Genomic DNA, 57,671 nt, shown 5'->3' with positions numbered 1-57,671 from the left:
GACCAAAGCGCCCATAGCGATCGAAGTACCAATGGAAATGGAAGTCGAGAAAAACGTTAATGTGCCAGCAAAGCCTACCGCCGCAGCCAACTCGACTTGCCCCAACATACTGATAAACAGCATATCAAGTAAATCGACCACAAACAGCGCCATCAAACCGACTGAACCTGCGCCCGACATCACTAAAATATGGCGCATTGTGGATCCTTGGGTAAATTTGGCACTTCGCTCGGTCATTCTCTTCCCTTGATATCAAAAATAAAGGCGCCGCAGCGCCTTATTTCAACTTAACTGATTGTCCTTTATACCGGATGCTTAAAGCATGCGTCGATATTTTTCGCAATCGCACGCAAAACATGCTTACGCGTGATGATACCCACCAGCTTACCATTATCCAATACTGGATAAACCTTAGGTTTACCAATTTGCATCATATCGGCCAATTCTATAATCGACATATCAGGTGAAACAGAGAGTACTTCTGACGACATACAATCGCTGACAATATGGGTGTCTTGGCAGAAATAGCTCACTTTGATCAGCTTATCAAGTAGATCCTGCCCAGAAAGGAAACCAATCACTTGTTTTTGTTCGTTAATGACTGGGCCACCAAGGTAGTCTGAATCCATGACTTTATCTAACGCTGCACTAAGCGACATTTCTGGATTAAACGTCACCGCTTGTAGGGTCATATAATCTCTTACTTTTAACGATTCCATCTTTATCTCCTTTTCGTGCAACTGACGTTGGTTTGGCTGCTATGAAAAATGTTCGTTACAGTAAGTGTCGCCTAATTTCTTGATTTTACTAAATGGAAAGCGACGATTTTTGCGATAGGTATTTCCAATCAAACAAAAAAACGGCCATAGGGTTATCCTATGGCCGTCTGTAATAATGGTTTTCTGTGCCTATTAGGCAAAAGCGTATTTACTGTTGCCAGCGCTCAGCCGCTTTGGCATCGGAATCACGTGAATCCACCCAACGAGTCGCCTCAGTGGTACGCTCTTTTTTCCAAAACGGAGCTTTGGTTTTCAGATAGTCCATCACAAATTCACACGCATCAAATGCTGCGCCACGGTGTGCACTCGCCACACCAACAAACACGATTTGATCACCGGTATCCATGTCACCCACACGGTGAATCACGCGGATCGCTTCTAAAGGCCAACGCTTTTCCGCTTCATCACAGATTTCGGCTAACGCTTTTTCTGTCATGCCCGGATAGTGCTCTAGCGACAGGCCGACGACATTATCGCCAAGATTCATGTCGCGAACTTTACCGACAAAGGTCACTACAGCGCCAGAAGCACTGCCTTGCGCTAATACTTGGTATTCATCACCAACATTGAAATCTTCAACTTGTACCGCTACACGTGAATCCATCTTAGCCTCCGGTAACCGGTGGGAAAAACGCCACTTCATCGCCATCCGTGATCGCATGTGTTAGTGGCACAATCGATTGGTTCACCGCCGCCAATAAACGCCCAGGATCCAACGCAAGATCCCACTTACCTTCTTGAGCGGCTAAGTGTGCACGCAGCGCTTCTACGCTGGTGAATGACTCATCCAATTGCAGTTCGTCGATACCGACTAACTCACGGGTTTGTGCAAAAAAGAGTACTTTAATCATGCGTCCGCCTTAAAGTGACCAGATTTGCCGCCCGTTTTTTCCAACAGGCGCACTTGGCTAATCACCATGTCTTTTTGTACCGCTTTACACATATCATAAATCGTCAGTGCAGCAACAGAAGCAGCCGTTAGCGCTTCCATTTCAACACCTGTTTTACCTGCAAGCTTACAAACCGATTCAATGCGCACGTAATTTTCTGCTTGGTTTGATTCAAGCTGCACTTCTACTTTGGAAAGCAGTAGTGGATGACAAAGTGGGATCAGGTCCCATGTCTTTTTCGCGGCTTGAATACCCGCAATACGAGCCGTCGCGAATACATCACCTTTGTGATGATCGCCAGACAAAATAAGCTGTAAGGTTTCAGGAGCCATGTGGACGAAAGCTTCTGCACGTGCTTCACGTACCGTCTCAACTTTGGCTGATACATCAACCATGTTCGCTTCGCCTGAAGCATTGATATGGGTAAACTGAGTCATGATTGCTCCGCGTTATGAGTCGGATTAAACCGATAGATGTGGCATAAAGTTACATGGACGGTGGCTCGCATCAAGCTGCTGCTTAATGATTTTCGTCCAACCCGTGCGACATGCACCTGTAGAGCCCGGCATCGCAAAAATAACCGTGTGGTTAGCAAAACCAGCGATCGCACGAGATTGAATGGTTGAAGTACCAATCTCTTCGTAAGACACTTGACGGAACAATTCACCAAAGCCTTCCACTTCTTTATCAAATAGTGGCTTCAATGCTTCTGGCGTGCTGTCACGTGAAGTGAAACCTGTGCCACCTGTAATCATGATCGCTTGGACATTTTCATCAGCAATCCACTGTGACACGATCGCACGAATCTTGTACATGTCATCGATAACAATTTGTTTATCAACAACATTATGACCCGCTTCTTTTGCGTGTTCAGCTAGGTAACCACCTGATGTATCGTTCTCTTCTGTACGAGTATCCGATACCGTTAATACTGCAATATTTGCTGCTTGGAATTTGCTTTCTGCATGACCCATTTGATCACCTACCTGTTGTGATTTATTTGTCAGCCGACGAACGTCGACTGGCTATTATTTGAATGTGTTTGCTCTGATTATGTAACGACGTTAGCCGCCAATCGAGGCTAAATTCGGCGTCATACCGGTGTTGCCATCTTGCAAGAAGTGGCTGACAGATTTGGTTTGTAACTGCTGTTGAATGCGTTCTATCAACTCAGGCTCTTGCTTATCTTCTGCCAGCAAATCACGCAGCTCTACGCCGTGGTCACCAAACAGACAAAGGTGCAATTTACCTAACGCTGAAACGCGAAGACGGTTACAACTTTCACAGAAACCTTTTTCATACGGCATGATAAGGCCAATCTCACCTTTATAGTCAGGGTGAACAAATACCTGTGCAGGGCCGTCATTCTTTTCGCGAATCTTAAGCAACCAGCCATTCGCGATCAATTGATTACGAATTTGGACACCGGATACGTGATGCTGCTTAAACAACTCATCCATCTCACCCGTTTGCATCAATTCGATGAAACGCAGTTGAATAGGACGGTCTTTAATCCAATCAAGAAACAGAGGTAATTGATGAGAGTTAAGATCTTTCATCAACACAACATTGACTTTGATTTGTTTATAACCAATTTCGAGCGCACGCTCGATACCACCCATCACCTGATTGAACTTATTCTCACCTGTGATTTGGTGAAATAAGCGCGGATCGAGGCTATCAACACTCACATTGATATGGGTTAACCCCGCTTGCTGCCACTCAAGCACGCTTTTTTCCATCCGGTAACCGTTGGTCGTTGTCGCGACCTTACGAATACCTTCCGTATTCGCTACGGTTTCGATAATTTGAGTGAAGTCTTTGCGTAAGCTAGGCTCACCACCTGTAATGCGTACCTTGCTGGTACCACAATCGGCAAACGCGCGAACGACACGTTTGATTTCAGGTAGTGATAAAAAAGACGAGTTTTTCTGCCCCGAAGGTTTATAACCATCAGGTAAGCAGTAGGTACATTTGAAGTTACAAACATCTGTAACTGAGAGACGCAAGTAATAAAACTTGCGATGAAATTTATCTTCTAATTGTTGCGCCACGGAACACCTTTCCAAACACGGGAGGCATGACCATTTCCAATCATGCCCTTGTGACCTTTCGTCACTGGCTCAACGCGCTTATTCTGTATTGAACTTAGCGGGTAAAGCTCGGAGTTATGGCAACCGTCAATATGATATAGTTGCAATCACAATCCATATTAACGATAGCTGTCTTATAAAATACTTAATATTGGTAAGTGATTCTACCCTAGAGGCAAAAAAATCGTGTCAAACGGGCAAATTACCTACTATTGAGTACCGACGATAAATGGATTAATTTAAATTGTAGTTGGTTATGACAAAATAAGAAAAAAACGAATGACTGTATATTCTGAACACAAAATTGTCGCCATTGGCGGCGGCCATGGCTTAGGACGAATGCTTGCGGCGCTTGCGGATTTCGGCTCCAATGCCACTGGCATTATCACCACGACCGACAATGGTGGGTCAACGGGTCGAATTCGACACTGCCAAGGTGGTATTGCTTGGGGAGATACACGTAACTGTATCAACCAGCTCATCACCGAGCCCTCAATCAGTTCGATGATGTTTGAGTATCGCTTCAAAGGCGCTGGCGAACTGGATGGGCATAACTTAGGCAATCTAATGCTCACGGCACTCGATAACTTGTCGGTACGCCCACTCGACGCGATCAACCTTATCCGCAACATGCTGAAGGTTGACGTAAACATCGTGCCCATGTCTGAACACCCTTCTGATCTTAAGGCGCTGTCCAAAGAAGGAAAATGGGTAACTGGCGAAACCAGTGTTGATGAGATGGAAGCCGATCTACAACGCTTAGATCTTGATCCTGAAGTGCCAGCCACCAAAGAAGGCGTTCAAGCCATTGAACAAGCCGATTTGATTATTCTTGGCCCGGGCAGCTTTCTGACCAGCATCATGCCACCGTTGTTACTTACCGAAGTTGGCCGTGCGATTGCGCAAAACCAAAACGCAAAATTGGTGTTTGTCGAAAACCTATCACCAGAATATGGCCCGGCAGGTCGTATGACCTTACGTGAAAAATTGGAATGGTGCGAACGCGCCTGCCAAGGTCGCAAAATTGATGTCATTCTTGGTGAAGAGACGCACCCAGAACTGAGTGACTGGAACTACGTGGTGAGCGATCTTGCGTCGCCAAACCGAGATTGGCGACACGATCGTCAAAAGCTACAACAAGCCATCGTACAACTATTGACCGAGTAAGCTCTTATAGCGTTGCTGCGTATCCACCAGCAGCGCTAACATCTTTTGTTTTATTTCAGCATCATCAAGTGATGCTCCGGCTTTGGCTGCGGCATCCAATTCAACCGCTAACGCGCACAATGCTTCCGCACCAAAGCTGGCCGCACTGCTTTTCAAAGCATGACTTATGTCTTTCAAGTAAGTGCCTTGATTGTCTTGCTCAGCAGACAATGTCTCGATGTATTGCGCCAGTTCACCTAAAAAAATCTCGAGTAAAATAGGCACATTTTCTTTGCCTATCTCATTCCCTAAACGCTCTACTTTCGCTTGATTTAATACTTGCATAACCACTTCCATAACCATCGTTACTTGGTCTCTTTTTCATTCCAACCTTGTAGCTTACGGTATAGTGTCGATGGGCTAACATCGAGATAACCAGCCGCTTTCGGAATATTTCCCTCACACGCTTTTATCGCCAGCTTAATGGCATTTTTTTCCGTCAGCCATAACGGGAAAATATCGTGTACCGACAAGGTCTCTGTTTCTTCATTGACGCTGCGTGACACGCCCTCACAAGGTTGGTTCAACGGTGGTGGTAACATATCTAAGCGAATTTCACGGCCATTGTTAAGCACCACCACATTTCTCAGTACGTTCTGCAATTGACGCACATTACCAGGCCACTCATAGCGAGCAAAGCGATCAACCACTTCCGGCGAGAGACGGATAAAATCTTTGCCTTCTTCTTTCGACATAAAGCCTAGCAAGGAGTATGCAATTTCAATGACATCTTCGCCACGCTCACGCAAAGGTGGTAAGTGCAGTGGGATAACGTAAAGGCGATAATACAAGTCTTCACGAAAGCGCCCTTCCTGTACTTCTTTCCATGGGTCTCGGTTGGTTGCACAAACAAAACGTACATCCACACTTTTCATTTTGGATGAACCCACCTTTTGAAAGGTTCCGGTTTGGATAAAACGCAGTAATTTGGTCTGCAAGTCCAGATCCATTTCGCACAATTCATCCAAAAACAGGGTTCCGCCATCGGCCAGTTCCGCAGCGCCTTCACGATCGGTTGCCGCGCCAGTAAAGGCCCCTTTAACGTGACCAAACAATTCACTTTCAATCAAGTCTTTAGGAATGGCAGCACAGTTGATGGCAATAAACGGTTTATCGCCACGATTACTGGTGGCATGCAATGCCTCTGCACACACCTCTTTACCGGTACCACTTTCACCAGTAATGAAAATACTCGCTTTACTGGTCGCCGCCGAGTCAATCGTCCGATAGACCGCTTGCATGGTATGACTACTGCCGATAAACCCTTGATAGCCTTGATTGGTTCCCGCTTCGGTTCTTAGCTTCGTTACTTTGCGAATCGCATTGTTCACCGTCACGCGCAGTCGGTCCGCTTCACAGGGTTTGATCAAGAAATCTTGTGCGCCTAACCGCATCGCCTCAACCGCGGTATCGATCGAGCCATGAGCAGTCATGAAAATAACTGGCACATCCGGGTTTTGCTGTTTGACCGCTTGTAGAACATCCATCCCTGTCATATCGGGCAAGCGCAAATCGAGCAAGATCAAATCGGGTGTGCGAAATTCAAGACTTTCAATCGCATCGCGCCCGGTACCGACGATATTAATATCGATACCCAGCGGCGTAAGATAAGAACGATAGAGTGCCGCCACAGAGGCGGTATCTTCTACCATCAGCAGATATCTGCTTTTTTGTGTATGGGTGCTTTGTGGCATAGCCTAACCGCGTAAATCCATTTGCATTTTATCTAAATAATTGCATTGCGCTTTGCAATTTGCAAACAGAATGACCAAGTTAAGCTGATTAAGATTGATTTTTGTGTGATTTTTACGCCAAAACAATTGGCATAGTTACTGCTTATCTATAACTGACCCTCATGGGTCACCTAGCCAACTGACGTTGTTAGTGAACTTAGTATTCACAAATAACAGCCAATAGACCCTTCCTATTGGCTATTTTTTTGTCTGTCGAACAGTAAACTCAACTATTAACGATAAACTGAGCGCGTAACTTTTCTATTTCATCCCGCTTCGCGGCCGCCATTTCAAATTCTAAATCCTGAGCATGTTGATACATCTGCGCCTCAAGCTTGCTGATTTCTTTTTCCAACTGCTGTGGCGTCATCACTTGATAACTTTGCGATGGTTCAGCCACTTTCGCTAACGGCACCTGTTTGCCCGGCGTTTTCTTACGGCCTCGCGCTATATCACCTAGCTCCATAATATCTTTGATATTACGTTTCAGCGATTGTGGTGTAATACCGTTTTCAACATTGTACGCATGTTGCTTTTCACGACGTCGCTCAGTCTCGTCCATAGCACGTTTCATCGAGCCAGTAATTCTATCCGCGTACAAGATCGCCTTACCTTCAATGTTACGCGCCGCACGACCAATGGTCTGAATCAACGAGCGTTCAGAACGGAGGAAGCCTTCTTTATCTGCATCCAGTATCGCCACCAGCGACACTTCCGGCATATCTAACCCCTCACGCAGTAAGTTAATGCCCACTAACACATCAAACTCGCCCAAGCGTAAGTCTCGGATAATCTCGACCCGTTCAACGGTATCAATATCAGAGTGTAAGTAGCGCACCTTTACATCGTGCTCAGTAAGATACTCGGTTAAATCTTCCGCCATGCGCTTGGTAAGTGTGGTGACTAGCACACGCTCATCTTTAGCTGCTCGAATACGAATCTCAGACAACAAGTCATCAACCTGTGTCGCAACGGGGCGAACTTCAAGTTCAGGATCTAACAAGCCCGTTGGACGAACAACTTGGTCGGCAATATCATCTCCGGATTTTTCTAATTCATAATGACCCGGAGTAGCAGAAACAAATATAGTTTGCGGCGCTAACGCTTCAAACTCTTCAAATTTGAGTGGGCGGTTATCTAAAGCCGACGGTAAGCGGAAGCCATACTCAACCAAGGTTTCTTTGCGCGAGCGATCCCCTTTAAACATCGCGCCGATTTGCGGTACGGTAACGTGGGACTCATCGATGACCAACAAGCCATCTTGTGGCAGATAATCAAACAACGTTGGAGGCGGCTCACCCTCTTTGCGACCGCTCAGATAGCGTGAGTAGTTTTCTATTCCGGAACAAAAGCCAAGCTCATTCATCATTTCGATATCAAATTGAGTACGCTGGCTAATACGCTGCTCTTCCAGCAACTTATTATTATCCAGCAAATAGCTTTTACGCTGTTCCAGCTCAACCTTAATATGCTCAACCGCTTCTAAGATCCGCTCACGAGGCGTCACATAGTGCGTTTTTGGATAGATGGTATAGCGAGGCAAATCGCGCTGCTTAATTGCCCCTGTTAATGGGTCAAAAACACTGATGCAATCAATTTCGTCATCAAACATTTCAATTCGAACCGCATCTTGTTCCGATTCTGCGGGGAAAATATCAATCACTTCACCACGAACTCGGAATTGACCACGCTCAAACGCGACATCGTTACGACTATATTGCAGCTCTGCCAGGCGACGTAAAATATCTCGTTGGTCAAGTACATCACCACGGCGAATATGCAACATCATTTGCAAATAGGCTTGTGGATCCCCCAAACCATAAATTGCGGATACCGACGCAACAATAATAGCGTCTTTACGCTCTAACAATGCTTTCGTTGCCGATAGACGCATCTGCTCGATATGCGCATTAATGGAGGAGTCTTTCTCAATAAAAGTATCGGTCGTCGGCACATACGCTTCTGGTTGGTAGTAGTCGTAGTAAGAGACAAAATACTCAACCGCGTTATTGGGAAAAAATGCTTTCATTTCACCATACAGTTGTGCCGCTAAGGTTTTATTCGGCGCGAGCAAAATAGCAGGACGCTGGGTAGAGGCGATCACATTTGCCAAGGTAAAGGTTTTACCAGACCCCGTCACCCCAAGTAATGTTTGATGGGCTAAACCTGAATCTATCCCTTCTAATAACTTTTCAATGGCCTTCGGTTGGTCTCCCGATGGTTGATAGTCTGAGACGAGCTCATACAGTTTGCTCATAACGTCCTCAAGGTTCTGTGTCTGACTCTCTATTTTGTCTGTATATATATACAGACTCAAGTATAAAAAAAGAAATTAATCTCTGATTTGATTGTTTTGTTCGATTAAGTCTAGATCCGTACTGGGGATCCTGATATTATTCTTCGCCCTGTCGCTATCCAGCGCAAAATCCTCTCTTTTTCTATACACAACTTACTCACAAAACCTCCAAAACGTGCACCATCTCGCAGTTGATCATTTTCTCCCAGTTAATTTTATTTTCGATCTTTTTCTGACATAAAACCTTACAGCTTGGTGCTTTAGTGAAAGATCCTTGTCAATTTTAAATGATGTTTTTTTGCTCCACCTGTGGATAAATTTAGTTACTCAATTTTAATTAACATGGTTATCCACAAATTTAGTGGATAAGTAAATCCAGCCTATAGCTGGCGTGGCCTAGCAAAAAGTAAAGTTTTTTTTTGCTATAAAATTAATTTTTATCTCGCTTACAGAGTTGACTCTTGCATTAGGTCTCGATAATATTCGCCTCGCTTTATAGCTATTCCCCCTTAGTTCAGTCGGTAGAACGGCGGACTGTTAATCCGTATGTCGCAAGTTCAAGTCTTGCAGGGGGAGCCAAATTCGATAAAAAAGCTCAACCTCACGGTTGAGCTTTTTTCGTTTCTAGCCTTCACACTTTCTTTGCATCAAGGCACAAAGAATAAAAGACGCCCGAAAGCGTCTTTTTTCAACATCATATTAATCTCAGTCATGAGCGATAATAGAAGCCCCATTAGCACTCATATAAGCCTTTACCGTTACAGTACGAAGCCTGCAAAAACAAAACCAAAGATAATACTAAAGACCATGCTCAATAGACCAGGGATCATAAAGCTATGGTTAAAGATGTATTTACCAATTTTCGTGGTGCCGGTACGGTCAAAGTCAATCGAAGCGATGATTGGACCGTAGTTCGGAATAAAGAAGTAACCATTCACTGCCACAAATGTAGCAATAATCACTTCAGCTGGCAGACCAAGCATAATGCCTACTGGTACTAATACCGCCGTAGTTGCACCTTGGCTGTTTACCATCACTGACAAACCAAATAGTGCGAAAGCAAAAGTCCATGGTGCAACTTCTACCATGCCTGATACCGCTTCTTTCACCATAAGGTCGTGGCCTGCGATGAACGTGTCACCCAACCATGCAATACCAAAGATCGCCACAATAGCGCGCATACCGGCATGGAATACCGAACCTTGAGTGATTTCATTGCCATCTGGCTTACAGATAAGAATGATCAATGCACCCACTGCTAACATGATGATTTCAATGGTATGAGCCATCCCCATCGGAGACCCATCAAAGTTAGGACGTAGGAATGGGAATGCCCCCATGATAACTACTGCAAGCGCACCAAATAGGAATAGACCAACCGCTGTTTTTGCTTGAGGTTTAATCACAAGCTCATCAACTTGCACTTCCGCTTCCATTTCTTTGCGGAATGCAGGATCTTGCATACGACGCTGGTATTCAGGATCATCTTTGAGCTCTTTGCCCAGTTTATTAACGATCAAACACGCAGTAGCCAAACCTAAGAAAGTACCTGGAATCGTTACCATCAGTACGTCTGCAAGAGTAATGCCTTGTGGCTCAAGAAAGGCAACCAAAGCTACAACTGCAGCTGCGATTGGGCTAGCAACGATTGCAAACTGAGAGGCGATAACCGCCATACCTAATGGACGCTCAGGACGAACACCACTACGACGACTCACTTCTGCAATCACTGGCAATACTGAGTAAGCCACGTGGCCTGTACCGGCCAGGAAAGTAAAAGTGTACGTCACTAAAGGGGCAATAAAAGTAATGTGACGAGGGTTCTTACGTAAAATATTTGAAGCAATCTTAATCAGGTAATCCAAACCACCAGATGCTTGCATTGCTGCGGCTGCTGCAACCACCGCCATGATCATTAACATTACATCGATCGGTGGACTGGTTGGTTTCAAGCCAAACATAAAGCTCAAAATCGCCAGACCGACCCCGCCTAATACGCCAAGACCGATACCGCCAATACGAGCACCAATTAAAATACATCCTAGAACAATAAAAAATTCAATAAAAAACACATCAAACTCCTTGATGACAACGTTTAATAGACTGGGTGAATAATATGCTCTTTATAGAGGCAATTATTCGTGCAATGTCACAGTTGAACTAGGCAAAACTAATCTCGTTACAAAACTGTTCAGCGTATCGCGATATCAACCTCAAGCTGTTACCGCCTTGTAATCGTTAAGCAACAGAACCATGTACACTTGGTGACGCTTTAATCACAAACTATTCATTGCTGAAAACAACGGCGAACCAAACCGCGACATTTTTGCGTATAATTTTTAGTCAGGAGTGTAAAACCTTAGCTTTCCTTGGTTGTTATTGACTGAGCAAAGCAGGATAATGTCGGGATCGGAATTTCTTAAATAAATACTATGACCGAATATCTTTTGTTGTTGGTCGGCACTGTGCTCGTCAACAACTTTGTACTGGTGAAGTTTTTGGGCCTCTGTCCATTTATGGGCGTGTCTAAAAAACTCGAAACTGCTATTGGTATGGGGCTAGCGACCACGTTTGTGCTAACCCTAGCTTCTGTGTGCGCCTATCTTGTCGAAAGCTACATTTTAGTGCCGCTAGAACTGCAATATTTGCGTACGATGAGCTTTATTCTCGTCATCGCAGTCGTTGTACAGTTCACTGAAATGGTGGTGCATAAAACCAGCCCGACGCTCTATCGCTTACTCGGTATCTTCCTACCTCTGATCACCACCAACTGTGCGGTGTTGGGTGTCGCCCTGTTGAATATCAATGAAAATCACAATTTTATTCAATCGATCATTTATGGTTTTGGTGCTGCGGTAGGCTTCTCGTTAGTGTTGATTCTGTTCGCATCAATGCGTGAACGTATTGGCGCTGCTGATGTTCCTACGCCATTCAAAGGTGCATCAATTGCGATGATTACCGCCGGACTGATGTCTCTTGCCTTTATGGGCTTTACTGGATTGGTGAAGCTGTAATGAATTCAATTGTAATTGCGGTTATTGCAATCGCGGTCTTGGCGGCAGTCTTTGGGGCGATTCTTGGCTTTGCATCGATTCGCTTTAAAGTGGAAGCCGACCCAATCGTTGATCAAATCGATGAAATTTTACCGCAGACCCAGTGCGGTCAATGTGGCTACCCGGGTTGTCGTCCGTACGCGCAAGCTATTGCTAATGGTGATGCTATCAATAAATGTCCTCCGGGTGGTCAAGCGACCATCGAAAAGCTGGCTGGCTTAATGGGGGTTGAAGCAACCGAATCGGCGCACGATCTCGATAGCGCGGTGAAAACCGTTGCCTTTATTCATGAAGATATGTGCATCGGTTGTACCAAATGTATTCAAGCGTGTCCGGTCGACGCGATAGTAGGCGGCACCAAAGCGCTACACACTGTGATTAAGGATGAATGTACCGGCTGCGACCTCTGTGTTGCGCCATGTCCAACGGATTGTATCGAAATGATCCCTGTAGAAACCACGACAGCGAATTGGAAATGGCAACTCAATGCCATTCCTGTTGTTGATATTACCCATTCTGGCGCTGATGCGCAGAATCGCGTGAGTTAAGGACTGGTATGTTGTCACTCATCAAACAAATTAAAACCGGCGCACTTTGGGATTTTCCAGGCGGTGTTCACCCACCAGAAAATAAGCAGCAATCGTTAAAAAACGGTCTTGAGCGTGCTGCTATCGCCAAAGAGATTGTCTTGCCGATCAAACAGCACATCGGTAAACCAGGTAACCTGATTGTCAATGTGGGCGAGCGCGTATTAAAAGGTCAACCACTGACCAAATACGATATGAGCTTCATGTTGCCAGTGCATGCGCCAACGTCGGGCGTTATCACCGCTATCGAACCACGCACAACGGCCCATCCATCAGGGCTGGCAGAAACCTGTATCGTCATCGAACCTGACTTCAAAGAAGAGTGGGCAGAGCGTAGTATCGTCGAAAACTTCAGTGACAAAACCCCTGAAGAATTGCTTGAAGTTATCCGCCAAGCGGGTATTTCTGGTATGGGGGGCGCAGGCTTCCCAACGGCCAAAAAAATTCAAGCAGGCCTTGGCCGAACTGAAATCCTGATCATCAATGCTGCGGAATGTGAACCTTACATCACCGCTGATGATGTTTTAATGCAGCAATACGCCGATGCCATTATTCAGGGCATTGAAATTGTTGAGTACATCCTCAAGCCAAAGCTGACCATCATCGGTATTGAAGATAACAAACCACAAGCGATCAAAGCCCTTGAACTGGCTGCGCAACACAAAGACATTGTGATTCGTGTTATCCCAACCAAATACCCATCGGGTGGTGAAAAACAGCTCATCAAGGTATTAACCAATAAAGAAGTGCCCAATAACGGTATTCCTGCTGATATTGGTTTGCTGGTGCAAAACGTCGGTTCACTGTACGCCATTCAACGTGCTATTTGTCATGGAGAACCGCTGATTGAGCGTATTGTTACATTAACAGGTAACAGCTTTAGTCAACCGAAAAACATTTGGACCTTGGTTGGAACACCAGTTCAAGCCTTGTTGGAAGAGTTTGGTTATAAAGAAGATCGTAAATTGCCACGTTTGATCATGGGTGGCCCTATGATGGGCTTTACGCTGCCCCACGCCAATGTGCCAATCACCAAAACATCCAACTGTATTTTAGCGCCGACACGCCGTGAGATCGTTTCAGACCAACATGAAATGGCGTGTATCCGTTGTGGAGCCTGTGCAGAAGCTTGCCCAGCCTCACTACTACCACAACAATTGCAGTGGTATGCCAAAGCGCAAGATTTCGATAAATGTGAAGAGCTTAATATTAAGGATTGTATTGAATGTGGGGCTTGTGCCTTCGTCTGCCCAAGTGAAATTCCACTGGTTCAATACTACCGCCAAGCCAAAGCAGAAATCCGTACTCGCAAAGAAGAAGCGGAATCTGCTGAGCGTGCTCGTCAACGTTTCGAACATAAAAAACTACGTTTAGAGCGTGACAAAGCTGAGCGTGAAAACCGCTTTAAAAAAGCTGCCGATGAGCGCCGCCAAGAGATGACATCAAGCGGTGGCGATGATGCCATTGCCGCTGCGATTGCCCGTGTTAAAGCGCAAAAATCACAGTCTGATACTGGTGAAGCACCCGTGAAGCCAGCCGTAGCCGCTGCGATTGCACGCGCAAAAGCCAAACAAGCCCAAGCAATGCAGCAAGGCCAAACTGAACCAGACAACAGCGAAATGACCAAGCTACGTGAAGAGCGTAAACGTCAGGCCCGCGAACGTAAGGTAGAACAACAGCGCAATGCCGCCAGTGAACCAAGCGCAGAGGACAGCGATAAGCCACAAGCTGGCGATAAGCAAAGTGCAGTCGCTGCGGCAATTGCCCGTGCCAAAGCCAAGAAAGCCCAACAAGCAACAACACCGGCAACTGAACCTACTGATGCACCCGTTACTGATGCGCCAAGCGCAGGCGATGCGAAAAAAGCCGCGGTTGCCGCTGCCATTGCGCGCGCCAAAGCACGTAAAGCAGAACCGACCTCTACCGCGGTAGAGACGGATTCAGCAACACAAGCGGAAGCAAAAGCTGACGTTATTGATGCGCCAAGCGCAGGCGACGCGAAAAAAGCCGCCGTTGCCGCTGCCATTGCGCGCGCTAAAGCGCGTAAAGCAGAACCGACCTCTACCGCGGTAGAAACGGACTCAGCAACACAAGCGGAAGCAAAAGCTGACGTTATTGATGTGCCAAGCGCAGACGACGCGAAAAAAGCCGCCGTTGCCGCTGCGATTGCGCGCGCCAAAGCACGTAAAGCAGAGCAAGCAACTGCGCCTGTTGACGCGAACGCTGCACCACAAGTGGAAGCAAAAAGCGAAGTCACTGATGCGCCAAGCGCTGACGATGCGAAAAAAGCCGCCGTTGCCGCTGCGATTGCGCGCGCCAAAGCACGTAAAGCAGAGCAAGCTGCTGCGCCTGTTGACGTGAGCTCTGCACCACAAGCAGAAGCAAGAGCTGACATCACTGAAACGCCAAGCGCAGACGATGCGAAAAAAGCCGCGGTTGCCGCTGCCATTGCGCGCGCTAAAGCACGTAAAGCACAACAAGAACAACAAAAACAATCTGAGGAGAAAGAGTAGTGGCCTTCTTTATTGCCAGCTCACCCCATGCGCACAGCCGCAGAAGCACTCCTGACTTAATGAAGTGGGTGGCTCTTTGTGCCCTGCCGGGTCTTATTGCTCAAACCTACTTTTTTGGCTGGGGAACACTAATTCAGTTAGTACTCGCTATTGTCATCGCCTTGAGCCTTGAAGCGGTGGTTATGCTGTTACGTAAGCGCTCACCAATGTCAGCACTGCGTGACAATAGCGCACTGGTCACAGCATGGTTACTTGCGGTGGCAATTCCGCCGCTTTCACCGTGGTGGATCATCGCGATTGGTCTTGTTTTTGCTATTGTGATTGCCAAGCAACTTTATGGTGGTATTGGACAAAACCCATTTAATCCGGCCATGATTGCCTATGTGGTTCTGTTAATCTCATTTCCATTACAAATGACCAGTTGGATTTCACCAATTGAACTGCAAAGCACTTCGATCAGTTCAGCAGATGCGTTCTCTCTGATCTTTACCGGTTACGACGTTGAAGGTTTATCACTGCAACAGATCCGTACCGGCATTGATGGCATGACGATGGCGACGCCGTTAGACAGCTTTAAAACCGCACTGATGGCAGGAAGCACCGCAAGTGAAGCGATGGCTCAACCGCAATTTAGCGCGTTCGCAGGTATTGGCTGGCAATGGGTCAACCTTGCCTACTTGATTGGCGGTATCGCTATGATCAAGCTGCGTGTGATCAACTGGCAGATACCAGTGAGCTTTTTAGCCAGTTTATTGGTCATCAGTAGCCTATTCATGCTGCTTACGCCGGATCAAACCGCGTCGCCCCTGGTTCACTTATTCTCTGGTGCAACGATGTTGGGCGCATTCTTCATTGCAACCGATCCGGTTTCCGCTTCAACGACAGTGAAAGGGCGACTCATTTTTGGTGCTTTTATTGGCGCAATGGTATTCATTATCCGCACTTGGGGTGGTTTCCCTGATGGCGTCGCATTTGCAGTATTACTTGCCAATATGTGTGTGCCACTGATCGATTACTACACCAAACCTCGCACTTATGGCCATTAAGGATCCCAAATGTTAAACGCAATTCGTAAAAACGGGGTAACACTGGCCATCTTTGCTTGTGCATCGACCGGATTAGTCGCACTAACTCAATATTTGACCAAAGACCAGATTCAATTGCAGGAACAAAAACAACTGCTCTCAGTATTGAATCAAGTCATTCCTGAGCAATTACATGACAATAGCTTGTATCAAGCGTGCACCTTAGTTGAAGACCCCGCTCTTGGTACCACTCAAGCAATGCCAGCTTATATTGCCACTTTAAACGGTGAGCCAAGTGCGATTGCGCTTGAGGCTATTGCGCCTGATGGTTATAACGGCGCGATCAAAGTGATTGTTGCGGTACAACAAGATGGCACCATACTCGGTACACGCGTTTTATCACATCAAGAAACCCCAGGGTTAGGTGATAAAATTGATCTACGGGTCAGCGATTGGATTTTGGGTTTTACCGGTAAAACGGTTACCGCAGACAACCAATCAAGTTGGCATGTACGCAAAGATGGCGGCCAATTTGATCAATTTACTGGCGCAACCATCACACCTCGTGCGGTCGTCAAATCAGTAAAACGTACCGTTGATTACATCAACCAAAATCGTCAACAGTTACTGGCTCAACCACGTAATTGTGGAGGAGAAAATAATGGCTGATAACAAAAAGCTGTTTAAAGATGGCATGTGGGACAACAACCCGGCACTAGTACAACTACTCGGTCTGTGTCCTCTCTTGGCGGTTTCATCAACCATCACCAATGCGCTTGGCCTTGGGATTGCCACCTTACTGGTACTGGTTGGTTCAAATGTCACGGTTTCACTCGTGCGTGATTATGTGCCAAAAGAAGTACGTATTCCGGTGTTTGTCATGATCATTGCAGCACTGGTAACGTGTGTGCAATTACTGATGAACGCTTACGCTTATGGTCTCTACCTTTCTTTGGGTATCTTCATCCCATTGATCGTAACGAACTGTATTATCATTGGCCGAGCGGAAGCATTCGCTTCAAAAAATGATCCAATCCCAGCGGCTTTAGACGGTTTGTGGATGGGCCTTGGCATGACGAGTGTACTGGTTGTTCTTGGCGCAATGCGCGAAATCATTGGTAACGGTACCCTATTTGATGGGGCTGATTTGCTGCTTGGTGAGTGGGCTAAAGCATTGCGTATCGAAGTGTTCCATTTCGATAGCAGCTTCTTATTAGCACTACTTCCACCAGGTGCGTTTATTGGCGTCGGTCTGTTAATCGCGTTAAAGAACGTGATTGATAAAAAGCTCGCAGAACGCCAACCAAAACAAGATAAACCAAACATTGAACGAGCACGAGTAACTAACTAACCACCCTCTAATAGCGGCCATCTCAACCATTATAAAAATAGAGATGTTAGCCTGATTGCTCATCCGTTGTAGGTGCAGCCCATTAACCGCTCCCTACAACGGAAACACAGCGATCGATACACGGGAAGTAGCATAAACATGAACAACACTAAACGCGTTGAGATTCTTAAACGTCTTAGGGACAACAACCCAAATCCGCAAACTGAGCTCAATTGGAGTTCACCTTTTGAGCTGTTAATTGCCGTCTTACTTTCTGCACAAGCAACCGACGTCAGTGTCAATAAAGCCACCGACAAACTGTATCCCGTCGCCAACACACCAAAATCGATTCTCGACTTAGGCGTTGATGGGGTTAAGCACTACATTAAAACCATCGGTTTATTCAACTCAAAAGCTGAAAATGTGATTAAAACCTGTCGCATTTTATTAGAACAACATGGTGGTGAAGTGCCCGAAAATCGCGAGGCATTAGAAGCGCTACCTGGTGTTGGACGTAAAACCGCTAACGTGGTGCTCAATACTGCTTTCGGTTGGCCAACCATTGCCGTAGACACTCATATTTATCGCGTCTCTAATCGTACCAAGTTTGCCATGGGCAAAAATGTGGATCAGGTTGAAGAAAAGCTGCTAAAAGTGGTACCCAAAGAATTCAAGCTTGATGTGCACCATTGGCTTATCTTGCATGGCCGTTACACCTGCGTGGCACGTAAACCACGCTGTGGCAGTTGCATCATCGAAGATTTATGCGAATACAAAGAAAAAACAGACGTATAAGAAGGCAGCCACAGGGCTGCTTTTTTGCACTAAAAACAAAAACCTTGAGCGCTAAATCATTGCCAAATAAAGAAAACTTCGTGGTAATATTTAAGCAGAATTATATTAGGAGCAAATTATGTCAAACGGACGCATTCTACACACCATGCTGCGTGTCGGCGATTTAGATAAATCTATCGAGTTCTACACTAACGTAATGGGCATGCAGCTATTACGCAAAAATGACAACACTGAGTACCAATACACCCTTGCCTTCCTCGGCTACGGTGATGAGTCTCAGGGCGCGGTGATTGAACTGACTTACAACTGGGGCACCAGTGAATACGATTTAGGTAACGCGTTTGGTCACATCGCTATTGGTGTCGATGATATCTATGCTACCTGCGATACCATCAAAGCGGCAGGCGGCAATATTACTCGTGAAGCTGGCCCTGTAAAAGGCGGAAGCACTCATATCGCTTTCGTAAAAGATCCTGATGGCTACATGATTGAGTTAATTCAAAACTCTCAAGCATCTGCGGGTCTAGAAGGCTAATCGACGACGAAACGATGTCGTGATAGAGAAAGATAAAGGGCAGCTCAGGCTGTAATGCCGATCAGTTAAGAAATTTGTGAGATCATTTGACCGATCCTCAAAAGGCTTCAAAATCCGATATTAGGAAACTAATATCGGATTTTTTATGTCTTTAGAAAGCCAACTTGCCAATACTTTTCGGTCGTGTAATACCTTCCACCACTTTGATAAATACTCTGACATTCTTAGTCCAGAGCTTATCCAGCAAGGTTTTGAGCAAGCTGGTGTCGCAACCGTTAGAAGAAGACGGTTACCTTTAGAAGCCGTACTTTGGTCCGTTGTTGGAATGAGTCTCTTTCGTCAACAATCTGTTTGGGATATTGCTAACCAACTCGATATTGTCCTGCCAGACAAACGACGTTTTGTTGCACCAAGTGCTGTTGTTCAAGCGAGACAGAGATTAGGCGAAGAAGGTGTAAAGCAAGTCTTTAAGAAGATGGCTGCGCACAGCTATCAGTCGTCTAACTTCGAAACTTGGTGTGGACTAAACCTTCTATCCGTCGATGGTGTCGTTTGGAGAACGACAGATACACCCGAAAATCATCAAGAGTTTAAAGCGCAGTGCAATCAATCATCTGAGAATATTTACCCTAAGATCCGTATGGTTTGCTTGATGGAGCTTACAAGTCATCAGCTAATCGATAGTGCATTCTCTGACTATCGCACCAGCGAAATGCGTCTCGCAGAAGAGCTTATTGAACAAACGCCAGATCAATCACTGACTATTTTTGACAAAGGATATTACTCTTTAGGACTGCTTAATCGCTGGAACAAAGTCGGTCAAGAAAGGCATTGGATGCTCCCTGTGAGAAAAGACTTTCAGTATGACGTTGTCCATAAATACAGCCAGAGTGATGCTATCGTTGCTATAAAAACATCACCTCAGGCAAGGAAGAAATTCAGTGACCTGCCTGAAATAATAGAAGCAAGGTTGGTATCGAAAGTCATCAAAGGTAAGGAGTATCAGGTTCTTACCTCAATGCGTGATGGGTTGCGCTTTCCTGGAGAAGACATTGTAGAGCTCTATCGCTATCGCTGGGAAATCGAATTAGGCTATAGAGAAATGAAGCAAACCTTGCTTGATAGTGAATATACATTGCGAAGTAAGCGCCCAGATATGGTTAGACAGGAGCTCTGGGGGATTTTGTTAGCCTATAACCTTATAAGGCAGGTTATGACAAAGGCAGCGAGTAATTTAGATAGCGTTTGGCCGAACCAATTAAGCTTTACGAGTAGTGCCATGGCTGTGACTCAATACTTTGCAGCTTTACCTTTAACGAGTCCAGGGAAACTCCCTAAACACTATGAAGTGCTACTACAGCAAATATCCATGTTTATCCTACCACCCCGAAGAGACGATAGAAATTATCCTCGTTGGGTGAAACTGAAACCCAAGAAATATGCGACAAATAGAAAAAATGCCAGTCAGCTTAACTGACTGGCATTACAGCTCAGGCTGCTCTTTTTATTTGCTTTACATGATAATAATTATCACTTACCATTAATTTATCTTGAGGTATGCTGAACAGAATAAAGGTTGAAAGATGGAGATTTCAGACTGGGAGAAACACACTTTACTTGCTGATATGGCGCTGCAAGAACACGATCATCTGCGCTCTATTTTGCATTATCAACAAGCACTGACTGCCAGTGAAGATATCTGCCTTGCTGAGCATATTGATGTTGAAGACCGCTTACTCATTTCTGTGGTTTCATGCCATAACCTAGCCAACTTTTGGCGCGTGATGGGTGATGTCAAATACGAATTAAAATACCTTAAGCTTGCCTCAGAAAAAGTACTGACCTTAGTACCTCAATGCCCGAATAGCGACTGCGATGCCTTTGTCGATTCGATGGGTTGCTGCAAAAAAGCGCTCGTCGCATTTATGAAGCGCCACCCTAACCCCAATATTGCCCGTTTGGTGCAAAATATTGATAGCGCAACCAATTGCAACCTGATTGCAAAATTCCGCTTGCATTAATCTGCTCGAAACAAGACTCCCCCAATAAGTGCTGTAACGTCACCATACAGCACCAACAAAAAACCAGCCTAATTGGCTGGTTTTTCCTCTATCGTGATCTTTAATCCGGTTATACCTGTGTTCGTCCCAACGAGATAACGACGCGACGGTTTTTATCTTTACCAATCGGTGACGAATTATCGGCGACAGGGCGGCGTTTACCATAGCCTTGTACTTGAATACGGTCTTCCGGTAAACCGATAGATTCGAAATAAGTGCGTAGCACATCGGCACGTTGCTCGGACAATGCTTGGCTCTCACTCTTGCTGTCTTCCGAGTCAGTATAGGTTGAGACCAGCACCAAATCGATATCTTGGTTGTAGCGAATATATTCCGCAATTTGCGCTAAGCGCTTTTGCGAGGCTTTGTTCAACTGCACACTTGAACGATCATAATGCAAAATAGTAAAGGCGATATCTTCAAAGCTATAAGGCAATAAATTGGCAATACAGTCACTAAAGACATTGTAAGATTGCTGGAATAACACCGACGACAACGCCACTTCCACACGCTGATCACGGCTTTGCCACTCCTGGTAGCTAAACGTTGGGGAACGACCTTTTTCTAATTCGCTCAGAATGCTCCACGCCGTTTGCCCCCCGACGTAACCATCAAATTGTTTAAAGAAGCGAATATTGGTCATGCGATCAGCGCTATCACCAGGACGCCATGCTGGCGGCATCGAGACCAAAGAGACATCACGCGTCTCCCCCATCGGGCGCTTCATTTTCAATTCAAAATCGAGGTTTATTTTTTTACTGGCATGAGAAGAGAACACCGCATCGCCATAATTAGGGATCGGATGAACAAGTTGGCACTCAAGTGGTGTATTCGCCACCATCTGCCACTTGGATTGTCCTGGTGTTGCGCCATAGGCTTTATCCATTGCCCAACTGCTTGAGCTAAAGGTAGCGATGGATAATGCAAGACTGGTGACAATGCGCATTTTCATGACGTTATGGTTCTCTTTATTGTATTCATTAGCGGCACGGCGTTGCCTCTTATCAAGAGTGACCGTATCCATTTCTTTGATCAAGCAAAATTCCCGCCAACTTTTCTTGTTTCAAGGTTATTTAAACCTTGTTAGCTGATAAGTTAAGCAATATGGCTAAGTAAATTACGTGCTTTTCATCACATGGTTAAAAACCACACGTCTTACAGGCCGAAAATGCAAATTAATGTTGATTGGTATTGAAGTTAGAATCTGCAATAATGCAAACCTTGTCACACTAATTTATTACAACATGACTGTAGAAAACGAAGCATTGACGCTCAAAAAACGCTTTCGCGGCTATTTCCCAGTGGTTATCGATGTCGAAACTGCCGGTTTTAACGCCCAAACGGATGCACTATTAGAAATTTGTGCCATTACCTTAAAGATGGACGAAAACGGCGATCTCCATCCAGCGTCAACTCTTCATTTTCATGTTGAGCCCTTTGAAGGGGCGAATTTAGAAAAAGAGGCGCTCGAGTTTATTGGCGTCCGTGATCCTTTTAGTCCATTGCGCGGTGCCATTGCGGAATCTGAAGCGTTAAAAGAAATTTATCGCCAAGTCCGTAAAGAACAGAAAGAAGCTGACTGCAGTCGTGCCATTATCGTCGCGCACAACGCCACGTTTGATCTTAATTTTGTCATGGCGGCAAGCGAACGCAGCAAGTTAAAACGAGTCCCGTTTCATCCTTTTGCTACTTTTGATACTGCTGCACTTAGCGGCCTTGCTTATGGTCAGACCGTTCTGGCTAAAGCCTGCAAAACGGCGGGGATGGAGTTTGACAACAAAGAAGCCCATTCAGCACTGTACGATACGCAAAAAACCGCCGATCTATTCTGCGGTATCGTTAATAAGTGGAAAGCACTTGGTGGTTGGCCGCTGATCGATTCAGATGCTGAAGATAAAAAATAATAACATATAGACTCAAACAACTTGAAGGTGCCACTAAGCGCACGAAAGAAACGCGGCAGCTTCAATTAGGACGAGTACAACACAACTAAAGAGTTAACTATGAATCCTGTAGTAATATCTGTCTGTGTCATGCTGGTACTGGCGCTGATGCGCGTGAATGTCGTGGTAGCCCTGACATTCAGTGCAATCGTTGGTGGCCTTGTATCTGGCATGAGCTTAAATGAAGCCGTTTCTGCTTTTGAGAGTGGTCTTGGCGGCGGTGCAACCATTGCGTTAAGCTACGCGATGTTAGGCACCTTTGCGGTAGCAATTTCTCGCTCTGGCATTACCGATCTGCTGGCAAACAGCGTGATTCGTCGTCTAAATGGCAAAGAGAACGGCGCGGCAACCACTGGCCTTAAATATGCAGTGCTTGTGGCACTGGTATTAGTCACCATGTCATCGCAAAACGTTATCCCTGTGCATATCGCTTTTATCCCGATTTTGATTCCACCTTTGTTGAGCGTCTTTGCCAAACTTAAACTGGATCGCCGCATGATTGCTTGTGTCCTGACTTTTGGTTTGATTACGCCATACATGGTACTTCCAATCGGTTTTGGCGGTATCTTCCTCAACAATATTTTGCTGAAAAACCTACGTGAAAACGGCCTTGATAACGTTGTAGCAAGTCAGATACCAACCGCGATGTTACTGCCTGCGGCGGGTATGATTTTCGGCCTACTGACTGCGATTTTCTTTACCTACCGTAAACCTCGTGAGTATGCAGAAACCAGCCACACCAAGCCGAATCAAGAAACTCAAGCCATCAACAAGAAAAACATCGTTATTGCTGTGTTAGGCATTATCGCTGCACTGGCTGTTCAACTTGCGACTGGCTCAATGATTATTGGCGCCCTAGCCGGTTTCATGGTGTTCACCTTTGGTGGTGTTATCGCCTGGAAAGAGACTCACGATGTGTTCACGAAAGGTGTTCACATGATGGCTATGATTGGTTTCATCATGATTTCAGCGGCCGGCTTTGCCGCCGTAATGAAAATGACAGGTGGCGTTGAAACACTGGTTTCTTCACTGTCTACCAGTATTGGTGATAACAAGCCATTGGCAGCACTGCTGATGTTAGTGGTTGGCTTATTAGTCACCATGGGGATCGGCTCATCATTCTCAACCATTCCAATCATTGCCACTATCTACGTTCCACTGGCGGCTGCATTTGGTTTCTCACCGATGGCAACCATCGCACTGGTTGGTACGGCGGCAGCGCTGGGTGATGCAGGTTCTCCAGCCTCTGACTCTACGCTAGGTCCAACATCGGGTCTAAATGCTGATGGACAGCATGAGCACATCTGGGAAACGGTGGTACCGACGTTTATCCACTACAACATCCCACTGATCATTTTCGGTTGGATCGCGGCGATGGTGCTTTAACGCATAAGTTTTATTGCACTACACGAAAAACACTGACAAAAAAAAGCTGACCTTGGTCAGCTTTTTTATTCTTCACAATTTATGTTGTGCATCTACGGGCGGCGAGCCAAACGTTCATCACTGATGTTTGCTTGCCATCGCAGCCAATACTGGCACCATATCTTTCAGCAATTGCTCTTCAACCGGCTTACCTTCAGGGTCAGTCACATTGATTGAAGTACGGTTACCAAGATCACCAAATAGGAAGGTGTACGTAATCGATTTCAACTCAATCGGTTTAACGCCCACTTCAGCCCAGAATTCATCATTTGGCTCTACGTATTTCGCTTTAACTGTACCTTGTGACTGGTTACGCTCTTCAATCTTAAAGCCCATTTCAGGCAACAGTTTAGGTAAGCGCGCCCACAGCACATCATAAGGAGCACGGGCAATAATCACCGGTAAACCAGAGCGGTCTGTGCCCATTGAAATTGGAATGTGTTTCACCAACTCACTGGCTTTACGCTCGGCTTCTAAACGAATATCCAGATCGTAGCGAGCCGCAACCAGGTTACTCATTAACGCACTGTAACGCTCTTTATTGGTTAAGCTTACCGGCAACTGCTCGGAGCCTTGACGCCAATCAATCAGCGACAATTTCAGCGCTTGACGGCCATTCGCCTCGAAACGAGACAGTTCGTAACGAGCAGATAGTGGCGCATCTTCATCTTCTGAAACCCAAGTAACCCACTCAGTTTCAATACGTGAGTCATTCTGTTCACGCACGCTAATATTGCGCTCATCCAGCAAAGTTTCTGCCGTTTGCCATACTTTGTTCGCTTCATCACGATCCAGTAGCCACAACGTCACATCGCCGTTACTACGATCAACCCGAGCCCCTGGGATCAATTCCAGAATTTGCTGTGGTGGTCGAATATCGACTTGGTTACCAATACCACCAGCGAAATCACCCTGCGGGATCACGTAGTTAGTGTAGAATTTTGGCTCTGCACCTGGAAGTGATTGCCACTCTTTCATCGGCGGCGTGTTGAGGTACTCAAAGTCATCTTGAGCTTGACGGCGTTGACTGGCACTGCCTGAACATGCACTTAAAACAAAAACAGCTAGTGAACTAACGACTAGCTGGGATGACAACTTCATTGAAACTCCTGATAAATAAATGCTGAAGCTTTACGCTTCAGCAGTCCTTAAATTTAGTAAATGCAAGCTTCTGACATCGCTTGAGCAACGATTGGTTTCGAGGCTTCTGACAACTCAGTCAGCGGTAAGCGCAAGCCACTGTATTCAATCAAACCTAGCTTATGTGCTGCCCACTTAACAGGGATTGGGCTTGATTCAGTAAACAATTTCTTATGCAATGGCATCAATCGTTGGTTGATGATTTCGGCTTCTTCAAAGCGACCTTCTCGCGCTAGGCGGAACATGGTTGCCATATCGGCTGCGGCAACGTTATTCGTCACTGAAATCACACCTTGACCGCCGAGACGAACAAAATCGAGTCCCGTCGCATCATCACCACTTAGTAAGATAAAATCTTCGCCACAAAGTTCACGGTGTTTTGCAATTCTGCTTAAATCGCCCGTTGCATCTTTCAATGCGACAATATTTTCAATCTCAGCTAAACGCGCAACGGTTTCTGGAAGAAGATCAACCGCGGTACGACCCGGAACATTATAAAGAATTTGTGGAACATCGCTTTCTTCAGCAATGGCCTTGTAGTGAAGGTATAAACCTTCCTGAGTTGGCTTATTGTAGTATGGCGTCACACTCAGACAACCCGCAACACCTGAGTTATTCAGTAAGCGACTGAATGTTACAGACTCATGCGTTGCATTTGCGCCAGTTCCAGCGATAACAGGGATACGACCTTCAGCAAACTCAACCGTCTTCGATACGACCTTAACATGCTCTTCGATAGTTAACGTTGAAGACTCTCCGGTGGTGCCAACAGCAACGATGCCATCAGTACCCGCTGCTACATGGTAATCAACCAATTTCTTCAGGCTTACGTAGTCTACTTCGCCATCAAGATTAAAAGGTGTAATTAACGCAACGATACTTCCTGAAAACATGTCCTTCTCCCTAAATTTGATACTTTCTGCATGGTACTGTAAGGCGATGAAAAAAGACAAGCGCTTAAGGGCGCTTAAATCATCTATTTACCGGAATATTTCTTTCTAATAACCGCAAAGCGGCAGAATTCAGATCTGCGTCATATTGTTCAGCCATAAACACGCCGCCAACTCTTGGCCTTGATTTCGTGATAAGCCATGAATTTACGAGTGGTTAGCCAATTTATCGCCAAAAGGTTTTGATTGCTGAGAATTTGATCAAGCACGCCATTTTTCTGGCCATTAATTATGCTAAGCTATCCGATTAATCATCAATACAACATTGAAGTGATAGTATGACTCAGCATCTGGTAATTACAGCGGTAGGCAGTGACCGTCCAGGGGTATGCAACCAAGTCGTTGGTCTTGTTACTCGTGCTGGCTGCAATATTATTGATAGCCGCATTGCCCTATTTGGTAGTGAATTTACGCTCATTATGTTGCTCTCAGGCAACAACGCTGCGATTACCCGCGTCGAAACGACCTTGCCTTTGCTCGGGCAAGAGCATGACCTCATCACTATGATGAAGCGTACCGCCAAGCATGCCCACCAAGATAATAGCTATACGCTAGAAGTCTTTATTGAATCTGACGACAAAGTGGGGCTCACCGAAAAATTCACTCAGTTTTTTGCCGAAAAGAATATTGGCCTCTCTTCATTAAGCGCACAAACGATTGATAAAGATAAGGTGCAAGCAGCACACGATCAGTATCATTTAGCATTAACCGCATCAGTCGACTCTGAATGCAACCTCATGCAAATCCAAGAGGATTTTTCTGAATTGTGTCAGCAACTTGGCGTCATCGGTTCATTGAACTTCATTAAAAACAGTCAATAAAAAGGAACGCCCATGAATACGCTCACCGCTGGAACGGCAGCACCCGCTTTTTCTTTGCTTGATCAAGATGGCAATACCGTCTCTTTAGGCGACTTTGCTGGTAAAAAAGTGCTGTTTTATTTTTACCCGAAAGCAATGACACCCGGATGTACAGTCCAAGCTCAAGGCCTACGCGATACCAAAGCCGAGTTAGATGCCCACAATGTGGTTGTATTAGGTGTCAGCATCGATCCGGTCAAACGTTTAGGTAAGTTCATCGAGCGCGATAACCTTAATTTCAGCCTATTGTCAGACGAAGATCATGCCGTGGCAGAACAGTTTGGCGTTTGGGGCGAGAAGAAATTTACCCTTAGAAATTTTTCATGACAAAAAACCTTGACGTTTTTTTATGACAATTCTATCTTTGATATGTGGGTAGCATATCGAGGATTGTTTTGTGATAGAGACGTACAAAGAAAAATGTTCTGATATTTATGATGACTACCGACTTCTTTCTGTCGAAGTCGATACATTAGCAAAGCTAAGAATCTCTACAAATACCGATACTGAATCAGGGGAGGTGACATACTCTCCCGATCTCTCTCCTTCTAATCTAAAATCACGCATAAAGAAAACCGATATCATCGTTGCTCCTGACGGTAGAGTGGTTTATCCACAGTCTCTTTACCTAGTATCTAAATTGCGTGGTGAAGGGGCTGTAAAAGACACAGGTTCAATCGCAAAAGGTTTGCTAGCTTTCACTCGTTATTTGGATTCGACTCACCACTCTCAAGTTGATGAAGATGGTCATGAAATACCATGTGAATACCTAACGTATAAAACTCTATCGAAGTACGAAGAAGAAGGTGCTCCCTGGCGATTTGCTGAGTTCCTGCTTGCGAACTGCAATGATATTGAAGGCTCTAATGGCAGCGAGGCTTTTAGTTTATCTACCGCTCGCACCTATATAGGCGTGGTAATTGGATTCTATAAGTGGATGCAAAAAAACGGCTACATCAAAAATAACTATGAAAATATCGTTACCCACTACACCACAGAGACAGTGCATCAGGAGTTAAACCAACACGATATGCTGGCTCACACAAAATCTGGCTCTAAGCGTACTTATGAAACTTCCAATATCATGAAGATGTTTCCTAAAAAACAAAATACGCCTGCTCACAAAAAACTCAAGCCCATGCATCCCGAGCACAAAGTCTTATTTAATGATCATATAACGTCACTCCCAAATACGACAAAACTCATTTTTCGTCTATGTATCGAAGCAGGACTTAGAATAGATGAAGCCATTCACTTCCCCGCTCACGATATCGGAAACGCTGACTACAGTGATTTAGAAACTGTACCTGTCAAAATTACCCACACTAAAGGCAGTAAGGCGCGTACCGTAGAAATCCCCATCGAACTGTACGAAGAGCTAGAGATACACAAAGAAAGTCACGCGCAACTTAAAAACCTAAACAAGCGCAATGAGCTTCTTCAGGCAGGCAGCGAAATGGATACCGTTGAGTACCTATTTCTCTCAAACAAAGGTGTGCCTTACTCTGTCAATACATTAGAAACGCACCTTTCAAACCTTAGAAAGCAGATTCGCGAAGTGGATTCATCTTGGTATTACCGAATTCATGATTTACGTTCTACCTTTGCAACTCACTGGCTTTGGGAAGAATCAAAAGTACGACATGTTAGCTATGACTACCTTATGGGTGACTTAGCACAATTAATGGGACACGCCAGTACATCGACCACTGAAAAGTACATTCAGTACATGAATAAGCTAGACGACCAAATCAACACTGCTAAAACCAAAAACCGCAAAATAAATGGAGATTGGTCGTAATGGCGAAGAGTAAAATCGCAAAACAGTCCAAAGCCGTCAAGCATGTGCGAAGCAATCAAAATGTTGTTCCTTTGAATCTTGATATTCCTTATAAAGATACTAGGTCAACTCAAGTACAGCAGTTCGATATTTCTCATCTATTGCATTTTAGGGCTAACAAAGAAAACGAAAAAATAGGCAGCCGAACCGTATTTATCAGGTCTTTTTGCAAAAAAGCTCATCAATATGTCAGCAATGGCAAGTCTGCAAAAAGCGTCACTGGATGCTATGAGAACTTACGCGCTTACCTTGTTATTAGTGATGCACTAAATGCTGACCCATTCTCCGAAAGTGGCTATTTGAAGTATGCAGGCAACGATGGTGAATTAAGACATCGTATCAAGATTTTTAACCCCGCAAAACGGCTATGGGAATACAATCATGGTGATGAGTTAGGCATTAAAGAATCAAGCGCTACTGGTTTGCTTTCTCCCCTTCGCACAGCACTTGAATGGTGCGGCTTACCTGTTTCCGATTGGGCTAGAAATCACCGTGGGTTTACAGGAGAAAATACGCCACATAAAGGATACTCTGATGAAGAAGAAAAGCTTCTGGTCACACGATTAGAGTCATTGTTTTTCTCCCTTACACCACAGCTCATTGCAGCTAAAGAAAACAACACACATTTACCCGAAACTCTGCCTCTTATCATTAGTCTTGGTTTGCATGAGGAAACGGTTCAAATTCCTACATCATTGGAAGTGAATGTAGGTGGACGTAGCAAAAATAACAATGCTGTTAATGCTGCCTCAGCTTTTAACCTTGCGATGGGTGCTGCCTATCATTTAATGTGCTTTTTTACCTCACTAAACGACAGCAACATTCGACAAATCGCCCACCCAATTCATATTCATACCGAAGAGCGAGATAAAAGCCTACAAATAGTCAAGGTTTCAAGCTATAAGCCTCGCGCCAACAGTGAAGTCGATGCCCTATTAGTGGGTGAGTCATTTGACGTTGATAAGCGCGATGGCGTGAAGTTTTTAAAGCTACTAGAACGATTATCCAAACTCTACGGCAATGGTGAAAATGGCTCTGAGCTGCTTTTTACTCTCAACAATTACTCAGAAGTCAATGATACCTTTAATTTGACACAGCTAAATAAAAGCCTCGTTAACAAACTGCACCTGCTATCGCCTTATCGGGCGGGTAATCTACCTTGGTTTAAAGAGCTGTTTTACACCTACCGAAACCAACAAACCATCATGTTAAAAAAGGTCGTGAATCATTTAGGTCGCATGGTTGTCCATAAAGAAGTGCAGGAAGCTTCCAAAGCTAAAGCAGGACAAGGAGCGACCAACAGTGCCTACTGCATTTTATCTTGCTACACAGACTTACCGCTTAAAGGGATTTTACTTCCGATCACCTATTCCGAAATTGATAAAGATGGCAATGTTACCGTTTCTTTTAACTATAGAAGTGGAGAAACAGGATACTTCAAAGTTCCTGCTTGTGATTTAACGCTTATTAAAGATATAGAGCAATATGCAAAAGAAAAAGCAGACAAACAGCCTAAGAAATACGAACGACTGCTTTTAACAAGAACTTCTAAAAATGTTCCTTCTGATTGGGAAGGTATTAGCCCAATTTCAGCCAATCTCATGGGACGATGGTCTGTTGAACCCAACCATTACTACCTCTCTCTTCAATCAAGTCGCTGGCGAGAAATGAGCAGCAATCAAGCCTATGCGGAGGGAGGCATTCAAGCCGTTCAAAGCTTGCTCCAAAACAAGCGAGACACAATAGAGAGAAGTTACATAAACGGGCTTCCATCACTTAATAAAATCATTCTTTCTCAGGGTATCGAAGTCATCGAAAACCTCTTTGGCGATAACTTAGAGCAAGCAAAAGATGCTGTTGCTAAAAGGCGCGGTATTCCGATGCTGACATACGAGGAAGGTGAGAAAAAGCGTAAAACCAACCCCAATGGAATAGCTTGCGATGGGAAGCAAGTCATGATTGATGGAAAGAATACACAACGTGAAACGAACTATGCGCTAGGCGTAGACTTGCCTTGCGCTGAGTTTGATATGTGCCACAAGTGCCAATCTGCCAAAGCGGTAGATGAAGTTAACGCCATTTATAAGCTGATTTCATACATCGATATTTTTAAGGAAGGGCTTGATATGTTCCCTGATTCGAAAGGGGACGCTCTAGAAAAAATCGAAGCGTTTGAGTATACGCTAGATGGGGCAAGTGACGATGTATTTAATGAAGCCATGAAAAAATTCAATACCCAAGGTCGTCATCCAAGAGTGTCCATCGACCATGCAATTCTATCTATGTAGTTACGGAGGCTCACATGATAAAACTCTCTAACCTAGAGCACCAAAACAAGCTTCTTAAAGCGCAACAAAACGTTGGCGCTCATACTAATTACTTAATAGATGTATTAAAGCCAGCGATTGAGCGCGGCGATTGGGATGAACTCGAAGCTCTTGATATAGGCTTCACGGTGACAGGTGAATCATTAGGTAAAATTGCCGATGATGAAGCTTGGAGAAATTTGCAGTCTCATATTGAGCCGCAAGCAAAGAAGCCCCGTACCCTAGAGTTTACTAACGATGGCAAAGTGATTGAGCGCAACCTAAAAAATGAGCTTAGAGTGCTCATACTTAAAATGATGTGGCTTTCACCTCATGACCATTCCTTTGACACTCTTTATTACGCGCTAAATGAACTAAAAAAAGTCATCAACCCGCTTTTAAATGAGGGGCTTAATACGTTCTCTGCGCTTGACTTTGACCGACTCGAAACTTGGGTGCTAACGGACTTTACCGATATCGATTTTGAAAGAGAGAAAATATACAACGTGTTAAACCGCCTTTATACAGAAGCCAAAGGCTTGCCATTTGAGGTAAACATAAATAAAAAACTTAACGCCTCGGATTTTGGTTTAACTATTAAAGAAGCTGAGCAATATACCGTTATTCCACAAAGGCTCTACTATATGGGGCTTCAAAAATCGGAAGAGGTGATAAATGAAGCTTACGCTCTTCGTCATGAACTAGAGCAACTGGCAGATTACATTACCACCTATTATGAAAAACCCTATGTAGGTTATGCTAAGTATCTGGTCAGTGGTGACGCCAGACAAAAAAACGGTGGTATTACATGGTACTTAGCCAAGTCGCATAAAGAAGGCAAAAAGCGCACCATTGCTTTTCAACAAGCTTTCACAGCACTTCACTCTCCAAATGAAAAAGAGACACTGGCTCTCGCACGCCTCCATAAACTAGAGATAACAAGCGATTACATTAGTAAATTCCACACCGAGCGAAAGCTGACGATTGGGCAATGGACTATCAGTAATCTAAGAGAGGCTCTATCACTTTTTAAAAAGCTTAGTGGTGGCTGCCTATGGGGATTAATGGCTCGTACGGGAATGAGAGGCGATGAGATGTATAATCTGAACACCGTTCAGGGCTGCACCGAAGACATAATAGACCGCCAGAATATATATATTATCCATACCAACCTATCAAAGACAGTAAAAGGCTCTCAATCAATACAAGATGAGTTTGTTACGACCGAGATTGGTATGAAAGCTTATGAAGTCCTTCAAGCACTGCATACACCACTAAGAAAAAAGCATCCTAGCTCACAATCTTTCTTCCATAAAACAAAAGGGGATTTTAGTAAAATAAACAAAGCCCAAATAGCAAAACACTCTACAGCTTGGTTCAAAGATGCTATGGGTGAAGAGATTGCACTGACCAATGAAGACCTAATTGACCTAAAAGTATCTGACCCCAATTTATCATTTGAATTGGGTAGCAATTACGAGTTTACGCCACACCAACTTCGCCGCTCTTTTGCTTACTACTTAATTGGTTACGAGCTTTGTAACTTCCCACAACTCAAACAGCAGTTCAGTCATGTATCTATGGCAATGACGCGACACTACGCTAAAAATGCCAGTAAGTTTCAAAAAATCAGGCAAAAGAAAAAGACACTTGCGAACGAAATTGATGAAGAACGAATCGACCAAAAAGCTCGTGTCTATTTGAGTATCTATGAAAAATTGGCAAACAAGGAAAGAGTTGCAGGCGGTAAAGGCAAAGAGTTTGCTAAAAGCATGACCAAAAAAGACCGTAACTTATTCACAGACAAGGTGGATAATGACATGCTTTCTCTTAATTTCTGGAAAAAGCAAATTCGAAATAAAAAACGACACATTCATGCGGTTGCACCTGGGATATATTGCACTTCGACCACTTGTGGCTTAAGAACGCTTGTTAACCTAATTGAATGCGTCGATTGCAAGAATGACTACATCGTGGATACCGTATTTGCTGAAACAAAGCGTAAAGAGGCTGAAATTCACATGCTTTACGATATTGAAAATAATGAACTCACCCCTCAAACTGCCTCTGAATCTTACATTAAGATTCAAGCGGCAGAACGTATTATGAATGATTTAGGTATCGATTATGAGCCAGTCGTTTTTCCTAATGAAGTTAGGGATTTGCTCATCCCATTTGGAGTTGTTTCATAATGTCACAGGCAACAAAAAAGAAACTAATTGACGCACTAGAAAGGCTGCTAAGCGGTGATGTAGCTAAGTTAACATCGAGAGAGCTGCGTAATAAAGCGCGAAAAGGCAAACTCAAAATTAACAACAGTAGCGTTGAAAAAGAAGCTGGGCTTTCTGCTGGCGCACTTAGAAGGCACAGCGATGTCGTTCTGATGATAAAGAACAAATCATTAGAAGTACAAGTTGCTCAAGATGAGAATACAGACTCCCCTATTGAGGTGCTTCAAAAGGAAATAAAGGCGCTCAAAGGTGAACGAACGCAAGCCAATAAGAAGAAAAAAGAATATTACGATGAGGCTCAAAGCCATAAGGAGGCATTAGCTGTTCAAGCTGCCACTCATGTAAAAGTAGTTCAAGAGCTGATGGATATGCTGCATGAGAGTCAGCGAGAAAAAGCTATGGATAAAATCGTCTCGACTTGTTTAGACAATGTGGTTACACACCAATTTAGAAAACCAAAGTAGTTAACACTGCCATTCAAGGTTGTCCTGTTTGGAGTAATCACTAGACAGGACACTGAATTATCGATAAAAGTGTACGCTCTAACGTAATAAAAATGCTCTAAAAAGGACGTGGTGAAAAACGCTACGCAAATACCATTAATTGAGAAAGTAAGGAAAACCAATGGCAATCGAAGCTGGACAACCTGCACCAGATTTTACCCTGAATGACCAAGACAATAACCCAGTGACGCTCTCTGAGCTTCAAGGAAAAAAGGTACTACTCTATTTCTACCCACGCGCTTCGACTCCTGGCTGTACCGTTCAGGCTCAGGGATTGCGTGACACGAAAGCTGAACTAGATGCCCACAATGTTGTTGTGCTTGGTATTAGCCCTGACACCCCAAAAAAGCTGACGAACTTTATCAACAAGCAAGAGCTTAACTTCACATTGCTAGCCGATGAAGAACACGAAGTTTGTGAGAAGTACGGTGTTTGGCAACTCAAGAAGTTCATGGGTCGTGAAAACATGGGCGTTGTAAGAACAAGCTTCCTGATTGATGAGTCTGGCAACCTTGAGCATGTATTCAACAAGTTCAAAACCAAAGATCACCATGAAGTTGTACTGGACTACCTAAACAGCAAATAACCGTCCATGAACTATTAACTCTTCAACTTGGGGGCAGGCATGATTGGTTACATTCGAGTATCAGATTCACAGAGAGCCGATGGTGAATCTCAAAGAGAAGCTATCAAGGCGTACGCCGCTAAACATGGCATCCAAATATCAGATTGGATCGAAGAACATGTGTCTGCCACCAAGACAGAACTGAGTGAGCGGAAGTTATATTCCCTCATCTCCTCTCAACAAAGCATCATTGTATCGGATATAACTCGACTGGGTCGCCACAAGGTTATGGAGTTAGTAGGTGCTATAGGCCAAATCGCCTCATATGGTGAGCTGCATTTGGCATATAACGACACCATCATAAGCTCAAAAAACGTTGATAACGCTGAAATCATTTTTACCGTTATTGGGCAGTCGTTTGCCAGCGCAGTAGAGGCTCAGAAACGCTCTGAGCGAGCTAAAGCGGGTCATGCCAAACGCAAGGCTAAAGGGCTATCATCTGGCCGCCAGAAGGGACAGAAGGTTAAATCCAAGCTTGATGAGCATACAGCGTTCATATTGAATATGCTTGATTCTGACAAGTCAAAGGCTGAGATTTTAAGAAAACTTAGTGACAAAGGGGCACAAGTATCACGAAGTCGTTTCTACTCTTGGCTGGAAGACCGTGGCCTGCATAACAAGAAAGCAGAGTTTCAGGCAGACATGTTCACTCAGTAGCACTACTCAGTGCTGATTATCCCTTAATCATACTTGTGTGATTACCGAGGGAGGTTGGCGGTCTAATTACCGAAGGATTCTGTCGTTGCTCCTTTTTTAGGGTAGTCCACTATCTCCCTCCCGTATCTATTCGATAACTAGAGATTCGGCTCGCGCTTCTCGTAATACTCTCGTGTTGAGCTTTTCATCAACCCAGATGTTCCTGACGGTCGAGTGACTGATTGAGATATTGTAACGCTTCATCATCTCACCACTTATCCTGATTGCTGTCAGGTGAGGGAGTTTTAGTGTTAGCGATATAACGATGTTTCTTGTTGTTTCGTCGATACGGTTGTTGTGACGTGGCAGCCCATACATGCGTTTTAGAGCAAGTGGCCCGTGTGCTTCGAGTAACTGACGATTATTGTGAATGCTCTTCACCGAACAGCCACTCTGGCGAGCTGCTTCTCTGACATTTCCTAGCTTATTTGCAAGTTCGATAGCATCCAGCTTCTTCTGAACCTCCTCGCCGTATTCAGTCCTTGAGCTAGGCTCTAGCAGTTCTTTCGTTGTGAGTTCTCGGTCTGCAAAGTAAGCCGTGAAGCCACCATCAAGTCGTTTACGTAGCTCAACTTGTTGGCTGACGATGGAATACCGCAAGGGAGAAGTAATTTGATACATCGAGTTGTTATAGCTGAAGGTGTGGTCTCTACGGATCTTACGATACTCTTTTTGGATACAGACAGCGTCGAGGTCGATGTGTTTGGGAACAGGTGTGTGCTCAGAGCGGATTTGCTTTGCATTCACTTTCAATGTCGTCGCCCAATAGTCTGGGATGAACGTGTTTTGTAGATAGTCGTTCGCTTGAGCCATCTCGGTAATACCAGCCAACCTTAATTCAGGAACGAGGCGATCTTGGAACGTATCAAAGGCTCGTTCGATACGCCCCTTACCTTGTGGAGAGTTGGCAAATATGATTTCAATCCCGAGCTCCTCGCAGGCTCGCTGCATCTGAGAAAAGTGACAGCGTTTTGCACCACCGAAGATACCCGCTCTGTCCACGTACAGGGTTTTGAACAGTCCCTTTTTCTCAATGTAATCTTTCATGACTTTGAGGCAACCTTCGGTGGTTTCGGAAGGGAAAAACTCAGCGTGGACATCACTGGTTGCATCATCAATCATTGCTATAAGGCAGGACTTTTGTTCACCGAACCAAAGGTGTGGGCTACCATCCATTTGCAGCATTAACCCCTCAGCTTCCATACGCTCACGCCGTCTTCGAACCTTGGCACGACGATGCTTAGCTCGCTTCACATGATGAATTTCATGCGCCCAAGTTCGAAGCGTTTCCCGTTTAATTTTGATACCTTCAAACACTTCTAACATATCGGCTAGATGCAACAGATTGAAGTCGTAGTATTTAGCTTTGATAAGAGATTGAACTTGCCGCTTTAATGCATTGGGCATTTTATTTGGTGGCTCTCTCCCTGTATTCCCATGAACCACAAAACGAATACCATCGGTTCGATATCGTCTTAGATAGCGTTCAATAGTGCGTCGAGATTTGTTGAGGAGTTTAGAAGCATTTGAAATAGAGATCTTGCCTAGGGCAACTTTGGCAATGACATCAACAGTAAGCTGGGATTTAGTACTGAGGAATCCCCTAATGATTTTGATAAAAATCATAAATTTAAGGTAGATGCACATCTTGTCATGTGATCAAATGGTTCTGAGAAAAATCAATAACCAGACAACAAGATGTGCGAACTCGATATTTTACACGACTCTCTTTACCAATTCTGCCCTGAATTGCACTTAAAACGACTCAACAGTTTAACGCTGGCTTGCCACGCATTACTTGAATGTAAAACGCTCACTCTTACCGAACTTGGTCGTAACCTGCCAACGAAAGCCAGAACAAAACATAACATCAAACGAATCGACAGATTGTTAGGTAATCGTCACTTGCACAAAGAGCGACTCGCTGTATACCGTTGGCATGCCAGCTTTATCTGTTCAGGTAATTCGATGCCCATTGTTCTTGTTGACTGGTCTGATATTCGTGAGCAAAAACGGCTTATGGTATTGCGGGCTTCGGTGGCACTACATGGTCGTTCTATTACTCTTTATGAGAAAGCCTTTCCGCTTTCAGAGCAATGTTCAAAGAAGGCTCATGACCAATTTCTAGCCGACCTTGCAAGCATTCTACCGAGTAACACTACACCGCTCATTGTCAGTGATGCTGGCTTTAAAGTGCCATGGTATAAATCCGTTGAAAAGCTAGGTTGGTACTGGTTAAGTCGAGTCAGAGGGAAAGTGCAATATGCAGATTTAGGTGCGGAAAACTGGCAACCTATCAGCAACTTACATAGCATATCCTCAAGTCGCTCAAAGACTTTAGGCTATAAGAGGTTGACTAAGAGCAACCCAATTTCATGTCAAATTGCACTGTATAAATCACGTCCTAAAGGCCGAAAAAATCAGCGTTCGACACGGACTAATTGTCATCATCCGTCACCTAAAATCTACTCCGCTTCGACAAAAGAACCATGGGTTTTAGCGACTAACTTGCCCGTTGAAATCCGAACACCAAAGCAACTTGTTAGGCTCTACTCGAAGCGTATGCAAATTGAAGAAACCTTCCGAGACTTGAAAAGCCCAGCCTACGGTTTAGGCCTCCGTCATAGCCGAACTAGCAGCTCAGAGCGCTTTGATATCATGCTGCTAATCGCCCTAATGCTTCAACTGACATTTTGGCTTGCTGGAGTTCATGGTCAGAAACAAGGTTGGGATAAGCACTTCCAAGCTAACACTGTCAAAAATCGAAATGTACTCTCAACAGTGCGCTTAGGGATGGAAGTTTTGCGGCATTCTGGCTACACAATAACGAGGGAAGACTTGCTCGCGGCTGCAACCCTGCTTGCTCAAAATCTATTCAAACATGGTTGTGCTTTGGGGAAATTATGAGGGGATCCCTCAGGATTTAGTATCCATAACGATCATCCTGGCACCCTCTGACCAATTTACAGTGATAGTCAGAGGATTACGCAAAAATAGAGACCGTCAAATTCCCTCGGTAATTAAGCGAACGACAAAGTTGCTTGGTAATTAAGGTACGACAGAATCGCTTGGTGATCACAACCCTTAATCATACTTGGCTAGCTTATTTATGCCCCTTTATCATCTAGAGTAAATACTCGCTCGCACATCAAGGGCGTGCGTTTGCCATACTAAAAGTTATCCGAATTAAGCAAATCCAGATACTATGTTTAACAGAACCTACTTTTCCCTTGCAAGTCAAGTGCTAAGCTGTTGATTTCAAATTGAAAGCAAAAAATAAAGGCCGTATTATATATCCGTGAGGTACGGCTTAAATCTGTATAAAAAGTGTTAGGCTTCCAAGCGCTTACAAATGACTAGATTTTGTCCAATGACATTTAATTAGAGAGGTATTTTGTGAAAGAAGTAATTAGTTATGAGAAATTTTGCAAAGAAAAAGGGTTGGTTTTTAGTTCGCAGAAATCTCAAGAGGAATACAAGTGTTATTTAAATGAGTGCGAAGTCGAGAATCGTCCACATTTCGATGATATATATAGACAAGCACAAGAAATCAAAAAAAACTTGTCCAAGAAAAAGTAGAGATATTGCTTTAATCATTATTAGTTCAACCAAGCTATATTATGGCTCCAGAGGATGTATTTAAATTCCTACTGGAGTCCTTACGATGCGAGTCTGAAACTCAGTAAGCCTAACTGTTTAAGAGATTCTTAACGTTTGTTTGATTCGGTTTAATATGGGGAAGTTATAGGGCAAGTCTTTCCTTTTCCTATCGCTGTTTTCCATATCACATACTATTGTCCCCCCAAGGGGGGAAAGCAGTCGAGTAAATTATGGATTTTGGAAAATATAAAGAAACCAGGCACCTCAAGCCTCTACAAGTTCCTAGCAAGGAAAAACTACTTCTCGATGTATCTAACATCGAAGACAGCTTCACAGGAAGAGCTGATGCTAGTATTGCCAACACCTTCATCTTTGAAGCAAGCCATCTGATTGTTAATAGTCTTACCTTGTTCGAACAGGGTTATTTTGACTGTGCGTTTTACTCTCTGCGTCAGTCATTAGAAGTCGCAATGACGATGATGTACCTCTATGATTCCGAAGAAGCAGTTAGGGTAAGAGAGCTAGATAAATGGAGGTCTGAACAACATTTTCCAATGTATGCAGGTATGATTAAACACTTGGAATCAAATGAGAGCGAATTTAAGGATATCAAAAGCAAACTTTCAAAGTTTTTTGAAGATACAGAGAAAGTTAAAAAGCGTCTCAATAAGTATGTCCACAAACAGGGTTTTGATAAGCTTTACGCTAGTAGAAATCACCCATTAACTCGAATCAAAGGCAAATTTGATGATGAAGAGTTTATCGATGAGTTTGTTGGATATGTCGAGAGTTGTATTGGAACTGTAGCAGTAATGAGGTTAGCGATAGATCCAATGCCAGTTTTACTCAACGATGAAGAGATCTACGCTAGAACTGGCGATACAATCACTTATCCATATTCTAATGAATTCATTGCAAAATATATTGGTTTTGATGCACTTGAGAAGTACAAGCAGACATCAATGTATACACAGCACTACGACACTTTTATGCAAGAAGAAAAGCAAAATGAAGCGGTAAGCTGGGTAGTCAAAGATAAGTTTGTTGATGTAAGAAGAGCGGATGAAATTCTAGAGCAAGGTCATCTTCTGTCACAAGTAGAATTGCTAGGCGTTATTGCACTCCAGAATATTGAGAGTGTAACTAAGTTTTATACTTGTGGGGGATTTATGATGTACTTCTCAAATAGAGACACACTAAGACAGAAGCATGAATGGGATTCTCGTCAATTTGACAGCTTTCTGGAAACAACTCCTAGCACTAACCACCCGTTTGATGAGGTGTTTATATCAGCTTTCAAACTTCCAGCAGGCGAAATTTTTCTGGAACATAATAAACTAATTTCGGAAAATGACATTTACAACATTGATCATCTTATCCGCTCACTTAATCAAAAAACACCCAGCATTTAATGCTTCAAGTTACTTTAACTAATCTGATAGAAACGATTTACAGCAATCCCCTAAACCATTTTTGTCCAAAAGTGAGTTGGGTGACAAGTGTATATGTGTGTGATCACCAAGCGATCCCATCGAGATGACTATCAACCTATAGAAACACCTTAGTTTTTATGACAAGTTCAAGCTTGGATAAACGTCAAAATCAGCCCGATTTACAAAAAATTATGACAACTGCTATAATTGAGGTTCAAAAAGAGAAATTATTAACCTAACTCACTGTTAAAGTTAGAGTTTGTTATAAATCGTCAGCAATTGAGTCTAAAAAAATTCCCAAGGGTAGAAATTTATGGGTAAAGTGTATGATGGCTTGCACCGTATTAGTTTCCTAATCAACGAGCAAGGCGTGATTGAACACGTATTCAATAAGTTTAAGACCAAAGATCACCACGAAGTGGTATTAGCTTACTTGAACCAAGTTGACTAATTGTTGGTTAACCTCCAATAAAAACGCCAGCAATTCGCTGGCGTTTTTTATTTGCTGTGTTTTGTGATTATATCGATGCTTTAAACCACAAACTTATTCAATAACTCATCTTGCTGACGAACATGACCGATTTGCTCACTCATCGCTTGATTTGATTGAATCGCCGCATCAGAAACCTGCGTCGACAAATCTTTAATGCGAACCGTGTTACTGTTGATCTCTTCTGCTACCAAACTTTGCTCTTCCGCCGCAGACGCGATTTGCATGTTCATATCGGTAATGCTTTGAATGATATTACGGATTTCTTGCAGAGACTGATCCGCTTGCTGCGCGTGCGTTACCGCAATATCTGCTGTCGTTTTACTTTCATTCATCGCATTAGAGACCGAACTTGCCCCCGCTTGCAATTGCTCAATCATACTGCGAATTTCCGTCGTAGATTGTTGAGTTCGCTGTGCTAAGGTACGCACTTCATCTGCAACCACGGCAAAACCGCGACCAGAATCCCCAGCTCGCGCCGCTTCAATTGCCGCATTGAGTGCCAGTAAGTTGGTTTGATCAGCAATGTCGTTGATCACTTTCAAAATGGTTTCAATGTTCGATGTAGCCGATTCTAGGCCCGCAACCTCTTCAACGGCTTGATCAACACGTAAAGACAATTGACTGATCGCATTGGTGGTATCACTCACCACTTGTGAGCCTGTGCTACTTGCCTGCTCGGCTTCTTTCACGGCTTCTGATGCGCCTTGGGCATTGTTTGCAACTTCCATTGCCGTTACCGACATTTCGTGCATGGCAGTTGCTAATTGCTCAAGCTCTTCCAATTGGCTAGCAACCGCTACCGATGCTTGCTGCGCACCGACTACCGATTGTTCTGAACCCATTAGAATTTCAGCGCTGATCGCTTTAGATTGAATAATTTGCTGCTGTAAATTCTCCGTGAAAGTATTAAACCCTTTCGCCAGTTCAGCAAATTCTTCATCTGTATTGGTATCCAGTCTTTGGGTTAAATCCCCCTCACCAGAGGCCACATCTTGAATCGCTTTGTTGAGCACCACTAATGGACGCATTAAGACTTTGATCAGCAGTGATAGCACTAATACGCTTAGAACCAAAGCAATGACGGTGTAAATCATCGAGCTATTGCGCATATCATCAATCGCAGAGAAAGCGACGGATTCATCAACCAACGCACCGACATACCAACCTTCTGAGCCCACTTCAGTCAAGCGAACTAAGTAAGGCTTACCGTCACGTTCAAATTTTTGTACGCCTTCTTTAATACTGACTTGAGGTAAGTAACTGCTGAGCTTATCCCCATTTCTTTGTGCATCTGGATGTGCGATGGTGGTGCCATCTTGTGTCACGATGAATAGGTAACCTGCATTAAATAAGTTGGTTTGGTTTACCAAGTCTGCCAGTGCGTTTAACTCAACATCGTAAAATAGACTACCAATGAACTGGCCTGCGCTCTTAACTGGCGCGCCAATCGAAATGATCACTTTCTTAGTGGTTGGGTCGACATACGGGCTAGTAACGACAACTTCACCGCGGCTTTTCGACTCGATATACCAAGGACGCGTGCGCGGTTCATAGCTCGATTCAACTTCCCAAGCATCATCATTTTCAACCAAAGAACCGTCCGCTTCATAACCAAAGCCGACCGCAATAAAACTTTGCTTTACTACCGATGTTTCTAGAACGTCCGACACATAGTCACGGTTATTTGGGTCAAGCTGAATCATTTCTGATACCGACTTAGCCAGAGCACGTTTGTCGTTCATCTCTGCACTAACGGCTGTGCTCACTCCTTGTTCTAACTCAGTTAAGCTAGTATCAACTAAGGTTTCGACTTCATTTTTGACTAACACTGATTGTTGCACAGACAACAACACAACCGTAACCAGTAACAATGCTGAAGATGCCGCCACTATTTTTTGGCTAAACCGCATAACTTACCTCTTATTAAAACAAATGCGTGATTGCTAGCTATATCGACAGCAGCAAGAAAGAGTTTAATGCTATTTTTACATTTTCTTACAACCAACAATGCAATGCGACATAAGATACTGATTACATAGCAAAAAGCCAACCTTAACTCAGGTTGGCTCTACATATCATCGCGTTGTTATTTTGTCAGTGTTTTCCTACACCGCTTCGTGATCTTCAGGTCCAGGTAAGGCATTCCATACCGCTTTCACCAAGGTGCCCAACGGAATCGCAAAAAATACCCCCCAGAATCCCCATAAACCACCAAAGACCAATACCGCAACAATGATTGCGACAGGATGAAGATTCACGGCTTCAGAAAACAGCACCGGCACTAACACATTGCCATCCAATGCTTGGATAATTCCATAAGCAATAAGCAGATAGTAAAACTCTGGCGCAAGCCCCCATTGGAACAGGCCAACAATCGCCACAGGGACTGTCACTGCCGCCGCACCGATATAAGGGATCAGTACAGAGAAACCGACCGCAACGGCCAATAAAACCGAATAACGTAAATCTAAAATAGCAAAGGTGACATAACTGACGCTGCCGACAATCAGGATTTCCATTACCTTGCCACGAATGTAGTTTGAGATTTGTTCATTCATCTCATCCCACACTTTGGTCGCCAATTTACGATTGCGCGGCAACATGCCACTCGCCATCGCAATCATCTCTTCTTTGTCTTTTAATAAAAAGAACACCAATAGCGGTACTAAAATAAGGTAAACCGCCAACGTCGCAATGCTGACGAGCGAAGCCAATGAACCTTTCACCACCGTTTCGCCCACGCTAATCACTTGGTTTTTGGCATTGGTCACTAGTGACTCAACAATCTGAAAGTTGGCCAGCTCTGGGTATTTCACTGGCAGCTCAGCGATCACTTTTTGCAAACCCGCATACATATTGGGAATGTCGTTAATAAGATTGCCCACTTGCTGCCAAATGGTTGGAACCAAACCAAAGATAGCAATAATCGCCAAGGCAAAAAACGACACGATCACTAACACAACCGCCAGCGTTCGTGGAATACCGAAACGAGATAAATGAGCAACCGGCCACTCAAGTAAATAAGCCAATACTATCGCCACCAGTAATGGTGCAATTAAGTTGCCAAAGAAATAAATGGTAATAAAACCAAAGAACAGGATTGCAACTAGGCTAACGGCGTGCGGATCGGAAAAGCGTCGTTTATACCAACGACTCACCATCTCTAACATCTTACTCGGTTCCTTTCATCACGTTTAAAGAGAAATAATCATTAAGCTCAACACAGTCAACTTGAAAGCCGTGCTGGCTAAGAAAGCGGAGAATATCTGACTTTGAACTGGGATCTTGTACGAGAATCGCACACTCTTCACCAGAGGCCATTGCCACAACATGACGCTTGGCAAGTAATAGGGCTAAAGGGCAGCGTTGAGCGCGTAAATCTAAATTCGTCAACGTCGTTCCCCGTAAAAATAATCACTAATATTGCTGTCATTGTATACTTAACCGTATGAAATTGCTCGCCGAGACGCCCTTAGCTGACAAAATCTTGTCGCTGCGCGTGATAAAACGGAAATATCAGATAACTTTATTTGCTTTGAAACCCTCACAACAATAAAGTGTCTATAGCATAGTCGATGTGATTTTTGGGCGCTTACTTGCCGTGAAGTGCCTATCATTTAAAGGGAATATTACCTGTCTAATATGTTTAAACGTACGCGTTCATTGCTCGCTTTGAGTATGGCTGTCACACTTTCTCTACCATCAATGCCTGTGATGGCTAACAGCCTTAATCTGCCCGATATCGGTACCGCAGCGAGCGGCACTTTGACCATCGATCAGGAAAATCAATATGGTGATGCTTACATGCGCATGCTGCGTAATCGAGCTCCCATCATTAATGATCCTGTTCTCAATGAATATATCGACTCGCTTGGACATCGACTCGTTGCCAATGCTGATGATGTCAAAACGCCGTTCACCTTCTTTATGATTCGCGATCGCAATATTAACGCTTTTGCTTTCTTTGGCGGTTATGTCGCAATCCACTCCGGCTTGTTTTTACACGCGCAAAACGAAAGTGAACTTGCCTCGGTGATGGCGCACGAAATTGCGCACGTGACCCAACGCCACCTTGCTCGCAGTATGGAAGATCAAGCCCGTCGTACACCGGCAACCATTGCGGCATTGGCTGGCTCACTGTTATTGGCCATTGCAGCACCAGAAGCTGGGATTGCCGCACTGACTGCCGCGACTGCCGGTAACATGCAGGGGCAAATTAACTATACACGTAGCAATGAAAAAGAAGCCGACCGATTTGGTATTGCTACGCTCTCTAAAGCAGGCTTTGATGTCAGTGCGATGCCGACGTTTTTTGGTCGCCTTGCCGATGAATATCGTTACGCAAGCACACCACCACCAATGCTACTCACGCACCCGCTGCCACAAGATCGTGTCACCGATACTCGTTTACGTGCGCAGAACTACCCTCATGTCCGTGTGCCAGAGTCATTTGATTACCACCTAGCCAAAGCGCGGATTGTCGCGCGTTACGCCAATATTAAACCAGAGTCAGCTCTCGATTGGTTTAACCGTACCGAGAAAAAATCTTCACCGGCGATTAAAGCCACTTTTCAATATGGTCGTGCATTAGTATTGCTAGATGAGCGTAAATTTGATCAAGCGCAACCGATCCTTGAAGCGCTGTATAAACAAGACAAAAATAACCATTTTTACCTTGATGCTTTAGCGGATCTATATATTGGACTCGATCAACCTCAAAAAGCCGTTGATATGTTGAGTAAGGCACTAGAAGCAGCACCAAGTAATCCGGTACTAATGATCAACTACGCCAATACCCTATTAGCACAAGAAAAAACAGAGCAAGCGGTGCGAGTATTGCAACGTTATAGCCATGATAATCCGAACGATATCAATGGTTGGCATCTGCTCTCTGATGCTTACACCAAACTCGGGCAAAGCGACGAAGAACTTGCAGCTCGTGCTGAAATTTTGGCACTCAAAGCCAACTGGAATAAAGCGATTCAATATTACACTCAAGCCAGTCAACTGGCTGAACTTGGCAGCTTAAAACAAGCCAGATACGACGCCCGCATCGATCAATTAATGATTCAGCGTGACCGTTTCATGGCATTACAATAAATCGGAGAAATTTATGTCAGTCGTCATTTATCACAACCCTCGTTGCTCAAAGAGTCGTCAAACCTTGGAGTTGTTAGAGCAAAACGGCGTTCAACCGGAAGTGATTAAATACTTAGAGACGCCACTCAGTATTGAAGCGCTGAAAACCCTTTATGCGCAATTAGAGCTCAGCGAAGTACGAGCGATGATGCGCACCAAAGAAGAACTCTACAAACAACTTAGCCTTACTGATGCCAGCGATGAGCAACTGTTTATCGCAATGGCGGAAAATCCTAAACTGATCGAACGTCCAATTGTCGTTGCCAATGGTAAAGCCAAGCATGGTCGTCCACCAGAGCAGGTATTAGCCATCTTATGAGTTGTCACCTGATCGTGCTTTATTACAGTCGCCATGGTGCAACACAAGCATTAGCACGACAGATCGCAAGAGGAATCGAATCGGTTCCTCATTGCGAAGCCATCATGCGAACTGTAGAAGAAATCTCCTCACAAGAACGTACTGGCAGCGATCCAGCGATTACGCTCGAAGAGCTCAAGCACTGCGATGGCTTAGCCATGGGTAGCCCCGTTTGGTTTGGAAATATGGCTGCGCCATTGAAGCATTTTTGGGATCAAAGCACATCGCTATGGATTAGCGGTGATCTGATTGATAAGCCCGCTTGTGTTTTCACCTCCTCTTCCAGTTTGCACGGAGGCCAAGAAACCACACTACAAAGTATGAAATTACCGCTGTTTCATCATGGCATGTTAGTGATGGGGATTCCCTACTCTGAGCCGCAATTGCATACTACTCAGAGTGGCGGCACGCCTTATGGAGCCAGCCATGTCGGCCATGATTCCGGGCTAACTAAAGAAGAAGTGGAATTAGCACAGCAACTTGGAAAACGGTTAGCACACACCGCATTAAAATTAATCAAGGAGTGATGATGTCTGATGCTCAAACTGAAGCACAAACCGATAATTTGCTAAAGGACATGCAACCTAGCACTAAAGCTTTTCGCCTATTGGCTTTATCTGCCAATCTCGGGTTATTGGCGTGGGTGGCAATCTGGCAGATATTTCTTTCCCCGCATCCACACATCAATAGCACCACACTGGCGATTGCTTGGTGCATCCCGTTACTACTGCCTCTGCCGGGAATTTTAGCTGGCAGGCCTTATACCCATGCGTGGGCTAATTTTGTTTTGATGCTCTACTTTCTTCACGCGCTGACGTTATTGTACCTTGATGGTGGTGAGCGCTGGCTAGCACTGGTTGAACTGATTCTGACCAGTGCGGCGTTTATCGGCAACATCCTTTACGCGCGTAGCCGAGGAAAAGAGTTAGGGTTAAAGCTAAAACGTTTATCGGAAGTCGAAAAACAAGAAAGATCAAAATTTGAATAGCTCAGCATAAAAAAGGCTTCGCAATGCGAAGCCTTTTTTATTAAACGTTATCAACATCGGTTTCTAACGGTGTTTCCGCTTGAGGAGTGCTCTCTTCAATCGACACCGGAGCAACGTATTGACCACCTTGCCACTCAAACATCAAGATAGGTTCTTGTGTTGCAGCTGGCATTTGCTCAATCACGGCAGGTAACACTTGCTCTGCTGAAGGTACGGCAACTGAAAGATCACTTTGCGCACCTGTGCCTGGCACAACTGCCACCTCAGGCGCGGCGGTCGTTGTTTCAACAATTTCTGTTTCAACAATTGCAGGTTCAACGATAGCCGGTAAAGGAATCGCTTCACGCATACGCGATACTTCTTGCTCAAATTCTTGTGGTGATGTCAGTAAGTGCGCCAAGAAGGTCACTTCTTTACCCTGAATTTTAAGAATATCTAACGATGCGACAGAGCTTAGCTGTTGCAATTTTCGCTCAAGTACAAAGAAATCGATCGCATTATCTAATGAGGTAAAACGCACTTTCACCGACTCAGATGATTCGCTTGCCACCACGACACCGCTTTGCTTAGCGTAGTAGTCACTAATCTGGTTAATCATACTATCTGCAGCATCAGCACCGTTGTTGCTGCCACTCAGTGGCGCTTGACGAGTAACACCGATGCTTTGTGGGGCTTGATCATACAATGTCCAGCGTAGGTTATCTCCCTGCGCGCGAACCACCAGCACCGCATCTGCAGGATAACGTTGGCTTGATTTACCAACCGGTTGAGCAAAGCCACCCCATAAATCTGAAATAGTAATACCGGTAACATCATCAAAATCACCGACGGGTACCGTCAGTGGCAAACCGCGACTTTGCGCTTCTTGCTTCATTCGTGCCAGCAATGTCGAATCGGAGTGTTCCCATGCAATACTGCGTTCAGATTGAGTTTCTTCTACCAACCACACTAAAACGTTGGCACGTTGTGCTGGCCAAATCGGCAACTGAGCTTGGCTAAGAAGCGCATTAATATGAGGAGCGCTAAACAACATCTTCATTGTTGGTTGGCCACCCTCTTGGCCTTGGCTGATTTGTGCCAAGTACTGCGCATTTTGTCGTAGTGCTTTTTGGATGATCGGATTGTTGATTGCCGCTTGGTCACCCGAAGCACGTACCACAATCTCTTTCATACCTTCAATACGGGCTTGTGAGTCTGGTTTTTCAACACTCTGATCCAGCACGACTTCAGTATGATATAAATCGACATTGGTTAATGCCATTGCGGGAAAGCCAATCAATCCCAATGCGAATAAAACTAAACGACGCATAATTTTCCTAGAATCAGTTACAGCAGCTCAAACGTCGATGATAAGCAACTTCCTAAACCGGAGCAACTAACATACTGTCAAATTGCGGTCTATTTACTGCCAAGACCCCACTCACATTCCAATCACAGTAAAGAGAACTATGTAACTTCATTTTGAGGGTCAATACATACTATTGATAAATTAACTACTTAATTTAATGGTTAATGTATAAACATTTGATCTAGTTCAGATTGAAATCGTTTGCCATGGTGATAGAATCCTGCGAATTTTATTTTGCGTCCTCAATTCGCTTATTTTGCTGTCGAAATAGGATGAAATTTGGATTCATCGCCACCTAAAGGAATAAAAAATGAAAAATGCTATTCAAGGCGCTCAAATGCTATTTGTTGCATTTGGTGCCCTCGTTCTGGTTCCGTTGTTGACGGGATTAGATCCTAGTGTTGCTCTCTTCGGTGCTGGTATTGGTACCCTAATTTTCCAAGTTGTTACCCGTCGTTCTGTTCCTATCTTCCTCGCTTCATCTTTCGCTTTTATCGCTCCAATTTTATACGGTGTCCAAGCTTGGGGTATTCCTGCAACCATGGGTGGCTTAATGGTGGCAGGCCTAGTGTATGTCGCATTGGGTGCACTGATTAAAATTCGTGGCGTGGGCATTGTGCATAAATTACTTCCTCCTGTTGTGGTAGGCCCTGTAATCATGGTGATTGGTCTTGGTCTGGCACCAAACGCCGTCAATATGGCATTAGGTCGTGGTGGCGATGGCGCGCAAATTATTGATGCCGATGTCGCCCTGATCATTTCAGCCGCCTCTTTGATCACCACTATTGGTATTAGCGTGTTTAGCCGTGGCTTCCTAAAACTGATGCCTATTCTTGGCGGTATCGTTGTCGGTTATGCGCTGAGTTTGTTCTACGGTATTGTCGACTTTACACCAGTGCATCAAGCAGCATGGTTCGCACTTCCGGCATTTGTAATGCCTGAATTCAACATCAACGCGATTCTCTTTATGATCCCGGTGGCGATTGCACCAGCCGTTGAACACGTAGGTGACATGCTGGCTATCTCCAATGTAACCGGTAAAGATTACCTGAAAAAACCGGGACTACATCGCACCATCGCGGGTGACGGCCTAGCAACAATCGCCGCATCAATGGTTGGCGCGCCGCCAAACACCACTTACTCAGAAGTCACTGGTGCGGTAATGCTAACTAAGTCATTCAACCCTGTGATTATGACTTGGACGGCTATCACCGCGATTACGTTATCGCTTGTCGGTAAATTAGGTGCGGTATTACAAACCATCCCAATGCCAGTCATGGGCGGAATCATGATTCTGCTGTTCGGTTCAATCGCAACCGTAGGCCTAAACACGCTGATCAAGAACAACGTTGACCTACACAAGTCACGCAATCTAGTGATCGTTGCAATCACTCTCGTTTTCGGTATCGGTGGCATGGCATTCGGCATTGGCGACTTCAGCCTACAAGGCATCAGCCTATGTGGTATCGTCGCAATCGTACTAAACCTAGTATTGCCTAAAGATCTGGGTGAAAACCACGTAGTTGATAACGCACAGATCGAAAAGTAAGAGGCGCTAGAATCGAGAAATCGAGAAATCGAGAAATCGAGAAATCGAGAAATCGAGAAATCGAAAATATAGATGCGAAAACGCTTCGCTCAAAATAGAAAAAGGGGTGACGATAATCGTCACCCCTTTTTATTGCGTAAGAATTTCTTGATTCTCAAATCTCAGCTCTTAATTCTTGCTTCTCGATTCTTACTTCTCGACTCTCGATTCTCACCGCTTACAGGCACAACTCGACAAATTCTCCACGAGTCAGCATAGCGAGATCCTTGGGAGCTAATTCGATTTCTAGCCCACGGCGACCGGCACTGACAAACAGGGTATCAAGATCCAATGCGCTGTGATGAATGAATGTCGGCAAGGCTTTCTTTTGCCCCAGCGGACTAATACCACCAACCACATAACCGGTCGTCTTTTGGGCGATATCTGGGTTGGCCATTTCGGCCTTTTTCCCTTTGGCCGCTTTCGCTGCCAATTTTAGATTGAGTTTCTGATCTACCGGGATCACGGCCACAGCCAAATTTTTTGCTTCACCATTGAGACAAAAGAGTAAGGTTTTAAACACTTCTTTTGGATCATTTCCCAACGCTTCAACGGCTTCTAAGCCAAAACTTTCGGCGCGCGGATCATGCTCGTATTGATGGATGGTGTGTGGCACTTTCTTTTTTTTCGCCGCATTGATTGCAGGTGTCATAATGGTTCCTAACACTGATCAGGATAAACCACTGCTAAACGCATAAAGTATGCTTGGCAATAACTTATAGTGATAAGTGGCGTTTAATTATAAGTTGATGGTAGACGTTACGTTTTATGTTAACCATCGTTTTTGCCTTGAGTTGACAATAAAAAACGACGCTCAATGAGCGCCGTTTTAGTTAAATCGATCTGTGCTAGACAGTCAATAGGCTTTCACCGCAAAGCGATTACTTGTAAACGATCTCGCCTTTAGGTGCGAATTTGTTTACATCAACAGGGCTGTTTGCTTCTAGGAATTCTTTTAGAACTTCAGCATCTACAAAGCCTGTGTTTACGTAACCTGGGTGATCAGACACTTTAGGGTAACCGTCGCCACCCGCTGCATTGTAGCTTGGCACTGTAAAACGGTACGTTTTTTCAAGATCTACCGCTTCGCCACCTAGCTTCACGTCTGATACTTTGCCATCAGCCACAGTCATTGATACACCGTAGAATTGTACGTATGCGCCTGAATCCACTGGCTTAGTACCAACTACGTTCAAGTAATCTAGTACTTCTTTGCCTGACATATCGATGTAAGTCACGATGTTGCCAAATGGCTGAACAGTCAGTACATCTTTGTACGTTACGTTACCAGCAGCAATAGAGTCACGTACACCACCAGAGTTCATTACCGCGAAGTCTGCTTGTGCGCGTTCCATGTGAGAAGCGGCAATCAAACGGCCTAGGTTAGTTTGCTCAAAACGTACCACATTACGGTCGCCTTCTAGCTTACCGTTGGTTTCAGCAATTTTAACGTTTAGCTTATCTTGACCTTCTTCTTGGAAAGGACGTAAGAATTCTAATAGCGCTTCATCTTTTGCAATTTCATCTTCAATGAAGACACGCTTGCTTTCACCATCAACCTTGATTTTTTTCTTCAAGTTTACTGGGATCAAATCGTAGCTCACCATGTTCAATTCACCATTACGGAACTCATAGTCCGCACGGCCAACGTATTTGCCCCATTCGTGAGCTTGAACAATGTAAGTACCATTTTGCACATCAGGCTTACACTCATCTGATGGCTGGAAGTTTTTCTTCATTACATTTGGCGCTTCCATACACACAGGCTCTTGTGAGTGACCACCCACAATCATATCTAGCGAGCCTTCGTCTAGGTAGCGAGCCAGCGCCACATCACCCGGCGCATTGATACCACGGTTGCCATCTTCGTAGTGGCCCATGTGTGTCACAGCAAAGATAAGATCCGGTTTTTCCGTTTGCTCAAGTTCAGCAATCAGTTTTTTCGCTTCTGCTTTCGGATCACGGAACTCAAGACCACCAATGTATTCTGGGTTACCAATTTTTTGCGTATCTTCAGTGGTTAAACCGATAACCGCAATTTTGATACCTTGCTTATTGAACATCTGGTAAGCCTGGAACATACGTTCGCCAGTCTTTTTATCGTAGATGTTGGCAGAAAGCATTGGGAAATTCGCCCACTCTTCCTGTTTGAAAAGTACTTCTAGTGGGTTATCAAACTCGTGGTTACCTAATGCCATCGCATCGTAACCAATTTTGTTCATACCCTTAAAGTCAGGTTCTGCATCTTGCAGATCAGACTCTGGAACACCTGTGTTGATGTCGCCGCCAGACAGTAGCAAAACGCTACCGCCGTCAGCTTGAACTTCCGCACGTAGCTGATCAATCAACGTTTTACGAGCAGCCATACCGTACTCGCCATATTTGTTTTCCCAGAAACGACCATGGTTATCGTTAGTGTGAAGAACGGTTAATTTATACGTTTTGTCCGCTTCCCACTCTTGTTGAGGAGCTGTTGCACAGCCAGCTAGCGTTGCAAGGATCGCTGCACTTAGTGCTGTTTTTACAATCAGGCGTTGCTTCATTGTCATACCTTTGAACTTATTAGAACCCACTGCCAATTTGCTACCTAAGATGTGATGCTTAGTGTTTATCACTGCATGCTTTAGGATTATCAGTAGCAAAACTTGACTTAGTTTAAATTAACCATTCAAAGTGAACATCTTGATTTCATATTTATGCCATAGCGATCACTATTATTTCGTATAAAAAGTGCAACAGGTAAACAGGCTTACACGTGATTGAATAAAAGATCACAAGCAAACGATTAACTAATCGCCAATCTTAGAAAATGCAAACCATGCGCCGCTTCATAGTACCAACATGATTACCCTACATTAGACTGTTCAGAGACAATATTTCCATCTCAGAAAGGCATAAAAAAGGCTGCCAATGGCAGCCTTAATATCGAAAACGAATCGCGTTACTTGATATCGATATGAGCAAAGCTCTTAATCAAATCATCCAGATCTTTCATCTGTTTTAGGAACGGTTCAAGTTTGTCGAGTGGCAACGCAGATGGGCCATCACAACGCGCTTGATCTGGGTTTGGATGCGCTTCAATAAACAGACCCGCAATACCCGTTGCCAAGCCAGCTTTCGCTAGTTCAACCGTTTGCTCACGACGACCACCAGAAGCAGCACCAGATGGATCACGCATCTGTAGCGAGTGCGTTACGTCAAAGATGATTGGGCTGCCGTTAGATGCTTTTTTCATTACACCAAAACCAAGCATATCAACCACTAGGTTGTCGTAACCCATGCACGAACCACGCTCACAAAGAATCACATTGTTGTTACCGCATTCTGCAAATTTATCAACGATGTTACCCACTTGATTTGGGCTCATAAATTGAGGTTTCTTAACGTTGATTACCGCACCCGTTTTCGCCATGGCTTCAACCAAGTCAGTTTGACGTGCAAGGAATGCTGGTAACTGAATCACGTCAACGACGTCAGCTACAGGTTGTGCCTGTGCTTCTGTGTGAACGTCAGTGATGATTTTCACGCCGAAAGTATCTTTAAGCTCTTGGAAGATCTTCATACCTTCTTCTAGGCCAGGGCCACGGTATGAATGAACAGAGCTACGGTTTGCTTTATCAAAAGACGCTTTAAATACGTAAGGAATACCTAACTTCTCGGTCACTTTTACGTAGTGTTCACAAATCTGCATCGCAAGATCGCGAGACTCTAGAACATTCATACCAGCAAACAAAGTAAACGGTTTGTCGTTAGCAACAGGAATATCACCAACGCGAACGATTTTCTGTTCCATTTTTATCTCTCTATTTCAACGTTTTACGCCAGCATTAATTGCTGGACTTAGTGTAAGGTAACTTGAGTTTGACTCATCGCGCGAACTTGATTTTTCAACAAATCCGCCGCGGGATCATCAGGGCACTGATCAATAAAGTATTGATAATCCGTCAAGGCCATTTTATGACAGTCTAGCTGCTGATAGATAAAGCCGCGATCGCGAATTTCATAAGGATCGTCTGGCACAAAGCTCAGCGCCAAGTCAGTACAGTGCAGCGCTAACGAGTATTGCTCTTCACGCAGTAATGCACTTTTGATTAACGCTAACCAGCGACCAATGACCGTGGGATGATCGGCAATCTCAAGGTGTTTAGACTCTAATTGAGCAAATGGCCCGCGGTGGCCAACTAACCATGCTCGCAACGTATGCTCCGAGACATACTCACCATTAAAAGGATTAACGTAGAGCGGCTTTTGTCCCGGCCACTGTAGAGTCAGCAAAAATTGAGTTGGGAAGGTAATGCCATCGATAGGAAAACCAAGTCTTTTACCGATATACAACATCACGGCGCCCAAGCTGACTGGTATGCCTTTGCGACGTTCTAATACTTTATCGACAAACGCGTTAGCCGAATCGAAGTAGGCTTCAACATCGCCTTGAAAGCCCCAATCAAAGTAAAATAGACGCAAGAACGCTTCAAATCGTTGCTGCTCATTGCTTTCATGCACTAAGGCAAGCTCCGCCTCAGCGACTAAACGTTGCAGTTCTACATTGACCCAATCAACTTGTGTGTCTGGATTGATCGCGTGATTCAGTACTAAAGCACCTTCAATCAGCTCAAGAGCATCAAAGTCTTCATCAAACAAAGGTTGCATGTCGGTACTCATTTAGAACAACAATGGCGTTTTGGTGATCGCCACTTTGCCCGCCATCAATAACCAACCAAGTGCGCCAAAGAATGCAAATACACGTAGCCAGTTGTTTTTCGCCAACTTCAGAGCAAAGAAACCCAGTGCGATATAGGCTAATACGCAAGTCAGTTTAGATGGCAACCATGGCGCAGCTGACCATGGAATAAACCCAACAATCAGCGCAACCCCAGAAATCAGCAGAGCTGAGTCGACGATGTGAGGAAAGATTTTAAGAAATTTCTTCTCACGCAGTGGGGAGTTTGCCATTAATAGTGCAAAACGTACCGACAACAGTGTGGCACTTAGGGCAATTGTTAATAGATGAAAATGCTTCAAACCTTCGTACATGAGATGCTCTCTATCCTTATTTTACAAAACGACCCAGTGTTACCCTATCGTTATGACCATAATCTTGATGAGTTTCGACTTGTTGATAGCCGTACTCTGCAAAAATTGCTCTTACTGCTTTACCTTGTTCGAATCCATGTTCAAACAATAACCATCCTTGATCACATAAATAGCCACGCGCAGCTTGAATAATATGACGAATATCAGCCAAACCATTATCACTCGCCACCAGCGCACTAAGCGGTTCAAAACGCACGTCACCTTGAGTTAAATGCGGGTCGTTTTCTTCTATGTAAGGTGGATTAGACACAATTACAGCAAACTGCGTACCAACTTCAAGCGGCTCAAACCAGCTGCCAGCCAAAAAGGTCGCATTGTTGATCGCCAAGCGCTGACCATTGCGGGTAGCCAATTGTTGGGCTTCGACCATAAGATCAATACCAACCACGTTACGTTTAGGCAACTCTGAGGCCAGAGCTAAAGCAATCGCACCAGTGCCTGTGCCCAAATCTAAGATATCGCCGTCGGTATCCACCGCTTTATCTAGAGCAAGCTCAACAAGACGTTCTGTATCAGGACGAGGGATTAAAGTGGTTGGCGAGACTTGCAATGGTAGCGACCAAAACTCACGCTCACCGACAATGTAAGCGACGGGTTCGCCAGTTAAACGGCGTGCCAACAAGGCTTCAAATGGGGCAAGCTCTTGCTGACTCAACTCTTTTTCAGGCCAAGTCATCAAGAATGAGCGCGGTTTCTCCAGCGCATGGCAGAGCAATACCGCGGCATCAAGAGACGGCGATTCGCTGCCGCTCTCTTGAAGTTGCTGTACGGCGCTTTTTAGTGTGTTTTCAACACTGTTTGGTGCCGTCATTGAATTAGTGGTTCTCAGCAAGAGCGGCAAGCTGATCCGCTTGGTGCTCTTGGATTACAGGGTCGATCAAGCTTGCGAGATCGCCTTCCATCACTTCGTTTAGACGGTAGATGGTCAAGTTGATACGGTGATCAGAAACACGACCTTGTGGGTAGTTGTAAGTACGAATACGGTCACTACGGTCACCAGAACCTAGTAGGTTACGACGTGTATCTGACACTTCTGCCGCGCGACGTGCTTGTTCAGCTTGTACGATACGAGCAGCAAGAACCTGCATCGCTTTCGCTTTGTTCTTGTGCTGTGAACGCTCGTCCTGACACTCAACCACAGTACCTGTTGGTAAGTGGGTAATACGGATTGCTGAATCCGTGGTGTTGACGTGCTGACCACCTGCGCCTGAGGCACGGAAAGTATCAATTTTCAGGTCAGCCGCTTTAATTTCTGGTAAATCCGCTTCTGGGATTTCCGCCATTACTGCAACCGTACACGCTGACGTATGCACACGACCTTGAGATTCAGTTTCAGGAACACGTTGTACACGGTGACCGCCTGATTCAAATTTCAGTACGCCATAAGCACCATCACCGCTTACTTTTGCGATCATCTCTTTGTAACCGCCCTGCTCTGATTCGTTGCTGCTCATCACTTCAACGCGCCAGCCTTTTTTCTCGGCGAACTTCGAGTACATACGGAAAAGGTTACCAGCAAAGATACCCGCTTCATCACCACCTGCGCCCGCACGAATTTCTAGGAAACAGTTACGATCGTCGTTTGGATCTTTTGGTAGCAGCAAAATTTGCAGCTCATCATTTAAACGCTCAATGCTTTCTTTTGCGTCTTTGATTTCTTCCTGAGCCATTTCACGCATTTCTGCGTCATCTTCTTTCGCCATCTCTTCTGCCGCTTCAAGATCTTCTTGAGCTTGCTGATAAGCTTGGAAGCACTTCGTCACTTCTTCAAGTTGCGAATACTCTTTAGACAATGCACGGAATTTGTTCTGATCACCGATCACACCAGGATCGCCTAGCAGGTGTTGTACTTCTTCGTAACGTTCTACTAGCGTTTCTAGCTTAGTCAGAATTGAGGCTTTCATATTTTATTAACTCGGGGGTTCTAGTTATAGCGGGTCATCAAGACCCAAACTTTGTCTAATAATGGCAAGCCGTGCTGGCTCACCTTGCTCTGCAGCGCTTTGTAGTGCGCGAGTCGGAGTATGAATCAAGCGATTGGTCAGCTTATTACTAAGTTCAATCAACACGCTTTCCGGATCGCCACCGGCCTGCAGGGCATGAATACTACGCGCCAACAACTCTTGACGAATGTCGTTAGCACTAGTGCGATAATCTCGAATGCTGTCAACGCCTTGCAAAGAACGTAGCCAAGTCATAAACGCGGCACTCTCTTC

Annotated in this window: 54 protein-coding genes, 1 tRNA gene, 2 pseudogenes and 1 riboswitch (2 of these 58 cut by a window edge); of the genes and pseudogenes, 30 read left to right on the top strand and 27 right to left on the bottom strand. The window is 44.6% G+C overall.

What is annotated here, in order from left to right:
* From RJD38_RS10895 to moaA, 7 genes are all read right to left on the bottom strand, one after another.
* Window positions 1-237 carry the 5' end (the start) of an MATE family efflux transporter gene (locus tag RJD38_RS10895; RefSeq protein WP_040757849.1) on the bottom strand. It extends 1,224 nt beyond the left edge of the window, so the window shows 237 of its 1,461 coding nt (coding positions 1-237); its start codon is at window positions 235-237; its stop codon lies off the left edge, out of view.
* 65 nt (window positions 238-302) lie between these two features.
* On the bottom strand, window positions 303-719 hold the full coding sequence (locus RJD38_RS10890) for a CBS domain-containing protein (protein WP_005593875.1): 417 nt from the start codon (window positions 717-719) through the stop codon (window positions 303-305).
* 208 nt (window positions 720-927) lie between these two features.
* Window positions 928-1,383, bottom strand: coding sequence for a molybdopterin synthase catalytic subunit MoaE (gene moaE, locus RJD38_RS10885; RefSeq protein ID WP_005593872.1), 456 nt, complete (start codon window positions 1,381-1,383; stop codon window positions 928-930).
* A gap of 1 nt (window position 1,384) precedes the next feature.
* Window positions 1,385-1,630: a molybdopterin synthase sulfur carrier subunit gene (gene moaD, locus RJD38_RS10880; protein WP_005593871.1), complete on the bottom strand. Its 246-nt coding sequence runs from the start codon at window positions 1,628-1,630 to the stop codon at window positions 1,385-1,387.
* Window positions 1,627-2,106, bottom strand: coding sequence for a cyclic pyranopterin monophosphate synthase MoaC (gene moaC / locus RJD38_RS10875; RefSeq protein WP_005593869.1), 480 nt, complete (start codon window positions 2,104-2,106; stop codon window positions 1,627-1,629). Before moaC ends, moaD begins: the two co-directional genes overlap by 4 nt.
* A gap of 24 nt (window positions 2,107-2,130) precedes the next feature.
* Entirely contained in the window at window positions 2,131-2,643 is a 513-nt protein-coding gene (moaB, locus tag RJD38_RS10870) for a molybdenum cofactor biosynthesis protein B (RefSeq protein ID WP_005593866.1), read from the bottom strand.
* Window positions 2,644-2,733: 90 nt separating this feature from the next.
* Window positions 2,734-3,723, bottom strand: coding sequence for a GTP 3',8-cyclase MoaA (gene moaA, locus RJD38_RS10865; protein ID WP_065430003.1), 990 nt, complete (start codon window positions 3,721-3,723; stop codon window positions 2,734-2,736).
* Window positions 3,712-3,849: riboswitch (molybdenum cofactor riboswitch) on the bottom strand. It overlaps the preceding gene by 12 nt.
* Window positions 3,850-4,041: 192 nt before the next feature.
* Here moaA and RJD38_RS10860 point away from each other — a divergent pair.
* The gene (locus RJD38_RS10860; protein ID WP_065545579.1) at window positions 4,042-4,929 is read left to right on the top strand and encodes a YvcK family protein; all 888 of its coding nucleotides are present in this window, start codon (window positions 4,042-4,044) and stop codon (window positions 4,927-4,929) included.
* Here the strand turns inward: RJD38_RS10860 and luxU are convergent.
* From luxU to uvrB, 3 genes are all read right to left on the bottom strand, one after another.
* A complete protein-coding gene (gene luxU, locus RJD38_RS10855) occupies window positions 4,915-5,253 on the bottom strand; it encodes a quorum-sensing phosphorelay protein LuxU (protein WP_065545985.1) in 339 nt (112 codons plus the stop codon). The genes RJD38_RS10860 and luxU overlap by 15 nt on opposite strands.
* A 20-nt stretch (window positions 5,254-5,273) precedes the next feature.
* On the bottom strand, window positions 5,274-6,620 hold the full coding sequence (gene luxO / locus RJD38_RS10850) for a quorum-sensing sigma-54 dependent transcriptional regulator LuxO (RefSeq protein ID WP_406852468.1): 1,347 nt from the start codon (window positions 6,618-6,620) through the stop codon (window positions 5,274-5,276).
* A gap of 307 nt (window positions 6,621-6,927) precedes the next feature.
* Window positions 6,928-8,958, bottom strand: coding sequence for an excinuclease ABC subunit UvrB (gene uvrB, locus RJD38_RS10845; protein ID WP_005593858.1), 2,031 nt, complete (start codon window positions 8,956-8,958; stop codon window positions 6,928-6,930).
* A gap of 542 nt (window positions 8,959-9,500) precedes the next feature.
* Here uvrB and RJD38_RS10840 point away from each other — a divergent pair.
* Window positions 9,501-9,576 (top strand) — tRNA-Asn (locus RJD38_RS10840).
* 179 nt (window positions 9,577-9,755) lie between these two features.
* Here RJD38_RS10840 and RJD38_RS10835 read toward each other — a convergent pair.
* On the bottom strand, window positions 9,756-11,069 hold the full coding sequence (locus tag RJD38_RS10835; RefSeq protein ID WP_065545580.1) for an anaerobic C4-dicarboxylate transporter family protein: 1,314 nt from the start codon (window positions 11,067-11,069) through the stop codon (window positions 9,756-9,758).
* A 360-nt stretch (window positions 11,070-11,429) separates the two neighbouring features.
* Here RJD38_RS10835 and rsxA point away from each other — a divergent pair, with 360 nt between their 5' ends.
* The 10 genes from rsxA to RJD38_RS10785 all read left to right on the top strand — a co-directional run bounded on the left by rsxA (window position 11,430) and on the right by RJD38_RS10785 (window position 20,856).
* Window positions 11,430-12,011 (top strand): electron transport complex subunit RsxA, encoded by a 582-nt coding sequence (gene rsxA / locus RJD38_RS10830; RefSeq protein ID WP_005593856.1) that lies wholly within the window; start codon window positions 11,430-11,432, stop codon window positions 12,009-12,011.
* Window positions 12,011-12,598, top strand: a complete 588-nt coding sequence (gene rsxB, locus RJD38_RS10825) for an electron transport complex subunit RsxB (protein WP_005593855.1) — start codon at window positions 12,011-12,013, stop codon at window positions 12,596-12,598. The genes rsxA and rsxB overlap by 1 nt, the downstream gene beginning before the upstream one ends.
* Before the next feature lie 8 nt (window positions 12,599-12,606).
* Window positions 12,607-15,150, top strand: coding sequence for an electron transport complex subunit RsxC (gene rsxC, locus RJD38_RS10820; RefSeq protein ID WP_367971270.1), 2,544 nt, complete (start codon window positions 12,607-12,609; stop codon window positions 15,148-15,150).
* Window positions 15,150-16,196, top strand: a complete 1,047-nt coding sequence (gene rsxD, locus RJD38_RS10815; RefSeq protein WP_038219549.1) for an electron transport complex subunit RsxD — start codon at window positions 15,150-15,152, stop codon at window positions 16,194-16,196. Before rsxC ends, rsxD begins: the two co-directional genes overlap by 1 nt.
* 9 nt (window positions 16,197-16,205) lie before the next feature.
* Window positions 16,206-16,844 carry an electron transport complex subunit RsxG gene (gene rsxG / locus RJD38_RS10810; RefSeq protein ID WP_005595008.1) on the top strand — a complete coding sequence of 213 codons (639 nt, stop codon included), beginning with the start codon at window positions 16,206-16,208 and terminating at the stop codon, window positions 16,842-16,844.
* Entirely contained in the window at window positions 16,837-17,526 is a 690-nt protein-coding gene (locus RJD38_RS10805; RefSeq protein WP_005595009.1) for an electron transport complex subunit E, read from the top strand. Before rsxG ends, RJD38_RS10805 begins: the two co-directional genes overlap by 8 nt.
* Before the next feature lie 138 nt (window positions 17,527-17,664).
* A complete protein-coding gene (nth, locus tag RJD38_RS10800) occupies window positions 17,665-18,300 on the top strand; it encodes an endonuclease III (protein WP_005595010.1) in 636 nt (211 codons plus the stop codon).
* 118 nt (window positions 18,301-18,418) lie between these two features.
* Window positions 18,419-18,835 (top strand): lactoylglutathione lyase, encoded by a 417-nt coding sequence (gloA, locus tag RJD38_RS10795; RefSeq protein ID WP_005595011.1) that lies wholly within the window; start codon window positions 18,419-18,421, stop codon window positions 18,833-18,835.
* A 145-nt stretch (window positions 18,836-18,980) separates the two neighbouring features.
* Window positions 18,981-20,312: an IS4 family transposase gene (locus RJD38_RS10790; protein ID WP_065430246.1), complete on the top strand. Its 1,332-nt coding sequence runs from the start codon at window positions 18,981-18,983 to the stop codon at window positions 20,310-20,312.
* 106 nt (window positions 20,313-20,418) lie between these two features.
* The gene (locus RJD38_RS10785) at window positions 20,419-20,856 is read left to right on the top strand and encodes a DUF2753 domain-containing protein (RefSeq protein WP_005595013.1); all 438 of its coding nucleotides are present in this window, start codon (window positions 20,419-20,421) and stop codon (window positions 20,854-20,856) included.
* Between the two features lie 109 nt (window positions 20,857-20,965).
* On the opposite strand, the gene motY is transcribed toward RJD38_RS10785, so the two are convergent.
* Window positions 20,966-21,847 (bottom strand): flagellar protein MotY, encoded by an 882-nt coding sequence (gene motY, locus RJD38_RS10780; RefSeq protein WP_009386078.1) that lies wholly within the window; start codon window positions 21,845-21,847, stop codon window positions 20,966-20,968.
* A gap of 292 nt (window positions 21,848-22,139) precedes the next feature.
* Between motY and rnt the strand changes: the two genes are divergently transcribed.
* Window positions 22,140-22,799: a ribonuclease T gene (rnt, locus tag RJD38_RS10775; protein ID WP_005595017.1), complete on the top strand. Its 660-nt coding sequence runs from the start codon at window positions 22,140-22,142 to the stop codon at window positions 22,797-22,799.
* Between the two features lie 99 nt (window positions 22,800-22,898).
* Entirely contained in the window at window positions 22,899-24,224 is a 1,326-nt protein-coding gene (locus RJD38_RS10770; protein ID WP_005595018.1) for a Na+/H+ antiporter family protein, read from the top strand.
* Window positions 24,225-24,341: 117 nt separating this feature from the next.
* Here RJD38_RS10770 and bamC read toward each other — a convergent pair whose 3' ends face one another.
* Together bamC and dapA are read right to left on the bottom strand one after the other, a co-directional pair.
* Window positions 24,342-25,364, bottom strand: coding sequence for an outer membrane protein assembly factor BamC (gene bamC, locus RJD38_RS10765; protein ID WP_005595019.1), 1,023 nt, complete (start codon window positions 25,362-25,364; stop codon window positions 24,342-24,344).
* A 53-nt stretch (window positions 25,365-25,417) separates the two neighbouring features.
* Window positions 25,418-26,296 (bottom strand): 4-hydroxy-tetrahydrodipicolinate synthase, encoded by an 879-nt coding sequence (dapA, locus tag RJD38_RS10760; protein ID WP_005595020.1) that lies wholly within the window; start codon window positions 26,294-26,296, stop codon window positions 25,418-25,420.
* A gap of 335 nt (window positions 26,297-26,631) precedes the next feature.
* On the opposite strand from dapA, the gene RJD38_RS10755 reads away from it, so the two are divergent.
* The 8 genes and pseudogenes from RJD38_RS10755 to RJD38_RS10720 all read left to right on the top strand — a co-directional run bounded on the left by RJD38_RS10755 (window position 26,632) and on the right by RJD38_RS10720 (window position 35,375).
* On the top strand, window positions 26,632-27,174 hold the full coding sequence (locus RJD38_RS10755; protein ID WP_005595022.1) for a glycine cleavage system protein R: 543 nt from the start codon (window positions 26,632-26,634) through the stop codon (window positions 27,172-27,174).
* Window positions 27,175-27,186: 12 nt separating this feature from the next.
* Window positions 27,187-27,519 (top strand): annotated as a pseudogene (bcp, locus tag RJD38_RS10750) (thioredoxin-dependent thiol peroxidase); the annotation flags it as partial.
* 91 nt (window positions 27,520-27,610) lie between these two features.
* Window positions 27,611-29,014: a tyrosine-type recombinase/integrase gene (locus tag RJD38_RS10745; protein WP_065429994.1), complete on the top strand. Its 1,404-nt coding sequence runs from the start codon at window positions 27,611-27,613 to the stop codon at window positions 29,012-29,014.
* Window positions 29,014-31,341, top strand: a complete 2,328-nt coding sequence (locus RJD38_RS10740; RefSeq protein ID WP_065429993.1) for a hypothetical protein — start codon at window positions 29,014-29,016, stop codon at window positions 31,339-31,341. The genes RJD38_RS10745 and RJD38_RS10740 overlap by 1 nt, the downstream gene beginning before the upstream one ends.
* A gap of 14 nt (window positions 31,342-31,355) precedes the next feature.
* A complete protein-coding gene (locus RJD38_RS10735; RefSeq protein ID WP_065429992.1) occupies window positions 31,356-33,551 on the top strand; it encodes a tyrosine-type recombinase/integrase in 2,196 nt (731 codons plus the stop codon).
* Entirely contained in the window at window positions 33,551-34,054 is a 504-nt protein-coding gene (locus tag RJD38_RS10730; RefSeq protein ID WP_065429991.1) for a bacterioferritin comigratory protein, read from the top strand. Before RJD38_RS10735 ends, RJD38_RS10730 begins: the two co-directional genes overlap by 1 nt.
* A 160-nt stretch (window positions 34,055-34,214) precedes the next feature.
* Window positions 34,215-34,679: a thioredoxin-dependent thiol peroxidase gene (gene bcp / locus RJD38_RS10725; protein ID WP_065429990.1), complete on the top strand. Its 465-nt coding sequence runs from the start codon at window positions 34,215-34,217 to the stop codon at window positions 34,677-34,679.
* A gap of 39 nt (window positions 34,680-34,718) precedes the next feature.
* Entirely contained in the window at window positions 34,719-35,375 is a 657-nt protein-coding gene (locus tag RJD38_RS10720) for a recombinase family protein (RefSeq protein WP_065429989.1), read from the top strand.
* 126 nt (window positions 35,376-35,501) lie between these two features.
* Here RJD38_RS10720 and RJD38_RS10715 read toward each other — a convergent pair whose 3' ends face one another.
* A complete protein-coding gene (locus RJD38_RS10715; protein ID WP_367971449.1) occupies window positions 35,502-37,040 on the bottom strand; it encodes an ISNCY family transposase in 1,539 nt (512 codons plus the stop codon).
* 72 nt (window positions 37,041-37,112) lie between these two features.
* Between RJD38_RS10715 and RJD38_RS10710 the strand changes: the two genes are divergently transcribed.
* From RJD38_RS10710 to RJD38_RS10700, 3 genes and pseudogenes are all read left to right on the top strand, one after another.
* Window positions 37,113-38,321 (top strand): IS4 family transposase, encoded by a 1,209-nt coding sequence (locus RJD38_RS10710; protein ID WP_032073033.1) that lies wholly within the window; start codon window positions 37,113-37,115, stop codon window positions 38,319-38,321.
* Window positions 38,322-39,244: 923 nt separating this feature from the next.
* A complete protein-coding gene (locus RJD38_RS10705; protein ID WP_367971268.1) occupies window positions 39,245-40,426 on the top strand; it encodes a hypothetical protein in 1,182 nt (393 codons plus the stop codon).
* Window positions 40,427-40,754: 328 nt separating this feature from the next.
* Window positions 40,755-40,898, top strand: a pseudogene (locus tag RJD38_RS10700) (thioredoxin-dependent thiol peroxidase); the annotation flags it as partial.
* Between the two features lie 80 nt (window positions 40,899-40,978).
* On the opposite strand, the gene RJD38_RS10695 reads toward RJD38_RS10700, so the two are convergent.
* The 3 genes from RJD38_RS10695 to RJD38_RS10685 all read right to left on the bottom strand — a co-directional run bounded on the left by RJD38_RS10695 (window position 40,979) and on the right by RJD38_RS10685 (window position 44,333).
* On the bottom strand, window positions 40,979-42,850 hold the full coding sequence (locus RJD38_RS10695) for a methyl-accepting chemotaxis protein (protein WP_065545583.1): 1,872 nt from the start codon (window positions 42,848-42,850) through the stop codon (window positions 40,979-40,981).
* Between the two features lie 195 nt (window positions 42,851-43,045).
* On the bottom strand, window positions 43,046-44,110 hold the full coding sequence (locus tag RJD38_RS10690) for an AI-2E family transporter (protein WP_005595027.1): 1,065 nt from the start codon (window positions 44,108-44,110) through the stop codon (window positions 43,046-43,048).
* A 1-nt stretch (window position 44,111) separates the two neighbouring features.
* Window positions 44,112-44,333 (bottom strand): sulfurtransferase TusA family protein, encoded by a 222-nt coding sequence (locus RJD38_RS10685; RefSeq protein ID WP_065545584.1) that lies wholly within the window; start codon window positions 44,331-44,333, stop codon window positions 44,112-44,114.
* A 249-nt stretch (window positions 44,334-44,582) separates the two neighbouring features.
* Between RJD38_RS10685 and RJD38_RS10680 the strand changes: the two genes are divergently transcribed.
* Genes RJD38_RS10680 through RJD38_RS10665 form a run of 4 tightly spaced genes read left to right on the top strand, consistent with a single transcriptional unit; the run spans window position 44,583 to window position 47,425 of the window.
* Complete coding sequence (locus RJD38_RS10680; RefSeq protein WP_065545585.1) at window positions 44,583-46,040, top strand: tetratricopeptide repeat protein; 1,458 nt, start codon at window positions 44,583-44,585, stop codon at window positions 46,038-46,040.
* A 13-nt stretch (window positions 46,041-46,053) separates the two neighbouring features.
* Window positions 46,054-46,398: an arsenate reductase (glutaredoxin) gene (gene arsC / locus RJD38_RS10675; protein ID WP_065545586.1), complete on the top strand. Its 345-nt coding sequence runs from the start codon at window positions 46,054-46,056 to the stop codon at window positions 46,396-46,398.
* Window positions 46,395-46,964 carry an NAD(P)H:quinone oxidoreductase gene (gene wrbA, locus RJD38_RS10670; RefSeq protein ID WP_065545587.1) on the top strand — a complete coding sequence of 190 codons (570 nt, stop codon included), beginning with the start codon at window positions 46,395-46,397 and terminating at the stop codon, window positions 46,962-46,964. The genes arsC and wrbA overlap by 4 nt, the downstream gene beginning before the upstream one ends.
* A 2-nt stretch (window positions 46,965-46,966) precedes the next feature.
* Window positions 46,967-47,425: a DUF2069 domain-containing protein gene (locus tag RJD38_RS10665; RefSeq protein ID WP_009388293.1), complete on the top strand. Its 459-nt coding sequence runs from the start codon at window positions 46,967-46,969 to the stop codon at window positions 47,423-47,425.
* A gap of 40 nt (window positions 47,426-47,465) precedes the next feature.
* Here RJD38_RS10665 and RJD38_RS10660 read toward each other — a convergent pair whose 3' ends face one another.
* On the bottom strand, window positions 47,466-48,734 hold the full coding sequence (locus RJD38_RS10660) for a DUF2066 domain-containing protein (protein ID WP_065545588.1): 1,269 nt from the start codon (window positions 48,732-48,734) through the stop codon (window positions 47,466-47,468).
* 349 nt (window positions 48,735-49,083) lie between these two features.
* On the opposite strand from RJD38_RS10660, the gene RJD38_RS10655 reads away from it, so the two are divergent.
* Window positions 49,084-50,322, top strand: coding sequence for a uracil-xanthine permease family protein (locus RJD38_RS10655; RefSeq protein ID WP_005595039.1), 1,239 nt, complete (start codon window positions 49,084-49,086; stop codon window positions 50,320-50,322).
* A 217-nt stretch (window positions 50,323-50,539) separates the two neighbouring features.
* On the opposite strand, the gene ybaK is transcribed toward RJD38_RS10655, so the two are convergent.
* From ybaK to hemA, 8 genes are all read right to left on the bottom strand, one after another.
* Entirely contained in the window at window positions 50,540-51,013 is a 474-nt protein-coding gene (ybaK, locus tag RJD38_RS10650; RefSeq protein ID WP_005595040.1) for a Cys-tRNA(Pro) deacylase, read from the bottom strand.
* A 229-nt stretch (window positions 51,014-51,242) separates the two neighbouring features.
* Window positions 51,243-52,904 carry a bifunctional UDP-sugar hydrolase/5'-nucleotidase UshA gene (ushA, locus tag RJD38_RS10645; RefSeq protein ID WP_005595042.1) on the bottom strand — a complete coding sequence of 554 codons (1,662 nt, stop codon included), beginning with the start codon at window positions 52,902-52,904 and terminating at the stop codon, window positions 51,243-51,245.
* Window positions 52,905-53,302: 398 nt separating this feature from the next.
* Entirely contained in the window at window positions 53,303-54,154 is an 852-nt protein-coding gene (kdsA, locus tag RJD38_RS10640) for a 3-deoxy-8-phosphooctulonate synthase (RefSeq protein ID WP_005595043.1), read from the bottom strand.
* 47 nt (window positions 54,155-54,201) lie between these two features.
* Window positions 54,202-55,011, bottom strand: a complete 810-nt coding sequence (locus tag RJD38_RS10635) for a SirB1 family protein (RefSeq protein WP_005595044.1) — start codon at window positions 55,009-55,011, stop codon at window positions 54,202-54,204.
* A 12-nt stretch (window positions 55,012-55,023) separates the two neighbouring features.
* Entirely contained in the window at window positions 55,024-55,395 is a 372-nt protein-coding gene (locus RJD38_RS10630) for a SirB2 family protein (RefSeq protein WP_005595046.1), read from the bottom strand.
* Between the two features lie 16 nt (window positions 55,396-55,411).
* Entirely contained in the window at window positions 55,412-56,266 is an 855-nt protein-coding gene (prmC, locus tag RJD38_RS10625) for a peptide chain release factor N(5)-glutamine methyltransferase (RefSeq protein WP_065545589.1), read from the bottom strand.
* Between the two features lie 4 nt (window positions 56,267-56,270).
* Window positions 56,271-57,359, bottom strand: a complete 1,089-nt coding sequence (prfA, locus tag RJD38_RS10620) for a peptide chain release factor 1 (RefSeq protein ID WP_009388277.1) — start codon at window positions 57,357-57,359, stop codon at window positions 56,271-56,273.
* A gap of 24 nt (window positions 57,360-57,383) precedes the next feature.
* Window positions 57,384-57,671, bottom strand: the end of a protein-coding gene (gene hemA, locus RJD38_RS10615) for a glutamyl-tRNA reductase (RefSeq protein ID WP_009388275.1). It continues 972 nt past the right edge of the window; only the last 288 of its 1,260 coding nucleotides appear in the window; its start codon lies beyond the right edge, outside the window; the stop codon is at window positions 57,384-57,386.

Source organism: Vibrio scophthalmi (assembly GCF_040869025.1).
GTDB lineage: Bacteria > Pseudomonadota > Gammaproteobacteria > Enterobacterales > Vibrionaceae > Vibrio > Vibrio scophthalmi.
Note: the sequence above shows the minus strand (reverse complement) of the source record. Positions and strands in the feature narration are given on the sequence as shown.

Excerpts from the sequence above, each read along its gene's own strand:
- RJD38_RS10805 (WP_005595009.1), top strand. The coding sequence starts at position 16,837 with ATGGCTGATAACAAAAAGCTGTTTAAAGATGGCATGTGGGACAACAAC.
- arsC (WP_065545586.1), top strand. The coding sequence starts at position 46,054 with ATGTCAGTCGTCATTTATCACAACCCTCGTTGCTCAAAGAGTCGTCAA.
- rsxB (WP_005593855.1), top strand. The coding sequence starts at position 12,011 with ATGAATTCAATTGTAATTGCGGTTATTGCAATCGCGGTCTTGGCGGCA.
- moaB (WP_005593866.1), bottom strand. The coding sequence starts at position 2,643 with ATGGGTCATGCAGAAAGCAAATTCCAAGCAGCAAATATTGCAGTATTA.
- RJD38_RS10735 (WP_065429992.1), top strand. The coding sequence starts at position 31,356 with ATGATAAAACTCTCTAACCTAGAGCACCAAAACAAGCTTCTTAAAGCG.
- moaC (WP_005593869.1), bottom strand. The coding sequence starts at position 2,106 with ATGACTCAGTTTACCCATATCAATGCTTCAGGCGAAGCGAACATGGTT.
- dapA (WP_005595020.1), bottom strand. The coding sequence starts at position 26,296 with ATGTTTTCAGGAAGTATCGTTGCGTTAATTACACCTTTTAATCTTGAT.
- rsxC (WP_367971270.1), top strand. The coding sequence starts at position 12,607 with ATGTTGTCACTCATCAAACAAATTAAAACCGGCGCACTTTGGGATTTT.
- prfA (WP_009388277.1), bottom strand. The coding sequence starts at position 57,359 with ATGAAAGCCTCAATTCTGACTAAGCTAGAAACGCTAGTAGAACGTTAC.
- RJD38_RS10635 (WP_005595044.1), bottom strand. The coding sequence starts at position 55,011 with ATGCAACCTTTGTTTGATGAAGACTTTGATGCTCTTGAGCTGATTGAA.
- gloA (WP_005595011.1), top strand. The coding sequence starts at position 18,419 with ATGTCAAACGGACGCATTCTACACACCATGCTGCGTGTCGGCGATTTA.
- nth (WP_005595010.1), top strand. The coding sequence starts at position 17,665 with ATGAACAACACTAAACGCGTTGAGATTCTTAAACGTCTTAGGGACAAC.
- RJD38_RS10660 (WP_065545588.1), bottom strand. The coding sequence starts at position 48,734 with ATGCGTCGTTTAGTTTTATTCGCATTGGGATTGATTGGCTTTCCCGCA.
- RJD38_RS10705 (WP_367971268.1), top strand. The coding sequence starts at position 39,245 with ATGGATTTTGGAAAATATAAAGAAACCAGGCACCTCAAGCCTCTACAA.
- prmC (WP_065545589.1), bottom strand. The coding sequence starts at position 56,266 with ATGACGGCACCAAACAGTGTTGAAAACACACTAAAAAGCGCCGTACAG.
- luxO (WP_406852468.1), bottom strand. The coding sequence starts at position 6,620 with ATGGTAGAAGATACCGCCTCTGTGGCGGCACTCTATCGTTCTTATCTT.
- RJD38_RS10630 (WP_005595046.1), bottom strand. The coding sequence starts at position 55,395 with ATGTACGAAGGTTTGAAGCATTTTCATCTATTAACAATTGCCCTAAGT.
- ushA (WP_005595042.1), bottom strand. The coding sequence starts at position 52,904 with ATGAAGCAACGCCTGATTGTAAAAACAGCACTAAGTGCAGCGATCCTT.
- rsxG (WP_005595008.1), top strand. The coding sequence starts at position 16,206 with ATGTTAAACGCAATTCGTAAAAACGGGGTAACACTGGCCATCTTTGCT.
- RJD38_RS10720 (WP_065429989.1), top strand. The coding sequence starts at position 34,719 with ATGATTGGTTACATTCGAGTATCAGATTCACAGAGAGCCGATGGTGAA.
- RJD38_RS10695 (WP_065545583.1), bottom strand. The coding sequence starts at position 42,850 with ATGCGGTTTAGCCAAAAAATAGTGGCGGCATCTTCAGCATTGTTACTG.
- rnt (WP_005595017.1), top strand. The coding sequence starts at position 22,140 with ATGACTGTAGAAAACGAAGCATTGACGCTCAAAAAACGCTTTCGCGGC.
- wrbA (WP_065545587.1), top strand. The coding sequence starts at position 46,395 with ATGAGTTGTCACCTGATCGTGCTTTATTACAGTCGCCATGGTGCAACA.
- RJD38_RS10790 (WP_065430246.1), top strand. The coding sequence starts at position 18,981 with ATGTCTTTAGAAAGCCAACTTGCCAATACTTTTCGGTCGTGTAATACC.
- RJD38_RS10785 (WP_005595013.1), top strand. The coding sequence starts at position 20,419 with ATGGAGATTTCAGACTGGGAGAAACACACTTTACTTGCTGATATGGCG.
- RJD38_RS10680 (WP_065545585.1), top strand. The coding sequence starts at position 44,583 with ATGTTTAAACGTACGCGTTCATTGCTCGCTTTGAGTATGGCTGTCACA.
- RJD38_RS10770 (WP_005595018.1), top strand. The coding sequence starts at position 22,899 with ATGAATCCTGTAGTAATATCTGTCTGTGTCATGCTGGTACTGGCGCTG.
- RJD38_RS10890 (WP_005593875.1), bottom strand. The coding sequence starts at position 719 with ATGGAATCGTTAAAAGTAAGAGATTATATGACCCTACAAGCGGTGACG.
- RJD38_RS10655 (WP_005595039.1), top strand. The coding sequence starts at position 49,084 with ATGAAAAATGCTATTCAAGGCGCTCAAATGCTATTTGTTGCATTTGGT.
- moaE (WP_005593872.1), bottom strand. The coding sequence starts at position 1,383 with ATGGATTCACGTGTAGCGGTACAAGTTGAAGATTTCAATGTTGGTGAT.
- rsxA (WP_005593856.1), top strand. The coding sequence starts at position 11,430 with ATGACCGAATATCTTTTGTTGTTGGTCGGCACTGTGCTCGTCAACAAC.
- RJD38_RS10665 (WP_009388293.1), top strand. The coding sequence starts at position 46,967 with ATGTCTGATGCTCAAACTGAAGCACAAACCGATAATTTGCTAAAGGAC.
- RJD38_RS10690 (WP_005595027.1), bottom strand. The coding sequence starts at position 44,110 with ATGTTAGAGATGGTGAGTCGTTGGTATAAACGACGCTTTTCCGATCCG.
- bamC (WP_005595019.1), bottom strand. The coding sequence starts at position 25,364 with ATGAAGTTGTCATCCCAGCTAGTCGTTAGTTCACTAGCTGTTTTTGTT.
- luxU (WP_065545985.1), bottom strand. The coding sequence starts at position 5,253 with ATGCAAGTATTAAATCAAGCGAAAGTAGAGCGTTTAGGGAATGAGATA.
- RJD38_RS10740 (WP_065429993.1), top strand. The coding sequence starts at position 29,014 with ATGGCGAAGAGTAAAATCGCAAAACAGTCCAAAGCCGTCAAGCATGTG.
- RJD38_RS10715 (WP_367971449.1), bottom strand. The coding sequence starts at position 37,040 with ATGATTTTTATCAAAATCATTAGGGGATTCCTCAGTACTAAATCCCAG.
- moaD (WP_005593871.1), bottom strand. The coding sequence starts at position 1,630 with ATGATTAAAGTACTCTTTTTTGCACAAACCCGTGAGTTAGTCGGTATC.
- RJD38_RS10755 (WP_005595022.1), top strand. The coding sequence starts at position 26,632 with ATGACTCAGCATCTGGTAATTACAGCGGTAGGCAGTGACCGTCCAGGG.
- RJD38_RS10710 (WP_032073033.1), top strand. The coding sequence starts at position 37,113 with ATGTGCGAACTCGATATTTTACACGACTCTCTTTACCAATTCTGCCCT.
- kdsA (WP_005595043.1), bottom strand. The coding sequence starts at position 54,154 with ATGGAACAGAAAATCGTTCGCGTTGGTGATATTCCTGTTGCTAACGAC.
- RJD38_RS10730 (WP_065429991.1), top strand. The coding sequence starts at position 33,551 with ATGTCACAGGCAACAAAAAAGAAACTAATTGACGCACTAGAAAGGCTG.
- bcp (WP_065429990.1), top strand. The coding sequence starts at position 34,215 with ATGGCAATCGAAGCTGGACAACCTGCACCAGATTTTACCCTGAATGAC.
- ybaK (WP_005595040.1), bottom strand. The coding sequence starts at position 51,013 with ATGACACCTGCAATCAATGCGGCGAAAAAAAAGAAAGTGCCACACACC.
- motY (WP_009386078.1), bottom strand. The coding sequence starts at position 21,847 with ATGAAAATGCGCATTGTCACCAGTCTTGCATTATCCATCGCTACCTTT.
- RJD38_RS10860 (WP_065545579.1), top strand. The coding sequence starts at position 4,042 with ATGACTGTATATTCTGAACACAAAATTGTCGCCATTGGCGGCGGCCAT.
- uvrB (WP_005593858.1), bottom strand. The coding sequence starts at position 8,958 with ATGAGCAAACTGTATGAGCTCGTCTCAGACTATCAACCATCGGGAGAC.